The 57,671-nt window shown below is 69.0% G+C and carries 43 protein-coding genes; 30 read left to right on the plus strand and 13 right to left on the minus strand.

Going from position 1 to position 57,671, the window contains the following annotated elements; genetic code table 11:
- Positions 1 to 940: 940 nt before the first annotated feature.
- From AC1U89_RS12485 to AC1U89_RS12495, 3 genes are all read left to right on the plus strand, one after another.
- A complete protein-coding gene (locus tag AC1U89_RS12485; RefSeq protein ID WP_479900019.1) occupies positions 941 to 1,738 on the plus strand; it encodes a potassium channel family protein in 798 nt (265 codons plus the stop codon).
- A gap of 102 nt (positions 1,739 to 1,840) precedes the next feature.
- A complete protein-coding gene (locus AC1U89_RS12490) occupies positions 1,841 to 3,982 on the plus strand; it encodes a prolyl oligopeptidase family serine peptidase (RefSeq protein WP_479900020.1) in 2,142 nt (713 codons plus the stop codon).
- A 123-nt stretch (positions 3,983 to 4,105) separates the two neighbouring features.
- Positions 4,106 to 5,188 carry a GNAT family N-acetyltransferase gene (locus tag AC1U89_RS12495; protein WP_479900021.1) on the plus strand — a complete coding sequence of 361 codons (1,083 nt, stop codon included), beginning with the start codon at positions 4,106 to 4,108 and terminating at the stop codon, positions 5,186 to 5,188.
- A gap of 302 nt (positions 5,189 to 5,490) precedes the next feature.
- Here the strand turns inward: AC1U89_RS12495 and AC1U89_RS12500 are convergent, their stop codons facing one another.
- Entirely contained in the window at positions 5,491 to 5,829 is a 339-nt protein-coding gene (locus AC1U89_RS12500; protein WP_479900022.1) for a DUF2218 domain-containing protein, read from the minus strand.
- A 3-nt stretch (positions 5,830 to 5,832) separates the two neighbouring features.
- A complete protein-coding gene (locus AC1U89_RS12505; protein WP_479900023.1) occupies positions 5,833 to 6,408 on the minus strand; it encodes a PadR family transcriptional regulator in 576 nt (191 codons plus the stop codon).
- A 302-nt stretch (positions 6,409 to 6,710) separates the two neighbouring features.
- Between AC1U89_RS12505 and AC1U89_RS12510 the strand changes: the two genes are divergently transcribed.
- From AC1U89_RS12510 to AC1U89_RS12550, 9 genes are all read left to right on the plus strand, one after another.
- Entirely contained in the window at positions 6,711 to 11,207 is a 4,497-nt protein-coding gene (locus AC1U89_RS12510) for an FkbM family methyltransferase (protein ID WP_479900024.1), read from the plus strand.
- 39 nt (positions 11,208 to 11,246) lie between these two features.
- Entirely contained in the window at positions 11,247 to 11,642 is a 396-nt protein-coding gene (locus tag AC1U89_RS12515) for a DUF6165 family protein (protein ID WP_479900025.1), read from the plus strand.
- A gap of 137 nt (positions 11,643 to 11,779) precedes the next feature.
- A complete protein-coding gene (locus AC1U89_RS12520) occupies positions 11,780 to 17,320 on the plus strand; it encodes a glycosyltransferase (RefSeq protein WP_479900026.1) in 5,541 nt (1,846 codons plus the stop codon).
- A 255-nt stretch (positions 17,321 to 17,575) separates the two neighbouring features.
- Positions 17,576 to 18,811 carry a class I SAM-dependent methyltransferase gene (locus AC1U89_RS12525; RefSeq protein WP_479900027.1) on the plus strand — a complete coding sequence of 412 codons (1,236 nt, stop codon included), beginning with the start codon at positions 17,576 to 17,578 and terminating at the stop codon, positions 18,809 to 18,811.
- Between the two features lie 55 nt (positions 18,812 to 18,866).
- A complete protein-coding gene (gene gmd / locus AC1U89_RS12530; protein ID WP_479900028.1) occupies positions 18,867 to 19,844 on the plus strand; it encodes a GDP-mannose 4,6-dehydratase in 978 nt (325 codons plus the stop codon).
- A gap of 2 nt (positions 19,845 to 19,846) precedes the next feature.
- Positions 19,847 to 20,827: a GDP-mannose 4,6-dehydratase gene (locus AC1U89_RS12535; protein ID WP_479900029.1), complete on the plus strand. Its 981-nt coding sequence runs from the start codon at positions 19,847 to 19,849 to the stop codon at positions 20,825 to 20,827.
- 94 nt (positions 20,828 to 20,921) lie between these two features.
- Entirely contained in the window at positions 20,922 to 23,366 is a 2,445-nt protein-coding gene (locus tag AC1U89_RS12540; protein WP_479900030.1) for a glycosyltransferase, read from the plus strand.
- An 8-nt stretch (positions 23,367 to 23,374) separates the two neighbouring features.
- A complete protein-coding gene (locus AC1U89_RS12545; RefSeq protein ID WP_479900031.1) occupies positions 23,375 to 25,117 on the plus strand; it encodes a glycosyltransferase in 1,743 nt (580 codons plus the stop codon).
- Positions 25,118 to 25,227: 110 nt separating this feature from the next.
- Positions 25,228 to 26,463 carry a class I SAM-dependent methyltransferase gene (locus AC1U89_RS12550; protein WP_479900032.1) on the plus strand — a complete coding sequence of 412 codons (1,236 nt, stop codon included), beginning with the start codon at positions 25,228 to 25,230 and terminating at the stop codon, positions 26,461 to 26,463.
- Positions 26,464 to 26,479: 16 nt separating this feature from the next.
- Here the strand turns inward: AC1U89_RS12550 and AC1U89_RS12555 are convergent, their stop codons facing one another.
- On the minus strand, positions 26,480 to 27,295 hold the full coding sequence (locus AC1U89_RS12555; protein ID WP_479900033.1) for an FkbM family methyltransferase: 816 nt from the start codon (positions 27,293 to 27,295) through the stop codon (positions 26,480 to 26,482).
- Between the two features lie 335 nt (positions 27,296 to 27,630).
- Positions 27,631 to 28,533, minus strand: a complete 903-nt coding sequence (locus tag AC1U89_RS12560) for a hydrogen peroxide-inducible genes activator (protein WP_479900034.1) — start codon at positions 28,531 to 28,533, stop codon at positions 27,631 to 27,633.
- A gap of 181 nt (positions 28,534 to 28,714) precedes the next feature.
- Between AC1U89_RS12560 and ahpC the strand changes: the two genes are divergently transcribed.
- From ahpC to AC1U89_RS12575, 3 genes are all read left to right on the plus strand, one after another.
- The gene (ahpC, locus tag AC1U89_RS12565; protein ID WP_029909503.1) at positions 28,715 to 29,278 is read left to right on the plus strand and encodes an alkyl hydroperoxide reductase subunit C; all 564 of its coding nucleotides are present in this window, start codon (positions 28,715 to 28,717) and stop codon (positions 29,276 to 29,278) included.
- Between the two features lie 160 nt (positions 29,279 to 29,438).
- Positions 29,439 to 31,043 carry an alkyl hydroperoxide reductase subunit F gene (gene ahpF, locus AC1U89_RS12570; RefSeq protein WP_479900035.1) on the plus strand — a complete coding sequence of 535 codons (1,605 nt, stop codon included), beginning with the start codon at positions 29,439 to 29,441 and terminating at the stop codon, positions 31,041 to 31,043.
- 249 nt (positions 31,044 to 31,292) lie between these two features.
- Positions 31,293 to 32,675 carry an intermediate filament-like cell shape determinant CreS gene (locus AC1U89_RS12575; RefSeq protein ID WP_479900036.1) on the plus strand — a complete coding sequence of 461 codons (1,383 nt, stop codon included), beginning with the start codon at positions 31,293 to 31,295 and terminating at the stop codon, positions 32,673 to 32,675.
- A gap of 103 nt (positions 32,676 to 32,778) precedes the next feature.
- Here AC1U89_RS12575 and AC1U89_RS12580 read toward each other — a convergent pair whose 3' ends face one another.
- Positions 32,779 to 33,669 (minus strand): bestrophin-like domain, encoded by an 891-nt coding sequence (locus AC1U89_RS12580; protein WP_479900037.1) that lies wholly within the window; start codon positions 33,667 to 33,669, stop codon positions 32,779 to 32,781.
- A 319-nt stretch (positions 33,670 to 33,988) separates the two neighbouring features.
- On the opposite strand from AC1U89_RS12580, the gene AC1U89_RS12585 reads away from it, so the two are divergent.
- A complete protein-coding gene (locus AC1U89_RS12585) occupies positions 33,989 to 35,659 on the plus strand; it encodes a hypothetical protein (protein WP_479900038.1) in 1,671 nt (556 codons plus the stop codon).
- Between the two features lie 48 nt (positions 35,660 to 35,707).
- On the opposite strand, the gene AC1U89_RS12590 is transcribed toward AC1U89_RS12585, so the two are convergent.
- Entirely contained in the window at positions 35,708 to 36,235 is a 528-nt protein-coding gene (locus tag AC1U89_RS12590; protein ID WP_479900039.1) for an SRPBCC family protein, read from the minus strand.
- A 209-nt stretch (positions 36,236 to 36,444) separates the two neighbouring features.
- Positions 36,445 to 37,296, minus strand: a complete 852-nt coding sequence (locus tag AC1U89_RS12595; RefSeq protein ID WP_479900040.1) for a glutamate racemase — start codon at positions 37,294 to 37,296, stop codon at positions 36,445 to 36,447.
- Positions 37,297 to 37,523: 227 nt separating this feature from the next.
- Here AC1U89_RS12595 and AC1U89_RS12600 point away from each other — a divergent pair, with 227 nt between their 5' ends.
- From AC1U89_RS12600 to AC1U89_RS12640, 9 genes are all read left to right on the plus strand, one after another.
- On the plus strand, positions 37,524 to 39,686 hold the full coding sequence (locus tag AC1U89_RS12600) for a M3 family metallopeptidase (protein WP_479900041.1): 2,163 nt from the start codon (positions 37,524 to 37,526) through the stop codon (positions 39,684 to 39,686).
- 77 nt (positions 39,687 to 39,763) lie between these two features.
- Positions 39,764 to 40,726 carry a TraB/GumN family protein gene (locus AC1U89_RS12605; protein ID WP_479900156.1) on the plus strand — a complete coding sequence of 321 codons (963 nt, stop codon included), beginning with the start codon at positions 39,764 to 39,766 and terminating at the stop codon, positions 40,724 to 40,726.
- Positions 40,727 to 40,736: 10 nt separating this feature from the next.
- Entirely contained in the window at positions 40,737 to 41,129 is a 393-nt protein-coding gene (locus AC1U89_RS12610; protein WP_479900042.1) for a VOC family protein, read from the plus strand.
- 49 nt (positions 41,130 to 41,178) lie between these two features.
- Positions 41,179 to 42,564, plus strand: coding sequence for a hypothetical protein (locus tag AC1U89_RS12615; protein ID WP_479900043.1), 1,386 nt, complete (start codon positions 41,179 to 41,181; stop codon positions 42,562 to 42,564).
- A gap of 198 nt (positions 42,565 to 42,762) precedes the next feature.
- Positions 42,763 to 44,289, plus strand: coding sequence for a signal recognition particle protein (gene ffh / locus AC1U89_RS12620; RefSeq protein WP_479900044.1), 1,527 nt, complete (start codon positions 42,763 to 42,765; stop codon positions 44,287 to 44,289).
- Positions 44,290 to 44,313: 24 nt separating this feature from the next.
- Positions 44,314 to 44,850, plus strand: a complete 537-nt coding sequence (rpsP, locus tag AC1U89_RS12625; protein ID WP_479900045.1) for a 30S ribosomal protein S16 — start codon at positions 44,314 to 44,316, stop codon at positions 44,848 to 44,850.
- A gap of 66 nt (positions 44,851 to 44,916) precedes the next feature.
- Positions 44,917 to 45,474 (plus strand): ribosome maturation factor RimM, encoded by a 558-nt coding sequence (gene rimM, locus AC1U89_RS12630; protein WP_479900046.1) that lies wholly within the window; start codon positions 44,917 to 44,919, stop codon positions 45,472 to 45,474.
- Between the two features lie 8 nt (positions 45,475 to 45,482).
- Positions 45,483 to 46,055 carry an NUDIX hydrolase gene (locus AC1U89_RS12635; RefSeq protein ID WP_479900047.1) on the plus strand — a complete coding sequence of 191 codons (573 nt, stop codon included), beginning with the start codon at positions 45,483 to 45,485 and terminating at the stop codon, positions 46,053 to 46,055.
- Between the two features lie 77 nt (positions 46,056 to 46,132).
- Entirely contained in the window at positions 46,133 to 47,185 is a 1,053-nt protein-coding gene (locus AC1U89_RS12640) for a S41 family peptidase (RefSeq protein WP_479900048.1), read from the plus strand.
- Between the two features lie 4 nt (positions 47,186 to 47,189).
- Here the strand turns inward: AC1U89_RS12640 and tesB are convergent, their stop codons facing one another.
- Entirely contained in the window at positions 47,190 to 48,044 is an 855-nt protein-coding gene (gene tesB / locus AC1U89_RS12645) for an acyl-CoA thioesterase II (RefSeq protein WP_479900049.1), read from the minus strand.
- Between the two features lie 79 nt (positions 48,045 to 48,123).
- Between tesB and AC1U89_RS12650 the strand changes: the two genes are divergently transcribed.
- Positions 48,124 to 49,041: a histone deacetylase family protein gene (locus AC1U89_RS12650; protein ID WP_479900050.1), complete on the plus strand. Its 918-nt coding sequence runs from the start codon at positions 48,124 to 48,126 to the stop codon at positions 49,039 to 49,041.
- A gap of 346 nt (positions 49,042 to 49,387) precedes the next feature.
- On the opposite strand, the gene AC1U89_RS12655 is transcribed toward AC1U89_RS12650, so the two are convergent.
- Positions 49,388 to 49,807, minus strand: a complete 420-nt coding sequence (locus AC1U89_RS12655) for a PaaI family thioesterase (protein ID WP_029909533.1) — start codon at positions 49,805 to 49,807, stop codon at positions 49,388 to 49,390.
- On the minus strand, positions 49,804 to 50,304 hold the full coding sequence (locus AC1U89_RS12660; protein WP_479900051.1) for a PaaI family thioesterase: 501 nt from the start codon (positions 50,302 to 50,304) through the stop codon (positions 49,804 to 49,806). The genes AC1U89_RS12655 and AC1U89_RS12660 overlap by 4 nt, the downstream gene beginning before the upstream one ends.
- A gap of 41 nt (positions 50,305 to 50,345) precedes the next feature.
- Here AC1U89_RS12660 and AC1U89_RS12665 point away from each other — a divergent pair, with 41 nt between their 5' ends.
- A complete protein-coding gene (locus AC1U89_RS12665) occupies positions 50,346 to 51,353 on the plus strand; it encodes a ligase-associated DNA damage response exonuclease (protein ID WP_479900052.1) in 1,008 nt (335 codons plus the stop codon).
- Between the two features lie 2 nt (positions 51,354 to 51,355).
- On the opposite strand, the gene AC1U89_RS12670 is transcribed toward AC1U89_RS12665, so the two are convergent.
- Positions 51,356 to 52,318, minus strand: coding sequence for a DUF2167 domain-containing protein (locus AC1U89_RS12670; RefSeq protein ID WP_479900053.1), 963 nt, complete (start codon positions 52,316 to 52,318; stop codon positions 51,356 to 51,358).
- Between the two features lie 82 nt (positions 52,319 to 52,400).
- Positions 52,401 to 52,811, minus strand: a complete 411-nt coding sequence (locus AC1U89_RS12675) for a PaaI family thioesterase (RefSeq protein WP_479900054.1) — start codon at positions 52,809 to 52,811, stop codon at positions 52,401 to 52,403.
- A gap of 117 nt (positions 52,812 to 52,928) precedes the next feature.
- On the opposite strand from AC1U89_RS12675, the gene AC1U89_RS12680 reads away from it, so the two are divergent.
- The 3 genes from AC1U89_RS12680 to AC1U89_RS12690 all read left to right on the plus strand — a co-directional run bounded on the left by AC1U89_RS12680 (position 52,929) and on the right by AC1U89_RS12690 (position 56,306).
- Positions 52,929 to 53,654, plus strand: a complete 726-nt coding sequence (locus AC1U89_RS12680; protein ID WP_479900055.1) for a hypothetical protein — start codon at positions 52,929 to 52,931, stop codon at positions 53,652 to 53,654.
- Positions 53,655 to 53,748: 94 nt separating this feature from the next.
- Positions 53,749 to 54,669: a DUF4349 domain-containing protein gene (locus AC1U89_RS12685; RefSeq protein WP_479900056.1), complete on the plus strand. Its 921-nt coding sequence runs from the start codon at positions 53,749 to 53,751 to the stop codon at positions 54,667 to 54,669.
- A 32-nt stretch (positions 54,670 to 54,701) separates the two neighbouring features.
- A complete protein-coding gene (locus AC1U89_RS12690) occupies positions 54,702 to 56,306 on the plus strand; it encodes a cisplatin damage response ATP-dependent DNA ligase (RefSeq protein ID WP_479900057.1) in 1,605 nt (534 codons plus the stop codon).
- 58 nt (positions 56,307 to 56,364) lie between these two features.
- On the opposite strand, the gene AC1U89_RS12695 is transcribed toward AC1U89_RS12690, so the two are convergent.
- Positions 56,365 to 57,591 carry a multidrug effflux MFS transporter gene (locus AC1U89_RS12695; protein ID WP_479900157.1) on the minus strand — a complete coding sequence of 409 codons (1,227 nt, stop codon included), beginning with the start codon at positions 57,589 to 57,591 and terminating at the stop codon, positions 56,365 to 56,367.
- Positions 57,592 to 57,671 lie beyond the last annotated feature (80 nt).

Consider the following 57,671-nt stretch of genomic DNA (forward strand, 5'->3'; position numbering starts at 1 on the left):
CCGTCACCATCACGGGGAGGGCTCTTGGTACCGGCCCAAGCAGGCGATGGGGATGGAACCGAGCGGGGCCGCTTGCCTTGGCTGGGGGGAGGTCTTGGGCGGCGGGGCTCAGAAGGTCCCAAGGCGCAAGACGAACCTCGGCGAAGACCGGCGGGTCGACGGGGCCGGRARGTTCAAACCGGCCTGTTCCAGGATCAGTCGGAGTCGCCGACGGCCCCTTCCGGGCGACCTGATCCTGCCCGCCCGAGGGGGAACGTCGAYCGGGATGAAACAGGCCCTCAATCGCCGTCCCTTGAGAAGAACGGTTCCGCGGAGCGGTCGAGCCAAGCCGAAACGCAAACACAACACCCACGGTCTCCGGGCGAAGCCCGGTCCGCTCCGCGCCTCCCCACAAGCTCACGCCATTCGGTGTGAGATCACACCCACTTGCCCCCACCTGACCGCTTCGCGGTCTGTCCGCCCCCATAGGGGGCGGAGGACGCCGAGCCGCACCGCACCCCGCGCCTCTTCCCCTTGTGGGGGAAGACGACCGCGAAGCGGTCCGTAGGGGGCAAGTGATCACCGCGCCAACCTAGGAAGGAAACTCCTCCCATGCCCAAGTCCAAACCGCCCCGTCGCCGCAAGATCCGTCGGGGCAACGAACTCCGCGTGCTGATGCTCGAAGGCGTTCGCGCCGCCCTCGCGCTGAACGACGCCACCGTGGCCAAGATCGACGAGGTTCTCAGCCGGACGCCGTCAGGACCCCCAGAGGACCAGCCTGCTGGCGCTGCGGGCGGAGATGAAGTCGCATCGGCCCGGCCTGCTGGAAAGCCGGGCCGAGGCCATGACGCCGTGGTTCTTCGAGTCCTAGGTCGGAGCCGCCGGCGACAAAGATCAGCCCGCATGGGTCTCGACCCGGTCTGTTGTCGTTCTATGGTCGAACCCGATGCGTCGCCGTGGGATGGTCCGTTTGACAGCCGATAACACCGACGGCCTGCGTTTGAGAGCCCGCCTTCGCGCCCTCTATCACGGCGCCTCGCGCGCCTCGGTGCGGTTCCGGTACGGGATCATCGTCATCGACCTGGCGATCATCGCCTTCTTCGTCGCCGCGCCGCTGATGCGCCGGCACGGCTGGACGTTCTATGCGATCGACTACGGGGTGGCGGTGTTCCTGGGCCTGGACCTCCTGGCCCGGGCCGTCGCCCACGGCGACGTCAAGAGCTGGCTCAAGAAGCCGATCACCTGGATCGACCTGTTCGTGCTGGCCACCCTGCTGTTCCCGGCCTGGCTGTTCAACTTCGGCTTCCTGCGGGTGCTGCGACTGTGGACCCTGATCCACAGCGAGTTCTTCTGGCGCACGGTCGGCCGGCGCTACGACGACACCCGGGTGGAGCAGATCACCCGCGCGGCCTCCACCCTGGTGACCTTCATCTTCGTGGTCACCGGCTTCGTCTATTCCAGTTTCGCCGGCCGTCACGCGGGCATCGCCGGCTATGTGGACGCCCTCTATTTCACCGTCACCAGCCTGACGACCACCGGCTATGGCGACGTCACCCTGCCGGGGGTCTGGGGCAAGCTGTTGTCGATGGCGGTGATGCTGGGCGGGGTGTCGCTGTTCATCGGCCTGATCCAGTCGATCCTGCGGCCGCACAAGGTGACCTTCCCCTGCCCGTGCTGCGGCCTGCGCAAGCACGATCCCGACGCCGTGCACTGCAAGGCCTGCGGCCAGGTGCTGAACATCCCCAATGACGGCGACTAGCCCGCGAGGTCTGGCGCGGGACGGCTTTTGCGATACCGTCACGGATCAAAGGCGCCGCTTGATGCGAGCGGGCGCCTGTCACAACAGCCGCCGGATCCCCAGATGCGTAGTCTGCTTCTCGCCCTCCTCGCCTCCACGAGCCTGATGACCTTCTCCGACGCCCAAGCCGCCGACCCCGCCCCGAACACTGAAGCCCGCACGCCGCTGGCCGAGCTGGGCAAGGACGATCCCTACAAGTGGATGGAGGAGATCGAGGGCGAAAAGCCGCTGGCCTGGGCCAAGGCCGAGAACACCCGCAGCCTGGCCGTCCTGCAGGGCGACAGCCGCTATGCCGGCCTGGAGGGCCAGGCCCTGGCCATCCTCAACGCCAAGGACCGGGTGCCCGGCGTGTCGTTCGCCGGCGACGGGACGCTGCGCAACTTCTGGCAGGACGCCGACCACGTGCGCGGGATCTGGCGCGCGACCACCCTGGACAGCTACCGCACCGCCACGCCCGCCTGGGAGACKATCCTCGACATCGACGCCCTGGCCAAGGCCGAGAACGCCAACTGGGTGTTCAAGGGCGCCGGCTGCCTGCCGCCCGACGAGACCCGCTGCCTGGTCACCCTGTCGAACGGCGGCAAGGACGCGGTGACGATCCGCGAGTTCGACACCAAGACCCGCGCCTTCGTGCCCGGCGGCTTCGTCCTGCCCGAGGGCAAGCAGAACGTCGGCTGGCTGGACCGGGACACCCTGTTGGTGGCCCGCGAATGGGAGCCGGGCCAGGTGACCCAGTCGGGCTATCCCTATGTGGTCAAGACCCTGAAGCGCGGCCAGGCCCTGGCCGACGCCAAGGAAGTGTTCCGGGGCACGCCGGAGGACGTCTCGGCCTCGGCCTACACCCTGACCGACGCCGACGGGAAGGTGGTGGCCGTGCTGGCCAATCGCGGGGTCAGCTTCTTCGAGGCCGAGACCCATCTCCAGATCGACAAGGGCTTCGTGAAGCTGCCCTTCCCGCTGAAGCACTCGATCCAGGGCTATGTCGCCGGCCAGCTGGTGATGTCGCTGGAGCAGGACTGGCCCGAGAAGGGCTTCAAGACCGGCGACCTGATCAGCCTGGACCTGGCGGCCCTGAAGGCCGATCCGGCCAAGCCCGCGCCGGTCCTGGTGCTGCGCCCCACCCCCAAGCAGTCGGTCGAGAGCGTCACCACCACCCGCGACAAGCTGGTGGTCGGCCTGCTGGACAACGTCACCGGCGCCGCCCTGACCTACAGCCACGGCCCCAAGGGCTGGACGTCGCAGAAGCTGGCCCTGCCGGCCAATTCGACGATCGGCCTGGGCTCGGCCTCGCAGAAGGACGACCGCCTGTTCGTCAGCGTCACCGGCTACCTGACGCCCTCGACCTACTGGCTGGCCGACGCCGCCTCGCTGAAGCTGGAGCAGGTCAAGGCCTCGCCGGCCCGCTTCGACGCCTCGACCCACGTGGTCGAGCAGTTCGAGGCGACCAGCAAGGACGGGACCCGGATCCCCTACTTCGTGGTCCGGCCCAAGGGCGTGAAGTACGACGGCACGAACCCGACCCTGCTCTACGCCTACGGCGGCTTCCAGGCCTCGATGACCCCGGCCTATTCGGGGGTGATGGGCAAGCTGTGGCTGGAGCGCGGCGGCACCTATGTGGTGGCCAACATCCGCGGCGGCGGCGAGTTCGGTCCGGCCTGGCACAACGCCGGCCTCAAGGAGAACCGCCAGAAGGTCTATGACGACTTCTTCGCCGTCTCCCAGGACCTGATCGACCGCAAGATCACCTCGCCGCGCCGGCTGGGGATCATGGGCGGCAGCAACGGCGGCCTCCTGATGGGCGTGGCCCTGACCCAGCGGCCCGAGCTCTACAACGCCATCGTCGTGCAGGTGCCGCTGTTCGACATGATCCGCTACACCCAGATCGGGGCCGGGGCCTCGTGGGTGGGCGAATACGGCGACCCGACCATCCCGTCCGAGCGGGCGGTGATCGCCAAGTACGACCCCTATTCCAACCTCAAGGCCGGCCAGAAATATCCCGAGGTGTTCATCGAGACCTCGACCAAGGACGACCGCGTCCACCCGGCCCACGCCCGCAAGGCGGCGGCCCGGCTGGAGGAACTGGGCTATCCGGTGCTCTATTACGAGAACATCGACGGCGGCCATGCGGCCAGCGCCAACCTGGCCGAGACGGCCCGTCGCCAGGCGCTGGAATATGTCTACCTGTCGAAGAAGCTGATGGACTGATGGGCGGCGGCCCGGACAACCCTGTTTTCCGGGCCGTAAACCCTAGTTCAATCTATCGCGGCCACTATCCGTCCTCGAATTTCCGGCTGTCATTTTCGGACTTGGGCCGGATCGAGGTTTGCCTTGAAGATCGACGTCTTCCCCGCCCTGGAACTGCCCGCGGAGGTCGCCGCGGCCTGGTCGGCCGTCCAGGCGGGGCAGGCGCGCCTCGACAGCCCGTTCCTGTCGCCCCAGTGGGCCCAGGCCGTGGCCCGGGCGCGGGGGCCGTCCAACGGCCCCAGGATCGCCGCCCAGTACGACGACGCCGGGCGGCCCTCGGCCTTCCTGGCCGTACGCAAGCGTGGCGCCACCGCCATGCCGGTCGGCGCGCCGATGAGCGACTACCAGGCCCTGGTGGCCCGCGAAGGCTTCCGCGCCGATCCACGCGCCATGCTCCGGGCCCTGGGCGTCTCGCGCTACGATTTCTGCCACATGCTGGCCGACGACCCGGCCTTCCAGGGCCATGCCCGGGGGCGGGACGTCTCGTGGGTCATCGAGGTCGCCGACGGCTACGCCGCCTACGAGGCCGAGCGCAAGGCGGCTGGGATCGGGGCGCTGAAGGACATCGACAAGAAGCGCCGCAAGGTCGAACGCGAGGTCGGCCCCACCCGCTTCACCGCCCTGTCGGACTCGCGCGCCGACTACGACCGGCTGATCGCCTGGAAGCGCGCCCAGCTGGCGGCCACCGGCCAGACCGACCTGTTCAAGGCCGACTGGGTCATGCGGCTGATGGACGAGTTGCTGGAGACCCGCGATCCGGCGTTCGGCGGCGGGCTCTACACCCTGCACCTGGGCGACGATCTGGCCGCGGTGCATTTCCACCTGCGCGGCGGCGCCACGATCCACGGCTGGCTGATCGCCCACGACCCGAAGTTCGAACGCTATTCGCCCGGCCTGCTGCTGTTCCAGGACATCCTGAAGAGCCTGGATACGGGTCCTTACCGGCGCCTGGACCTGGGGGCCGGCGACTACCGCTTCAAGCGCGAGCTGTCGAACCGCCAGCAGGGCGTGATGTTCGGCTTMCTGGGCGCGCCGTCGGTCTCGACCCTGGCCCGCACGGCCGTGTACGGCCTGCGCGAAGTCGCCGAGGCCCTGCCGCTGGGCCCGGTCTCGGCCCTGCCGGGCAAGGCGATGCGACGGCTCGACGTCCTGCGCGGACTGAGCTGAAGTCTTAGGTCGCCTCGGAAGCGTTGATCAGGACGCGCGTGCGATCAGGGCGATCACGCCGCTCCAGAGCATGAGATTGACCGCAGAAATAAGCAGAAGCCAGCCAAGGCGACCCTGACGGCCGTCCTGCCGCGCGCGGTAAACGACGCCGCGAACCCCATGACCCATGGTTTCCTCCAAAGCTCTCTACTGGAGCTTGAATCGGATGAAACTCCCGTTCCCGGGCACGCGCAAGCAAGTTTGATCGACTGTCCCAGGACAATCTCGAAAATGTGACGCCGACCGGTCCGCGGGGGGCCGCGCTAGGGCGCGACCCCGTTGATCCGGATGGCCGGCGGATCGATGCGGCCCGCCTCCCAGGCCCGGGTCCAGCCCAGGCGCTTGACGGGCTCGCGGAAGGCGAAGCGCAGCAGGTGCTCGGCGACCACGTCCTCCAGCCGGGCCAGGCCCTCCAGGTCGGCCGCCTCGATCGTGACGTCCAGACCCTCGGGGTCGGCCAGCATGCTGCAGGTCCCCAGCGGCAGCGGGATCAGGGCCGAGACGTCGTCGTACGTCACCTCGAACCTGTGGCCCCAGTGCTTGGCCAGCTGGATCATGTAGCGCGTGGCCTTGTCGGTGTTCAGGCGCGCATGGCTCTGCATGGATCAGACCCCTTCGATGGCGGCGGCCGCGTCGTCCATGACCTTGGCGATCGCGGCGACCTGTTCGGGGGTCAGCGAGCCGGAGGTCAGCTTCAGGCGCAGGGCGGTCTTGAGGTTCTCGCGGGCCCGCATGATCTGCGGCGAGAAGGCCGCGCTCTGGGCGGCGGCCTCGGCCATCCGCGTGAACAGGCCGTGGACCGGCTGGCTGTTGCTTTCCAGGAAGGCCTGGCCCTCGTCGGTGATCGTGTAGAGCTTCTTGCCGCCGCCGGCGTCGGCCGCGGTGACGTAGCCCAGCTCTTCCAGCAGGGTCAGGGTCGGATAGATCACGCCCGGGCTGGGGGTGTAGGCGCCGCCGGCGGCGGTCTCGACGGCCTTGATCAGCTCGTAGCCGTGGCTGGGCTTGTCGGCGATCAGCTTCAGAACGACCAGGCGCAGGTCGCCGTGATCGAAGAACCGGCCCATGCGGCCGCCCCGACGATGATGGCCTTCGTGACCGTGGAAGCCAAACGGATGGCGGCCGAAATGCGCGCCGTGATGACCGCCGTGGCGGCCGTGGTGGGGATGGTGACGTCCAAACATGTGTGTTTCAGATCCTGTTTCGTTATATCGGAATTATAGATATATCGAAATCGACCCCCGTCAAGAGCTATTCCGATATATCTAAAAACGATCTTGCGAAAGCCGCCCGAGGCCTGCCGCCACCGGTCCGGCGGGCGCAACGACGGGTTGACGAGCTAGCCATGCAGAAAATACCCTCGGCATCTCCGCGGGTCGTCCAAATCAGGTCTCGATTGAGCGCCGGCACCGTTCATGGACGTCAAGTCCGGGAAGGGTGTTCGCCACCCCTTCTGCGCCCGCAGCAATAAATTGGACTAGGATTCGTGCCACTCTTTTCATACGCGCAAAACTTCGAAGACGTTCTGCTCTGGCGCGCATTGAAGGGTGTCGAAAACGGCTTCTATATTGATATTGGCGCGCAGGATCCCGTCGTGGATTCTGTCAGCCTGATGTTTTATGAACAAGGTTGGCGCGGCATCCATGTCGAGCCAAGTCTTCAATACTACGACATGCTGCGAGCGGCCCGGCCGGACGAAACTGTCCTGAACGTCGCCTGTTCGGACAAGCCGGGCATGATCGACTTCTACGCATTCCGGGACACCGGCATGTCGACCGCTTCGAAAGACGCGGCCGATGTGGTCGAGAACCATGGCTGGACACCGATCAAGACCTCGACGGCGGCGGTGACGTTGGACGAGATCCTCGACCGGGTCGACCAGCCCGAAATCCATTGGATGAAGATCGACGTCGAGGGGTTCGAGGAACAGGTCCTTCGCGGCTGGCGCAAGTCGAAGCGCCGGCCCTGGATCATCGTCGTCGAAGCCATCGCCCCCCTGACGCACGAGCCGACCCACGACAGCTGGGACGCGCTCCTGGTCGATAAGGGCTACGTCTTCACCTATTTCGACAAGCTCAACCGGTACTACGTCTCCAAGGCGCATCTCGAGCTTCAGGGCCCGCTGTCCCACGGCCCCTGGGTGTGGGACGAGTTCGAGGTCCCGGAGGGGCGCCGATCGCAGACGATCGTCGGACACTACAAGGCCGAACTCTCCTCCGCGCGCCAGGCCCAGGCCGACGCGACGGCCGTGGCCGCGACGCATGCGGCMGAGGCGGCGACGCACGCCGCGCGCGCCGACGAACTGACGACAGCCCTGTCCCAGGCGAACGGGGAACTGGCGGAGACCCGCGAGCAGCTGAACGCCTGGCGGGGCGAACTCGACCGCGCCTGGAGCGCGCTGGGCCAGACCCAGAGCGCCACGGCCCAGATGCGCAACGACCTCGACCGCATGGCGGGGGACCTGACCGAGGCGCGCGGCGCCTTGACCGGCGCGCACGACGAGCGCGACGAGGCGCTGCGCCGCCTGGTCGAGGCGCGACACGCCGGCGACCTGCTGCAGGTCGAGCTGGACCAGGCGCAGATCGCCCTGACCGAGGCCCAAGGCCGGATCGACGAGGCCCGCGAGATGGCGCGGCTGGCCGTCGACGAGCGCGACCGGACGTCGAGACGGCTGGTCGAAACCGAGCGCGACCTGGCGGCCACCGCGGCGCAACTGGCCGAAACGCGCCGCCAGCTCGACCGGGCCGGCAAGGACCTGCGGGACATGGCCGTGGACATGGCCCAGGCGCGCGCGTCAGCCCGTCAGCTGACGATCGAGTTCCAGGACCAGCGCGACCTGCTCGCCGCGCGGCAGGAACGCGCGCTCGCCGCCCAGGCCGAGGCGATCGAGACCTTGAGCGGCCTCAACAACGCCAACGCCGAGATCGCCCGCCTGCGCGCCCTGGTCGACGAGTCGATCCGCGAGCAGGAAAGGCTGTCGACCACGCTCCGCAAGGTGCTGGGCAGCCGCTGGTGGCGCGCGACCGCGCCGTTCCGCGGCGCGTCCGACGTCACCCTCTCGACCGTGCCGCTGCCTCCCGCGCGGGCCGCGGGGAGCATCGACGAGCTTCTCGCCTATGACGGCGAGGCCCTGCTGCGCCGCGCCTACCTGACCTTCCTGGGTCGCGAGCCCGAACCTGAAGGCCTCGCCGCCCACCTGACCCAGCTGCGCAAGGCCGGTCGCGAGAGGATGCTGTACGCGATCGCCACCTCGGAGGAAGGCCGCCGCTTCGGCGCGTCCGTGCCGGGGCTGGACACCTTGGTCGCGCGCTTCGCCGCGTCGTCTCCCCAGACGACGACCTCGCTGTCCGCCATGCTTTCGCTGCATGACGAGGCTTTCGTGCGCAACGCCTACGCGGTGCTGCTGGGCCGCGCGCCCGAGCCGGCCGGGCTGCACGGCCATGTCGCGCATCTGCGCGCCGGCACCAGCCGGTTCGCGATCCTCGCCCACATGCGGCTCTCGCCCGAGGGCCGCAGCCGCCCGGCCAGCGTGTCCGGCCTGGACACCGCCCTGCGCAGCTACCGTCGCCGGCAGAAGCCCGGCATCGGCCATGCCCTGCGTTGGGCGGGCAAAGGCCTCGAACGCGCGCGCCTTCGCCGCAAGCTGTCGATGATCGAGACCCGCCTCGACCTGCTGGAACGCGAGGAGCTGACCGCCGCCCTCTTCCCGCGCAGCGCGCCGGCGGCCGCCAACGACGTGGCTCCGGCCCCCTTGGCGGACCAGACGGCGGCGGCTCCGGTCGCGCCGTCGGGCCCGCCGGTGCGTCCCTTCGAACCGGGCCGGATCGCGGCCTTCAGCCTGCCGCCCTCGTCGACCGCGCCGCTCGACTGGCGCATCGAGGACGATCCCACGATGACGCCGGAACCCCTGGTTCCGGCCCAGGCCCTGGGCCAGGCGCTGACCCGGATCGGCCACCGGCTGGCGCCGGCGGCGGCGAACGCCACGGTCGCGCGCCGGATCTCCGGCCGCCCGCCCAAGGCCCTCCGGGTCGCCGGCGGCGGCCTGCTGACCGGCTTCGACTGGGGCGAGACCGGCCTGCCGTCCGGCTGGGCCGAGCAGCTGAACACCCAGTTCGGCGGGGTCGCCTGCGCGTCCCTGCACGCCCGCAAGATCCTGATCGACAATGGCGTGACCACGCCGATCGTCGCCACCGGCCTGGGCGTCGACCACTGGGACGAACAGGCCGCCGCGCCGGATTACCGCGCGCCCGGAAAGGCCTTCAAGTTCCTGCACGTCTCCGATTGCGGTCCCGAAGACGGCGTGGACCTGCTGCTCGAGTCCTTCGGACGCCTGTTCGACCACGAGGACGACGTGTCGCTGATCATCGTCCCGACCCGTCCCGAGGACGAGGAACTGGGCCGGCGGCTGGAGCAGCTGCGCAAGATCAACCCGCGCTTCCCCGACGTGGCGGTCGAATACGCCCTGGACGACGCCCGGCTGAAGGCGCTGTACCAACAGTCGGACGCGTTCCTGGCGCCCAGCCGGGCGGCCGGCTTCAACCTGCCGCTGGCCCTGGCCCTGGTCTCGGGAAAGCCGGTGGTCACGACGGCCTGGGGCGGGCATCTGGACTATTGCAGCGACGCCAACGCCTGGCTGGTGGACTTCACCTTCCAGCGCGCCAGGACGGATMACGGCCTGGCGGCCTCGGTCTGGGCCGAGCCGGTCGCAGGCCTGTTCGACGAACAGATCATGGCCGTCTATCGCGCGAGTTCGGCCGAGCTCGCCGCCCGAACCGGCAGGGGACGCCGCGATCTGCTGACGCATTTCACCTGGGCCAAGGTCGCCGCGCGGCTGGCCGRCCTCGCCCACGAGGTCGAGGCCGCCGGCGCCGCCAAGCCCGTCCGACGCCGGGTCGGCTGGATCACGACCTGGAAGGTCCGCTGCGGCATCGCCGGCCATATCGCCAACATGCTGGGCGCGATCTCGCCGGACGACGTCGTGATCTTCGCGAGCGACGACGCCGACGTCCTGGGGCCGGACGAGCCGAACTGCCTGCGGCTGTGGTCGCAAGGCAAGGGCGAGAACGACCTGCACCGGATCCTTCCGGAGCTGAAGGCGCGGTCGATCGACAGCGTGGTGATCCAGTTCAACTACGGCTTCTTCAACCACGCCGAGCTCGACCGCTTCATCGACGCCGCCGTCAAGCAGGGCGTTCGCGTGCTGATCGACTTCCACTCGACGATCGATCCGAAGGACGTCGACAACTATCGGCTCACGGATTTCATCGGCGGCCTGCGCCGGTGCCATCGGATCCTCGCCCACGGCCCCAACGACATGAACCGCCTGAAGGCGGCGGGCCTGGTCGACAATGTCATGCTGTTCCCGCTGGGGGTGGTGCGGCAGCCCGCCCAGCCGCGCGAGCGCGCGGCGGACTCCACGCCCCTGATCTCGTCCTTCGGCTTCGCCTTCCCCAACAAGGGCATGGTCGAACTGGTCGAGGCCGTCGGCCTGCTCAAGCGGCGGGGCCTGCGCCTGYGCGTGCGGATGCTGAACTCGGAGCACTTCAATGCGACGTCCGGCGAGACCATCCGGGCGACGCGGGCGGCGATCCAGAGACTGGGGCTGCAGGACGATATCGAGCTGCGGACCGAGTATCTCGACGAAGACGTCTGCCTGACCCTGCTGGGAGAGGCCGACCTGGTGGTCAATCCGTACCAGGTGACCGGGGAATCGGCGAGCGCGGCCGTCCGCTACGGCATCACCAGCGGCGCGCCGGTGACGGTGACCCCGCTGGCGATCTTCGACGATCTGGGCGACGCGGTCTTCCGGATGCCAGGATTGACGCCGGAAGACATCGCCCAGGGCATCGCGGACGCTTTGAGGGATATCCAGGAAGGCTCGCCAACGGCTAGAAGCGTTCGCGAAGCGGCCCGTCGATGGATCGACGCCCACGATGTCGCCCAACAAGGCGTCCGCCTGATGCGGATGGCCAGGGCCGCGTGAGCCGGTCGCTCGACGGGAACAGGATTAGAGAGACGACTTATGGATAGCGAAACGTTCGTGCCGGTTTCGATCGGCGAGTTGTTCGACAAGATCAGCATTCTGGAGATCAAGTCCGAACGGCTGACCGACCCGGCCAAGCTCGCGAACGTGAACACCGAGATGCGCCTGCTGAGCGACATCGCCGCCAAGCTCGATCTCGGCGACCGCGTCGCGCTGAACGAGATCCTGCCCCGACTCAAGGCGGTGAACGAGGAGATCTGGGAGGCCGAGGACGAGATCCGCGATTGCGAGCGCCACGAAGTCTTCGGCGACCGCTTCCTGAAGGTCGCGCGCTCGATCTATCGCCTGAACGACCGACGCGCCGCCGCCAAGCGGGAGATCAACGTCCTGACGTCTTCGACGGTGGTCGAAGAAAAGAGCTACGCCGCTTACTGAATACGGCCCGAAATCTTACGAATAGGAAGAGCACATTGCAAAGCGGCCCCGAAACGCCTGGCCAGAACGGCCGTCGCGCAAGAGGCGCATTCATAAATACTGCCGAGGCGCTCTGCAGTATCTATGAAAGCGGACGTATGGTTCATAGTTGCATCAAGGACTCCGAGGCCTACAGCCTGGATTACTTCTCGCTGGACCAGATCGACGTCCCGCTGTTCGCGTCCAAGGGCAAGATCAAGCCGCTGGCGGGGAACGGACCCGTCAAGTCGGCCGAGGACTACGATTTCTGGGTCTTCAACTGGCACTTCATCACGATGGCCTCGCTGCTGGACCCCGCCAGCATCGCGCGGCTGCCCGGCCACAAGTACACCGTGGTGCTGGAACTGGCGCCGGACGACCCGCTGAAGCTGGTGCCCGACGGCGTCTTCGACGGCTTCATCGCCCTCGATCCGGCCGCCCCCCAGGCGGACGGCATCTTCCCCTTCCCGCGCCCCCTGCAGGGCGACCCGCGGACCTCCACGGCGGCGCCGCGCAAGGTCCCCGTCATCGCCTCGTTCGGCTTCGGCACGCCGGGCAAGGGGTTCGAGCTGCTGGTCGAGGCGGTGAACCGCGAGTTCGACGCGGCCGTGGTCCGCATCAACATCCCCACCGGGTCCTACGTCGCCACGGACAGCATCCACGGTCAGAACTACGCGAAATATATCGAGGCGATCTGCAAGCGGATCGCCAAGCCCGGGATCGAGGTCCGGCTCACCCAGGACTTCATGTCGCCCGAGGAACTGGTCGACTGGTGCGCCGACAACGACCTCAACTGCTTCATGTACACACGGTGCCAGCCCGGCCTGTCGGCGACCACCGACCAGGCCATCATTTCGGGCCGGCCGCTGCTGACGCTGTCGAACGACACGTTCAGGCACATCCAGGCCTATATCCCGCCCTACCCGTCCACCACGCTGCGCAAGGCGATCGAGACCACCGTCCCGGCGGTGAAGCGCCTGCAGCGCGACTGGTCGCGCGAAGCGTTCAACCGCACCTTCCATCGCATGCTCGTCGCCTTCGGCGACCTTGCGCCCGACGCGCGCTACGGCCAGCCGGTCGGCCAGCCCGGACCGCTGCCGATCGTGATGGTCGCGTCCGGCCCTAGTGGACGGGCCGGCGACCTCCTCGACTATCCGACCCGCCTGGCCGACAGCATCGCGCGCTCGGCCAAGTTCGAGATCGTCCGCGCCGAGTGCATCTCGACCGCCGACCTGGCGCACCGCATCGCCGAGGTCCAGCCGTCCGCGGTGATCGTCGCCGATCTGCCCGGCGTCGATCCCGCCGCCCTGGCCCGGACGCTGCGCGCGGTCGACGGCCCGGCGATCGTCGTCGCGGCCAAGGACGCCCCGGCGCCCCAGGCCACGGACTCGCTCCACGTCATCGAGCGCGCGCCGATCATCCCCTTCCTCACGGTCTACACCGCGCTGAGCCAGGCCGCGATCCACCTGATCGGCTTCGCGCCGGAGGGTTCGAACCTCGAGGCGATCGTCGAGAAGATCGCGCGGGAACGCCCCGAGTCCGTCGTCCTGATCGAGACGGCCGCCACCGGGAATCCCGCCCTGGACGCCCGCATCGGGCGGCTGAAGTCGCAATTCCCGGGGCTCGACATCCAGCCCTACGCCACGCCCGGCGCCGGCGCCGGCTTCGTCGCCAAACTGGCCGAGGACAGCCTGGCGATCTTCTACGCCGATCCGGACCGCCTTTCCGATCTGGAGAGCCTGAGCGCCCTGGCCATGACCACCGAGCGGGCCGTGGCCTACACTCGCGCGGCCCCGTTCCCCGCCTATGGCGACCGCGGGACCTATGTCGAGGACACCACGATCCCCGAGCTGATCGCCTCGGGCATGGCCGCGCAGATCAAGCTGGTCAACGATTTCGGCGAATGGCGGATCGCCTCTGAGATCAACGGCCTGCTGGGCGCCGATGTCCAGGTCGGCGAGGCGGATGTCCCCCTGGCCGCTCCCGACGTCGTCGCGCAGGCGGCCGCCCCGGTGATCGCGCCTGCGATCGCCCCCGTCGCCGCGTCGGTCGCCGAACCCGTGGCCCCGACCTCGGTCGGGCAGATCCTCGCGATCCAGAGCGACGAGGACTTCCTGTACGCCGCGTACAAGGCCCTGCTGAAACGGGCGCCGGACCCCGAGGGCCTGCGCGCCCACCTGGCGGAGATGCGCAAGGGCGCGCCCCGCGCCCGCGTGCTCGCCTCGCTGCGCGACTCCGCCGAAGGCCGCATGCGCAACGTCAGCCTGGAGGGGCTGGAGGCGGTCCTGCGCCAGGATCAACGGTCCCGCCGCGGCGCCCTCGCCCGGCTTCGGGGCCTGAAGGCCCGGCTGTCGGGATCGAGCGGCGCCCTGCGGGAGGAACGCGTCCGGCGCGCCAACGGCGCGATCTCGGTCGAGGACATCCTGGCCCATCGCGGCGTCGGCTTCGTCGAGACCGTCTACCAGGCGGTGTTCGGGCGCGAGCCCGATCCCGACGGCCTGCGCCATCACCTGGGCCTGCTGCTACAGGGCGAAAGCCGCGCGCGCATCCTGATCAATCTGCGACGCTCGCCCGAAGGCGTGGCGTACGGCGCGAGCATTCCCGGCTTCACCATGCTGGCGCGCCGCCAGCGGCTGCTGGACATGCGCCTGGTCGGCCCGGTCCTGCGACGGACCGGCTGGGGCGCCGAGAAGGTCGACGTGGCCCGCACCGTGCGGGCGCTCGAAAACCAGGTCCAACGGTTGTGGGAAGCCCGAAGCGCGCCCGCCGCCGTCGCGGCGGCCGCAACGCCGGCTCCGGCCCAGGCGGCCCCGGCCCAACCCCTCCCGGCCGAAAGGCTCGAGGGCGCAAGCGCCTTCCTGCTGGCCGGCTCGGCCGAGACGCGGATTTCGCCCCTGGCGGCCCGTCTCCGGGCGTCGTGGACCGCCCTGGGCCATGCGGCGCGCATCGTGATCTGGGACGCCGAGGCCCGCCACTTCCGCCTGGCCAACCGCGAGGAACTTGGCGAGCTGGGCGTCAGCGACGCGCGCGACGGCTATCCCGAGGCGGGCGAACCGCCCGTCGTGATCGCGCCGGTCTCCTGCCGCGCCGGCGACTGGCTTCTGGTTCCCGAGCCCCCGGCCGTCAAGCCGGGCGAGTCCGAGCTGGTCGATCTTAACCTGATCATGGAAGCCCGACGGCTGAGCCTGAAGTCGGCCTATGTGTTCCACGGCGCCGAGCCCCTGCGCGAGGAACGCCATGCCGGACCGGCGGCGGAAGCCCACGAGCGCCACATGCAGGCGCTTTTGCTGGCCGACCTGATCCTGCCGGTGTCGACGCCGGCGGCGAGCGACCTCAACGACTTCTTCGTCCAGCACCAGCGCGCCAGCTTCGTGCCGCCGATCCGCAAGGCGCCTCCGCCGGCCCGGATCGCCGGCGCCGACCGCGACTGGATCGACTATGCGCGCCTGCTGTGGGGCGCGATGACCGAGGCCGGCGACGTCTCCAGCCACCTGAAGTCGCTGTACTATTGGGTCTCGCCCGACACCGCCGAGGCCCCGGCGGCCGCGTTCGCACTGGACCTGGCCCGCGCCCTCCAGGCCCGCGGCGTCGCCGTGATCCCGGCGACCTGGGACAAGAAGGCCAAACGCCTGGTCTCCGCCAAGCCCGCCACGGACGGCGCAGCCTCGCCGTGGGCCGCCTGGACGGCGCCCGGCGACGAGGGCGCGCCGCGCTGGCTGCTGGTTCCCGACACCGTCCCGACGGACCTGGTGGACGATACGGCGGCGTTCGCGACCGGCGCCGGACTCCGCCTGGCCGCGATCCTCCACGAAGCCACGCCCGGCGACGCGGCGCGGGATCGGGCGACGCTGGGCGCCCTGGCGAAGTTCGACAAGGTCCTGGCCGTGTCGGAGTCGCGGTTCGACGCCTTCTACGGCTTCCTGCTGTCATGGCGCGGCAAGCTGCACAGCGCCGAGCATCGCTTCCGGACCCTGGCGGCGCCCGACGAGGCTCCGGGCCGCGCCCACCGCCTGTCGCCCAAGCCGGCCGACGCCGGCGTCACGCGTATCGCCGTCTGGACCCCCGCCGAAGACCAGGCCGAGCAGGCCGCTCTGTTCGACGCCGCGGCGCGCGCCGCCGCTAAGTCGACCGAGCGGCTGCAGTTCACCTTCATCGGTGAAACGCCGCGCCCCGCGGCCAAGGCCAAGCGCCTGAGGGAGCGGGTCGCCGCGGTCGCGGGCGCCGTCTGGCAGGACGCCGCCGACGCCTCGGCGGTGAGCCGCGTGCTGGACACCGCCGACTTCACCGTCGCGCCGACGCGGGACGGCGCCTGGGCGGCGCAGGTGCGCGAAAGCCTCTGGCGCGTCCTGCCCTGCCTGGCGGGCGGCGACCTCGACACGGCCCCCGCGCCGGGGCTGACGACGGTGGACATGACCGACGTCGACGGCGTCGCCAAGGCCATGCTCCGCCTGGCGAAGCCCGATTGGCGCCGCGTCCTGGCCAACGAGATCCTCGCCAAGCCGGTCCGGACCTGGAACGACTACGCCAAGGCGCTGGCCGTCGAGCTGGCCTCCGATCGGGCGACCGACAACCTGGCGACCCCGGACGCGCCGCGCGGCGGCGACTTCTACGCCAGCTTCGTCAACCTCCGCCGCCGGCCCAAGCTGTCGATCTGCATCAGCACCTACCGCCGGGCGGGCTGGCTGGGCGTGAACCTGCGCAACATCTTCCGCCAGATTCCCGCGCCGCATCCCGACCTGGAAGTGCTGGTGGTCGACAACGCCTCGCCGGACAACACGCCGGAGGTGGTCAAACCCTATCTGGGTCGCGCCGACTTCCGTTACCTCCGCAACCCCAAGAACGTCGGCATGCTGGGCAACCTGGCGGTCACGGCCCAGCGGGCGCGCGGCGAGTATGTCTGGATCCTCGGCGACGACGACCTGACCCGCGCCGGGGCCATCGAGAAGGTCCTGAAGATCCTGGACGAGCGTCCGCGGACCGAGCTGATCTATCTCAACTACGGCTACACATCCGAGGCCGACCCCTCCACGGTCACCGACTTGGATCACTTCCTCGACCACTTCAACATCCTGGAGCCGGACGGTGCCGACGTGGACGGCGCCGTCAGCCTGATCGCGGCCAAGAACGAGAACTTCTACACCGCGATCTATTCGCACGTTTACCGGCGCGACCACGCGATGCGGTCCTATTGCCAGGACACCAGCGGCCGGATCTTCTCGACCATGGTGTCGTGCATCCCGACCGCCTACTACGTGCTCAATTACATGCCCGACGCCCCGGCCTACTGGATCGGCGAGCCGTCGATGGTGGTCAATTCCAACGTCTCGTGGGCCGATTACGGCGCCATGCTGGACCTGGAACACCTGCCGGGCGCCTGGGACGCGGCCGAGCGGGCCGGCACGCCGCCGGTCGAGGTGGACCAGCGCCGGGCCAACCGCCTGTGGCTGGTCGAGATGATGTGGCGCGACATCTTCGAGAACGACAAGGTCGGCAACAGCGCCTACGTCTCGCCGTCGCGCGTCCTGATGCGCCTCAAGCACCTGGAGCAGATCGACAAGCACATCCCGGAATTCCGGGCGATCTACGAGCGGGCCCACGCCTCGGGACACCCGGCCGCCGCCATGGCGCCGGAGAGGTTGTTCGGCGCCTTCCAAGCCTGATCGGCGAACCTCGGAACGGCGGGCGGACGAAACGTCCGTTCGTCATTCCGAGGTTGAGCGATTCGTCAATTTCGCGCGACGACCCGCGCGTTGAATCTTGTCAAACGAATGACAGGCGCGACGACTAAAAAAGTGCCTGAAATCCAATAAAATTAGAGGCTTGGTGCTTTGGGCGCTTAGTGCGTTGACGCACCGCCGAGAGTTGCTAATACGAAAGGGTCGCGGCCGCCATTGGTCGCTAGAAGAGAGGCAGTCGTGCAGGGCCGTTATAAACGTTTGGAACGTTGTCGGGTTAGCGGCAGCGAAAACCTCATTCCGGTCTTGCACTTGGGACAGCAGGAATTGACTGGGGTCTTCCCCAAGCCCGGCGAAGAAGTGACCAAGGGTCCTTTGGAACTGGTCTGGTGCCCCGACAGCGGATTGCTTCAACTGGGGCACAGCTTCGATCCGGGCGAGATGTACGGTGAGAACTACGGCTACCGGTCGGGGCTCAACGCCTCGATGGTCCGTCACCTCACCCAGAAGATCGGCTATCTGGAACGCTTGGCCGACCTGAAGCCCGGCGACACGGTCCTGGATATCGGCTCCAACGACTGCACCTCGTTGAAGGCCTACAGCACGCCCGGCCTGCACCGCATGGGCATCGATCCGACCGGGGCGAAGTTCCGCGAATTCTATCCCGACGACGTCAAGCTGGTGCCGGACTTCTTCTCGGCCGCCAACTTCCGCAAGCTGACCGACAAGCAGGCGGCCATCGTCACCTCGATCGCCATGTTCTACGACCTGGACGATCCGATCGCCTTCGCGCGCGACGTCGCGTCGGTCCTGGCGCCGGACGGCCTGTGGCACTTCGAGCAGAGCTACATGCCCGCCATGCTGCGGACGGTCTCGTACGACACGATCTGCCACGAGCACCTGGAATACTATTCGCTGGACGTGGTCCGGAAGATCCTCGACGCCGCTGACCTGAAGGTCATCGACGTCCAGATGAACGCCATCAACGGCGGCAGCTTCGCCGTCACGGCGGCGCGCAAGACCTCCAAGCGTCCGGCCAACGACACCGTGATCGAGTGGCTGCTCGGTCAGGAAGAGCGCATGGGCATGGGCACCGTCCGCCCGTTCCGTGAGTTCGAGGACCGCGTGTTCCGCCACCGCGCCGACCTGATGCGCCTGCTGAAGGGCCTGGCCGCCGACGGCAAGACCGTCCTGGGCTACGGCGCGTCGACCAAGGGCAACGTGACCCTGCAGTTCTGCGGCATCACCGCCGCCGAAGTGCCCGCGATCGCCGAGGTCAACCCCGAGAAATACGGCCGCGTCACCCCCGGCACCCGCATTCCGATCATCTCGGAAGCCGAGGCCCGCGCGATGAAGCCCGATTACTTCCTGGTCCTGCCCTGGCACTTCAAGGAAGGCATCCTGCAGCGCGAACAAGAGTACATCGCGAACGGAGGCAAGTTCATCTTCCCGTTCCCCGAGATCGAAATCATCTAAGTTCGATTAAACTAGAAGATCTTGATCAACTATCGACTCTCCGAAAGGGTCTAAATTGCCTCGCGCACTTATCACCGGCATCACGGGCCAAGACGGGGCCTATCTCGCGCAATTCCTGCTCGAGAAGGGCTACGAGGTATTCGGCATGGCCCGCCGCACGAGCACCGGCGGTTTCCAGGACGGCCGCCTTCGCTGGCTCGGCGTCGTCGACCAGGTCAAGATCGTCGACGGCGACCTGACCGACCTGTCCAGCATGCTGCGGCTGGTCAAGGACATCCAGCCTGACGAGGTCTACAATCTCGGCGCCCAGTCCTACGTCGGCACCTCGTGGCACCAGCCCCTGGTGACCGCCCAGGTCACCGGCGTGGGCGTGACCAACATCCTCGAGGCCGTCCGGGTGGTGAAGCCCGACGCGCGCTTCTACCAGGCGTCGTCCTCTGAGATGTACGGCCTGATCCAGGAAACGCACCAGAAAGAGACCACCCCTTTCTATCCGCGTTCGCCCTATGCGGTGGCCAAGCTCTACGGCCACTGGATCACGGTGAACTATCGCGAGAGCTTCGGCCTGCACGCCAGCTCGGGCATCCTGTTCAACCACGAAAGCCCCCTGCGCGGCATCGAGTTCGTGACCCGCAAGGTCACCGACGCCGTCGCCCGCATCAAGCTGGGCCTGCAGGACAAGCTGGCCCTGGGCAACATCGACGCCAAGCGCGACTGGGGCCACGCCAAGGACTATGTCCGCGCCATGTGGATGATGCTGCAGCAGGACAAGGCCGACGACTACGTCGTGGCCACCGGCCGCACGACCACCGTGCGCGACATGTGCGAGATCGCCTTCGCGCACGTCGGCCTGAAGCTGGAAGACCATCTGTTCATCGATCCCGAGCTGTTCCGCCCGGCCGAAGTCGATGTCCTTCTGGGCGATCCGGCCAAGGCCGAAAAGGTGCTCGGCTGGACGCCCCAGATCACGCTCGAAGCCATGATCACCGAGATGGTCGACGCCGACCTAGCGCGGTTGCAACCGAAGCACTGATGATGTCCCCGCTATCCTCCAGTCCGGATGCTCGCGTACTTTTGACCGGTGGCCGGGGGTTCGTGGGCTCGCGCCTGAAGGCGCTCCTGGCCGACCGGCATCCGTCCTGGACTTTGCTGGCCCCCCCGAGCGCCACGGAGACGGTTGACGAGCCGATCCTGGATGTCACGGATCCGGAGTGCGTCAACGCGCTGATCGCGGACTTCCGTCCGGACATCGTGGTGCATCTGGCGGCGGTGACCACGGTCAACGCCGCCACGCGGGCCCCGCGCGACGCCTGGCGCGTCAATCTGGACGGCACGCTGAACGTGGTCCTGGCCCTGCAGCAGCATGTGCCGCAAGCGCACCTGCTGTTCATCAGCAGCGCCGAGGTCTACGGCGCCAGCCTGCACCGCGACGGCCTGACGGGCGAGGACGCGCTGCTCCAGCCACTGAACCCCTACGCCGCGAGCAAGGCCTCGGCCGACATCCTCGTGCGCCAGTCCACGGCGATGGGCCTGTCGGCCACCGTCATGCGGCCGTTCAACCATACCGGCCCCGGCCAGGCCGAGGCCTTCGTCGCGCCCAGCTTCGCCGGCCAGATCGCCCGGATCGAGGCGGGCCTGCAGGAGCCCGTCCTGTCGGTGGGCAGCCTGGACGACGAACGCGACTTCCTCGACGTCCAGGACGTGGTGCGCGCCTATGCTGACGCCCTGGACATGCGCGCGGACCTCGAGCCGGGCGAAGTCTTCAACGTCGCTTCCGGCAAGGCCGTCCGCATCCGCGACGTGCTCGACATCCTGCTCTCGCAGGCCAGCGTGCCCATCGAGGTGCGGGTCGACGCCTCGCGCCTGAGGAAGGCGGCGACGCCCCGCGTCGTCGGCGACGCCAGCCACCTGCGCGAAAAACTGAACTGGCGGCCCGAAATCCCGCTGGAGAACACGCTGCAGCGGATCCTGCAGGAGCGGCGCGCGGCCACCGCGGCCCAGCTCCAGTCACGCTGAGCCCGAGCGTCGCGGACACGCGCGGCGCCGCTCCGGGCTCCTCCAGACTCGCCCCGGCGCTCCATCTAGGCGAGACTATCAGGCGGAGCGCAGGATGAAGATCGACACCGCCGCCTCGCAGACCCCAGGCGCCCGGCCCAGACTCCTGCTGAGGGTCGACGAGGCGCTGCGCTCGCGCGTGCGGTCCGGCATCCACCGGGTCATCGTCGAGATCGCCCGGGCCCTGCCCGCCCACGCGGAAACCCATCTGGTGCGCTGGGATCGCCAGGCCGGCCACCTGCGGCCCATCGACCGCCAGGAGTTCGACGCCCTGTTCGGCCCCGCGAACTGGCCCGAGGGCCTGACGCCCAATCCGGCGGCGCGGCGGGTCGGCTATCGCTTCGACGACCTCGTGCCCTGCGACGCCGACACCTGGCTGCTGAACCCGGACGTGCCCATCCACGAGCCGGACGGCGTCGAGATCCTGGCGCGCGCCGTCACCCAGTGCCGGGAGTACGGCGCGAACGTCGCCTCGATCTTCTACGACCTGATCCCGGCGACCAATCCGGCCTACGCCGGCGATCGCGCGGCCTATCTGTCCTATCTGTGCGAGATCGCCCGGTCCGACCTGGTCCTGCCGATCTCGCGGTACAGCGCCGGCGCCCTTCGCGACTTCTGGGGCAAGGTCGATCCCGGCCTGGGCGACATCCCGATCGTCGCCACGCCCCTCGCCGAGGCCAGCCCCCATCCCGACCGGTCGACCGGCGAGGCCGGCCGCGACAAGATCGTGCTGATTGGCGCGATCGAGCCGCGCAAGCGCCAGGTCGAGTTCCTCAAGGCCTATGCGGCGGCCCGCAAGGCTAGCCCCGCCGTCGCCGCGCTGGAGGTCTGCGTCGTGGGCTCCCTCCACCCCGCCGTGGCGCGCGACTTCAACCAGCTGGTCCGGCAGACCCCGAACGTCCGCTATCTCGACCACGCCCCCGACGCTGAGATCGCCGAACTGATGCGCCGCGCGGCGTTCACCGCCTTCGTGTCGGACGACGAGGGCTTCGGCCTGCCCATCACCGAGAGCCTGGCCGCCGGCGTCCCCTGCCTCTGCGCCGACTTCGGGGCGATGGCCGAGGTCGCCGAGCGCGGCGGCTGCCTGACCGTCGACGTGCGTGACCCGGCCGCCCTGGAAGCCGGCCTGCGCCGACTCGCCGAGGACGAGACCCTGCGGACCCGGCTGCGGGGCGAGATCGACCGCCGGCCAGTCCGGACCTGGTCAGATTACGCCCACGCCCTGGTCGTCGCCCTGGTCGAGGCCCGCCCCGTCGCGCCCGCCGACCCGGCGGCCGTCATCGACCTGGTCGGACTGGACCCCGCCCGGACGGCCGACCTGCTGGCGGTCGCCCGGGCGGACGTGGTGTCGGCGCCCGACCAGGCCTTGGCCGACCGGTTCATCCAGGCCGCGACGGAGGCCAAGGTCGACGATCTGCTGCCCAGCCGCTGGATCGTCGGCGACGCGGCCCAGGCCCAGGACGCCGGACTCCGGCTGGCGGCGCATCGCGGTCGTCTGGACCGGATCGGCCGCATCGAGCGCCGCTACGCGGCGGCGCGGCAGGCCCTGGCGGGCCAGACCGCGCCGCGGCCGGTCTTCCTGCGCATCGTCGTGTCCACCTACAATCGCCGCGCCTTCGTGGTCGAGAACGTCGGCTGGCTGCTGCGGGCGCTCAAGGACCAGCGGGACGTCGAGCTGGTCGTCGTCGACAACGCCTCGACCGACGGCACGGCCGAAGCCCTGCAACGCGCCTACGGCGCGCGGCTGAGGCTGATCGTCAACACCGCCAATCTGGGCATGCTGGGCAATATCCGCGCCTGCTCCCAGCTGGCGGGCGCCGACTATGTCTGGGTCGTCGGTGACGATGACTTCATCGTTCCCGACCAGGTCGCGGTCGTGGTGGCGGGGCTGAAGGCCGGCCTGGGCGTCCCGCTGGCCGCCGTGAACTTCGCCGTCTACCACCGCGAGACCCTGGGTCCGGCCGACCATGGCGGCGCGCTGATCGCCGGCCGCGCGCCGCTGGCGCCGCACGCCGCAGCCAGCGGCGTCTATCCCGTGCGGACCCTGGCCGAGCAACACGACAACCTCTTCACCGCCATCTACGGCGTGATCTGGCGCCACGACGTGCTGGCGGCGGCCTACGACCACACCTTCTCCGGCAAGCCCTTCGACAGCCTCGTCGAGTCCATCCCCTGCACCGAGACGATCCTGGAGAGCTTCGCCGCCGCCCCCGGCTATTGGCACAAGCCCGTCGCGATCGTCGGCAACGCCCATAACAGCTGGACCCGGCACCGGCCGCGCTGGCACGGCCGGCTGATGGCCGAGGCACTGGCCCTGGCCCGCGATGGCGGGGTCGATCCCAACGTCCTCTGGCCCTGGGCCCGCCTGCAAGCCGACCTCTACGAAGACGCCGTCGCCATCGCGCGTCGCGACGGCTTCACGCCCGAGATGCGGCCGGGCGACGACGACCTGGCCTGGCCGCTGTTCCGGCGTCGCCTGAGCGGAGCGGAATCCTCTTGAGCACGCCCGTGACCAAAGCCCTCAAGCTGCCCGGCGCCCTGGTCGGCGCCATCCGCCGCAACGGCGTGCGCAACATCGCCGTCTTCACGGGCGGCATGCTACGCAAACGCGGCCTCCTGGGCACGGCGCGGTACGCCCTGCTGGTCGCGGCCGGACGCGGCGCCCTCATCGACGCGCCGCCGCCGGGCGATCCCGGCCCTCAGCCGTTCGGCGGCGACCTGGACGCGCGCTACGCCCTGCCGGCGGCCAAATGGCGCGAACACCTGCGGCGGATGCGGGAGGCGCGCGGGTCAGACCCGGTCCCGACCGGCCGGCGACCGCTGGACCTGGGCGTCGTCCTGCTGGCCAACCCCGACGCGGGGCCCTCGGACCTGGCGCGGACGCTGGACGCCCTGGCCGCGCTGGACCCCGTCGGCCTGGCAGGCCCGCCCAGCGTCTTCGTCGCGGACCCTGGCCAATCCACGACGAGCCATCCGGGCCTGCGGATCGTCGGGTCCGCCGACCATCTGCCTGGCTCCGCCGACGCCTGGATCCTCTATCTGGCGATCGGGGATGTCGTGGCGGCCCATTTCCTTCACGCCGCGGCGACCGCCATGACGGCGAAGGCGCCCCAGGTGATCACCTTCGATCTCTTCCGCGAGGCGGACGGCCTGGCCTTCCCGCTGCTGCTGCCCGGGGCCAATCCGTTCCTGGCCCGCCATCTCGACTACGGCTTCTCGCGACTGATGCTGCGCGCGCCCCTGGCGAAGGGCGGCGACGTCGAGCGGCCCCGCGCTTCGTTGGACGCCTGGCTGCGGGACCGGCCGTCGCCCGAGGCGCGCTCGCGTTGGCGCCACCTGTTCGAACCGCTGGTCGAGGCGCGGCTGAGCGGCGAAGCGATCGCCGAAGCGATCGTCCCGTCCGCCCTGGACCGCCCGCCCGCTGAGCCGCGCGTCTCGATCGTCATCTGCACCAAGGACAAGGGCCACCTGCTGCGCCAGCTGTCCCGCGCCCTGCTGGCGGACGACGCGCGGATCGCCGAGGTGGTGATCGTCTCGAACAACACCGTCAGCCCGCACGCGGTCGAGACCCTGCGCGACCTGGCGGACCACCCCAAGGTCAAGGTCCTGACGCACGACGCGCCGTTCAACTTCTCGCGGCTCTCGAACCTGGGCGCGGCGGCGGCCAGCGGCGACTTCCTGCTGTTCTTGAACGACGACATCGTGCCCGTCAGCGACGACTGGCTGGGCGCGCTGCTGACGCCGTTCCAGGAGGATGCCGCCGTCGGCGTGACGGGGCCCMTGCTGGTCTATCCGGACGAAAGCATCCAGCACGCGGGGATGTACCTGGGCTATCGCGGCATCGCCGGCCACATCCTGCGCCACGGCCAGTCGCCGCGGGACGACTACCTGTTCTACACCACCGCCCCGCGCGAGGTGAGCGCCCTGACCGGCGCGGCCATGCTGGTGTCGCGCGCCTGTTTCGAGGCCCTGAACGGCTTCGACGAACTGCTGGCGACCCATCTGCAGGACGTCGATTTCAGCCTGCGGGCCAAGCACTCGGGGTTCGCCAACGTCTTCGAGCCCCGGGCGGTGCTGATCCACATGGAAAGCGTCTCGGTCAAGCCGATCGTCGCCGCCGAGGGTCGGTCGCTCCAGCGCCATCGCGAGCTGGAATATTTCCTGGCCCGCTGGGGCGACGTCGTCACGCGGGACGACCTGCACAATCCAGCGTTCGATCCGAACGACGAAAGCCTGCACGACCTGGCCTGAGGCCACCCCGCATTACCGCTTGCCGCACTCGGGCTTATCCTTAAGGTTGCCCCGTTGGGCATCAGCAGGCGCGCGCCGTGACCTGTCTCGACAAGGACTGGAGACGCAGCGTGAACGTGGTCCCCTTTTCCGAGCTCGACGAGCTTCTGAAGTCGTTCGACGAAGGCTACAAGGTCTCGCACGACGAGGCCTACAAGCGCTTCTCCCAGTCGCAGCTGGCGCCGCCGGACGACCTGCCCGCCGATCCGTTCTCGCCCGAATACCGCGAACGCTATCTGCAGCTCTACAAGCGCATCGCCAGCCGCGACGACTATGACGTCCAGAACGAACGCAGCCAGTTCGACGTCGATTCCCTGACCTATCGGCCGTTCCCCTACTTCACCAAGAGCCTGAAACTGGCTTCGGTGCACTACGGCCTGATGAGCAAGCTGTTCGAGGTCCTGGACGTGAAGCCCAGCGCCAAGATCCTCGAATGCGGCTTCGGCTGGGGCAACACCACCCTGGCCCTGGCCATGCTGGGCCACGACGTCACCGCCCTCGACATCGAGGAGCGCTATTGCGAGGTGGTCCGGCGTCGCGCCGACATGCTGCACGTCGACAACATCGAGCTGGTCAATTCCGACTTCCTGTGGGTCGAGACGACCGAAAAGAAGTTCGACGCCGTGATCTTCTTCGAATCCTTCCACCACTGCTGGGAGTTCGAGCGCCTGCTGAAGGCGCTGCACCGGGTGCTGCTGCCGGGCGGCAAGATCTATTTCGCCGCCGAGCCCATCAACACCGACTTCAAGACGCCGTGGGGCGTGCGGCTGGACGGGGAATCGCTCTGGGTCGCGCGCAACGCCGGCTGGATGGAGCTGGGCTTCCACAACGATTTCTTCGACGAACTGCTGCGCCGCACGGGCTGGCTGGGCGTCTGCATGCATCCGCACTTCTGGGTCGCGGCCTCGGCGAGCGAACCGATCGTGATCCCCGCCGACGACCCCCGCCTCCGCTCCCAGATCGGCGCGGTGAACGGCTCGGCCCTGGACGTCGAGGCCCCGGCCGGCTCGGCCGACTATTTCGCGGTCTTCGGCCCCTATATCGACATGCCCCGGGGCAAGTTCAGGGCCCAGCTGTCGGTCGACACCCGGTCTCGTCCGAAGAAGGGCGGCGTGGTGTTCGACATCTGCCGCAGCTCCGGAACCGACGTGCTCGGCTCGAAGGTCTGCGACGATCGGGAAATCGCGTCCGGAACCCTGACGCTCGACTTCAACCTGCCGGAGCGCGTCGAGGGCCTGGAGGCGCGGCTGCGGGTGCCGGCCGGCTACGCGGGCTCGATCTCCCAGCTTTCCTTCACCCTGCTGTAGGCTTCCGGGTCCGCGATCAAGCCCGGAGCGCGCCCTCCCGGGCCGGCGAGCCCAGACGCGGCGGTCGGCTGTGCGGCGAGCAGATCATCTCGTCCAGGCCCGGCAGGATCGACCGCGGCTTGAGCAGGAGGTCGGCCACGCCGCCATATCGGCGGATGTTGTGCTGGATGATGTCGGCGGCGCTTTCGGGCGCCGGGTGGAACTCTTCCTGGAAATAGGCGCCCAGGACGTCGCAGGAGGCCCACACCGCCGCCGCGAACGACATCGGGTCCACCTGGTGCACCACCATCTGGCAGGTGTTGAACTTCATCTGGACCAGAGGGCGCGATGTCTCAAGCAGCCTGCGCGCGCCGGACAGCACGTAGGGCTCGTAGCCCTCGGCGTCGATCTTCACGAAGGCGATGTCCCGGTCCGCGAAGTCGTCCAGCGTGATCGCCCGCGCACGGACCCCGCCCGTGGCGGCGATGACCGATGACCAGGGCCCGTTGTTCGTCAGGGTCAGCGCGCCGTGCGCGTCGCCCAGCGCCGCGTTGACGATCTCGACATTGGTGATCCCGTTGGCGTGGACGTTGCGCTGCAGGGACTCGAAGTTCGCGGGGACCGGCTCGATCGCGATGACGTGGCAATCGGGCCGCTGCACGGCCAGGGACAGGGCCGAGATCCCGATGCAGGCCCCCACGTCGATGCAGGTCGAGCCCGGCGGAAGACGCCGGGCGATCTTGTGCACCGAGCCGGCGTCAGCGTCCCAGCCGTCGCGGCCGGCCAGGTGGTGGTCGATCGAGTCGACGAAGGACAGCGCTCGGCCGCCGGCGCGGATGGAGATTTCCCTCAACTTTGACCCCCGTCCCTTCTCGCTGTTCCGCAAGCGCCGATCCGGGGCGCCCCCTCCGGACGAAACGCGCCGTCAGGCCGTCAGTTCACGTTTCCGCACCGACGACGAACTCGAACACGGGAACAACTTCGCCAAATCCGCCAAGTCCTTGGACTCGGCCTCGGGGAGCAACCTTTTTCAGGCCGTAACCTCCGCACGAGCAGGGTCGCATGGGCCGGTGTTTCCCAGCCCCCAGGACTTCCTATTCAGGATTGTTTATTGGCGAACTCATGACACCCGATATCCATAACGGCGTTCGCTAACCGGATAGACTGGAAAAATCAGCCGCGCAAGCGTCAGGCGGGCAGGTCGCGCAAGGTCTGGGCCAGCAGGCGGCCCTCGGCGCCCCGGCTGGAGCCCGCCCGCCAGGCCACGACGATCTCGCGGCTGGAGTGGTCGGAATTCAGGGGGCGGATGGTGACCGGCGCGTTCTGGGCCAGGCCCGCCGCCACCGCCATCGACGGCAGGAACGACACGCCCAGCCCCGAGCCGATCATCTGCACCAGGGTGGGCAGTGAGGTGGCCGCGAAGCTCTCCTCCTCGCCGACGCCCTTGGGCGGCTCCAGCCCGCAGGCGGCCAAGGCGTGGTCGCGCAGGCAGTGGCCGTCCTCCAGCAGGATCATGTCGTCGCCGCGCAGGCTGTCGGGATCGACGCGGTCGAAGGCCGCCATGCGGTGATTGGCCGGGGCGGCGGCCAGCAGTTCGTCGTCCTCGACATGGGCCCATTCCAGGCCTGTCATGTCATAGGGCAGGGCGATCAGGGCGGCGTCCAGCGATCCGGACTTCAGGGCGGCGATCAGCCGATGGGTCAGGTCCTCTCGCAGATAGAGCTTCAGCTTGGGGAACTGGTCGCGCAGGGCGGGCAGGGCGCGAGGCAGGAGATAGGGGGCGACGGTCGGGATGACGCCCAGGCGGAACCGCCCCGCCAGCGGCTGGCCCGCGCCGCGCGCCGCCTGCACCAGGTCTTCCGCCTGGGCCAGGATCGCCTCGGCCCGGCGCACGGCTTCCTGGCCGGCGGCGGTCAGGATCACGCCCGAGCGGGCCCGGTCGACCACCGGGGCGCCCAGGATTTTCTCCAGCTCCTGGATGCCGGCCGACAGGGTCGGCTGGGTGACGTGGCAGGCCTCGGCCGCGCGGCTGAACGAGCCGTGTTCGGACAGGAGCTTCAGATACTGCAGCTGGCGGAGGGTCGGGAGCATGGTTCTTAGATAGGGTCGATCTATCGGATTTCACAAGACAATCGACCATGCCTTTGCTGCGACCGCGAAGACTGGCGGCTGGCCACATAGAGCGACCCTATCGGCGAACATGAAACAATCGATTGGCCCTATCGATTTCCCTTCCGTACAAGGCTCCTCGCAATTCCTGCAGGAGAACTTCATGTCCTTGATCAACACCCAGATCAAACCCTTCACCGCCCAGGCCTACAAGGGCGGCAAGTTCGTCGAGGTCAGCGACGCCGACCTGAAGGGCAAGTGGTCCGTCGTGTTCTTCTACCCGGCCGACTTCACCTTCGTCTGCCCGACGGAACTGGAAGACCTGGCCGACAACTACGCCACGTTCCAGCGTCTGGGCGTCGAGATCTACGCGGTGTCGACCGACACCCACTTCTCGCACAAGGCCTGGCACGACAGCTCGCCGGCGATCGGCAAGATCCAGTACGTCATGGTCGGCGACCCCTCGGGCGTCATCACCAACAACTTCGAAGTCATGCGCCCGGGCGTCGGCCTGGCCGACCGCGGCACCTTCCTGATTGATCCGGAAGGCGTGATCCAGTTCACCGAAACGACCGCCGAAGGCATCGGCCGCAACGCCATCGAACTGCTGCGCAAGATCAAGGCCGCCCAGTACGTCGCGTCGCACCCGGGCGAAGTCTGCCCGGCCAAGTGGGAAGAGGGTGAGAAGACCCTGGCCCCGTCGCTCGACCTGGTCGGCAAGATCTAAGCCTTCCACGGCTTGTCGCGGCCCTCGGGTCGCGGCACGGCGCGCCGCCGGTTCCGTCAGCCCACGGAACCGGCGGCGACGCCCACACTTCCCAGACATTCCCGCGTCGCGTCCTTCCTCCCCCCTGAGGCCGCGCCGCCCCCGCAGTCGGAGCCCCGCCATGTTGGACGATGGTCTGAAGACCCAGCTGAAAGCCTATCTGCAGAACCTGCGCCAGCCGATCGAACTGGTCGCCTCGCTGGGCGAGGGCCAGGGTTCCAAGGACATGCTGGCGCTGCTCGAGGACGTCGCCGGGACCTCCGACAAGGTCAGCCTGAACCTGGCCGGCGACGACGCCCGCAAGCCGTCCTTCGCCATCGCCCGCGCGGATGGAAGCGCCCCTAAAGACAAGGTTGGGGTGCGCTTCGCCGGCCTGCCGCTGGGCCACGAGTTCACCTCGCTGGTGCTGGCCCTGCTGCACGTGGGCGGCCACCCGCCCAAGTTCGACGCCGAGGTGCTGGACCAGGTCCGCGCCCTGGAGGGCGCGTTCCGCTTCGAGACCTATTTCTCGCAGAGCTGCCAGAACTGCCCGGACGTGGTCCAGGCGCTGAACACCATAGCCGCCCTGAACCCCAACATCACCCACGTCGCCATCGACGGCGCGCTGTTCCAGGCCGAGGTCGAGGAACGCCAGGTCATGGCCGTGCCGACCATCCTGCTGAACGGCCAGCCGTTCGGCCAGGGCCGCATGAGCCTGGAACAGATCCTKGCCAAGCTGGACACCGGCGCCGCCGATCGCGCCGCCGAGAAGATCAAGACCAAGGATGCCTTCGACGTTCTGGTCGTCGGCGGCGGTCCCGCCGGAGCCGCGGCGGCGATCTACGCCGCCCGCAAGGGCATCCGCACCGGCGTGGCGGCCGAGCGCTTCGGCGGCCAGGTGCTGGACACCATGGCCATCGAGAACTTCATCTCGGTGTCCCACACCGAAGGCCCCAAACTGGCCTCGGCGCTGGAGCAGCACGTCAAGGACTACGACGTCGACATCATGAACCTACAGAAGGCCGTGGGCCTGGTCCCGGCCAAGACCTCCGGCGGCCTGATCGAGGTCAAGCTCGAGAACGGAGCCAGCCTGACCTCGCGCAGCGTGATCCTGGCCACCGGCGCCCGCTGGCGGAACATCAACGTGCCCGGCGAGGCCGAATACAAGAACAAGGGCGTGGCCTACTGCCCGCACTGCGACGGCCCGCTGTTCAAAGGCAAGCGCGTGGCGGTGATCGGCGGCGGCAACAGCGGCGTCGAGGCGGCCATCGACCTGGCCGGTCTGGTCGCCCACGTGACCCTGATCGAATTCGACAGCCAGCTGCGGGCCGACGCCGTCCTGCAGCGCAAGCTGGCCAGCCTGCCCAACGTGCGCATCGTCACCTCGGCCCTGACCACCCAGGTGTTGGGCGACGGGAACAAGGTCACCGGCCTGACCTACAAGGACCGCAACCACGACCAGGTCCACACGGTCGACCTGGAAGGCGTGTTCGTGCAGATCGGCCTGGTGCCCAACACCGAGTGGCTGAAGGACACGGGCGTGGCCCTGACCCCGCGCGGCGAGATCGAGGTCGACCATCGCGGCGAGACCTCGCTGCCCGGCGTGTTCGCGGCCGGCGACGCCACGACCACCCCCTACAAGCAGATCATCATCGCCATGGGCGAGGGCTCGAAGGCGGCCCTGTCGGCCTTCGACTACATGATCCGCCTGGACCCGGATGTCCCGGCCGAACAGGAAGCCGCCTGACCCGCGAGGCGAAAGCCTCTCGAACAGCGCCAAAAGCCGTCGCGATCGCCCTTTCCGGGCCGTCGCGGCGGCTTTCTTGCGTCCGGTGATGCGGCAATGCGCCTCTCGCCGAACGCGCGATCTTGACCTCGACAGCAATCTTGACCGCGGGCTATCCTGTTAACGAATGGGCAAATGATTCTGCGCGGCCAGGGGTCGAATCAACGCGACGGGCGTTGTTTCCGCAGATCGTTAGAAGGTGGGCACGACATGAGGCTGCTGTCTAAGGGCGATCGCAACACCAAGGGCGGCGTCAAGCCGGTCATGCTGGCCGCCGAGAACGATCGTCCCGAGGGCGACGGCGCCGGCCTGATCGAGGCCACCCAGGCGATCGGCGTCCGCTACGAGACCATCCACGGCGGGCTGGACAGCATCAGCCGCGTGGTCGAGCACCTGCGCGCCATCGAGCCGCTGCTCTCCGAGATCCGCACCCCCGTCGCCGAGGAGTTCGAGGCCCGCCGCGCCGAGCACGCCGAACTGATCGCCCTGCGCGCCGCCCACGAACAGGCCGCCCGCCTGCTGGCCGCCGCCCAGGCCGAGGAACGCGAGCTGTCCGCCAAGCTGGCGACCTCCGAGGCCGCCCTGACCGAATCCGACGCGCGTCGCCAGCAACTGGACGTCGCCCTCGAGGACGGCGCCCTGGAGATCGACCGCCTGCGCAACGGCCTGCAGCAGTCCGAGCTGAAGGTCGGCGGCCTGGAGGCCTCCCTGCGCGACGCCACGGCCCGCGCCGAGCACCTGACCCAGGACGTCGAGACCCTGCGCGTCCAGACCCAGGACATCGACGCCCGTCGCGGCGAATCCGAAGCCTTCCTGGCCGCCGCCAAGCAGCAGATGGCCCTGCAGGTCGAAGAGCTGGGCACCCTGAAGAAGCGCCTGGAACAGGCCGGCGCCGACGTGGCCCGCCTGTCGCGCATCGAGACCGAGCTGGAAGCCCAGGTCGCCGCCGAGCGCGCCCGCGTGCTGGCCGCCGACAACGCCCTGACCACCGTCCAGGCCGACAGCGCCCGCACGATCCGCGGCCTTGAAGCCCAGGTCGAGTCCGGCCGCGCCGAGGTGCTGGCCCTGCAGACCCGCCTGGAGACCGCCACCGGCCGCGCCGACAAGCTGGAAGAGATGAACGGCCAGATCTCGGCCCGCCTCAACGACTCCAGCGCCCAGCAGCAGGCCGTCGAGCGTCGGGCCGGCGWCCTGAACGTCGCCCTGGAGCGCGCCCTGGAGCGGGTCCGCAATCTGGAGGACGAGGTCGAGGACCTGCGCGGCCGTCACGCCGGCGTCGACACCGCCCGCGCCGCCGCCATCGAGCGCGCCGACCAGCTGGCCAAGACCGTCGGGGCCCACGAGAAGGCGCTCAAGCGCGCCGAGGAACGCGCCGCCCAGCTGCGCACCCGCTTCGAGGCCCTGCAGGCCTCGGAAGACGAGACCCGCCGCGCCCACGACGAGAAGATCGCCGAGATGCAGGCCGAGATCGAACGGATCCGCTCGGAGGCCGCTCTGGCCGAAGGCGCCCTGGAATCGGCCCGCCGCGACCGCTCGCGTCTGCAGATGGCCCTGCTGGGCGCCACCGGCGACGACGTCCAGGCCGCCGGCTGAGGCGCTTTCGAGCGAAGTCGGAGTCGGTTCGCGTCACAAATGCGCGCCAGGCAAGGAAATCTGGAATGGGCCTGGTCCGATCGCGATMAGGCCCATTTTGGTTTTACCGGCTTGGCGTCGCCGTTTCCAGTTTCGGGACGGCGGCGGGCGGCGGGGTCTTCCCCGTCGACAGCCGATCGAACACCTCCGGCGGCTGGCTGGCCAGCGTGGCCTTCAGCCGCTCCATCGGCGCCTGGCTTTCGGTGATCCGGCCGCTGCGGGGCCGGTCGATGTCGAGCGTCAGCAGCAGCGAGATCGTCAGGAGGATGAACAGGAAGGCGGTCGCCCCGCGCCCTTCCTTGTTCGCGCCCGCATAGCCCAGCACGCCGGCCGAGGTGATCACGTAGATGAACAGCACGAAGAAGACCGCGCTGGGCACGCGGGCCAGCCGGGCGGCCTTCCGCGCGGCGTCCAGGTCGATCATGTTGTTCATGCTGTCGAGATACGCGCTGGAGAAGTCCAGGCCCTTGATCGACGGCCAGGCGGCCAGGGTCGCGGTCCACAGGTCGGTCAGCATCTGGTCGTTCTTGGCCAGCAGGGTCGGGACCTGGTCGACCGGGGCCTTGGCCAGGGCGAGCCGGTTGTCGGTGTAGTCCACCAGCATCTTGCTGATCCGGACGCGATCGACGGGCTCCAGCATCTGGGTGCGCAGATAGGTGGTGCCGATGGCGTTGGACTCCTCGAGCACCAGCAGGCGCCGGGCCTCGAAGCGGTCCACGGCCAGCGAGAAGGTGAAGCCCATCAGCAGGGCCAGCAGGCCCAGGGTGGCCGAGACGATGTAGCCCTCCTTGCCGTCTTCGTCCTTGCCGTCGTCGTCCTTCCCCGCCCTGGCCTTGCCCATGCGCCGCTTCACGAATTCACCCACCAGCGAGGCGACGAACATGGCGACGAGCAGGGCCAGGCCGATCTGCCAGGTCGACGTGGTTTCCAGCCAGTTGGCGAAAGCGCCGGTCATCGGGCGGCGGCCTTGCAGCCGATCGGGCGGACGGGGAGGCCGCTGGCCATCTTCCGGACCTTTCCGTGGAGCGAAATTCCGCGCCGATCTTTCGGCGCGAAGCTTGGCTCCGCCATGGGGCGAAACCCTGGAGAGGGTGGTTCTTCCCCCGGACTTTGACCGTCCGTGAAAGGTGAGAAGAATCTACTATAGCGTTTATATGTTGACGACTCTCCGTTTGGATGATCAGCCTGTGGCGAAGCTCGGGCCCATGACGCATGGCGCGGCCTTGCGCGGACCCGGCCGACAACGGGCGGAGCGACAACGGGCGGAGGGCGTGATGAAAATCTCGGGAACGGAACGGAAGATCGGCTGGCGGGCGCTGGCCGCGACCCTGGTGTGCCTGGCGGGCGGGGGCGCCTTGTTCGCCGCCAAGGCGATCGACGCGGCGCCGCCGGCCAAGCCGGCCTATCTGGCGGCCTTCCCCAATTTCGCGCCGAAACTGACGCCGCAGATGCCGGGCGACGTCGATATCGCCCTGAAAAAGCAGCTGGAGAAGGTCCAGAAGTTCTCCGAGGTGCAGCGCGAGTTCGACCTCTATTCCTGGCAGATGTTCCTGGCGCTGAACTGGCCCACCAACAACCAGGGCGTGGCGGCGCCGAAGCTGACCGACACCAAGTTCGGCCAGCCGCACTGGACGCTGTGGCACAATTCCAGTTCGATCTTCCAGACCGACGGCGCGCGGCCGTCCGCCTGCGGCCTGGCGCCCAAGGCCAGGACCCTGATGCTGGTGCGCAGCGACCTGGCCAAGCCGGTCAGCAAGGGCCTGGCCCCGTTCTCGGTCCAGGCCGCCAAGGCCGATCCGCGGGCGACGCGGTTCCTGGGCGTGCTGTCGGCGGTGGGCGAGTTGAACGCGTCCAACCTGGGCAGCCTCAGCGACATCAACCAGGCCTTCTCGGGCCCGATGATCGATCAGAACGGCGAGTTCGTTTATTACGAGATCATGATCGACCCCAACGAGGTCGGCTATCTCTGCGACAACAGCCTCTACAACATCAACGGCCAGGTCGCCTTCTCCAAGGCCGGCAAGAAGGTGGCCATGCCGCTGGGCACGCCGGGCCAGGACTGGAGCGGCTCGTTCGAGCTGAAGTTCGCCTGGCGGATCCTGAAGTCGGGCAAGGACGACTTCAGCCGCTTCCACACCAGCCCCGCCGTGGTCATCGACCAGGGGCCGGACGGCAAGCAGCTGGAGCGCAAGGTGACGGTCGGCCTGGTCGGCATGCACATCGGCCACAAGTCCACCACCTCGCCGCAATGGATCTGGTCCACCTTCGAGCAGGTCGACAACCTGGACGTCGACACCGTGGCCCACCCCAAGCTGAACCCCTCGTTCGTCGACCCCAACTGCCCGATCTGCGCGGTCGACCAGCTGCCGCAGGCCGACAAGTCCGGCGTCTATCCGCGTATCCCGACCCAGGCCTGGCGCGGCATCCCGATCCCGGGCGACAAGGTGGCGCTGAACCGCCAGGCCCAGGCGGCGCTCAAGGCCCAGGGCTCGGTCTGGCAGTACTACCAGCTGATCGACACCCAGTGGCCCACCGACCCGACGGCGGCGCCCTCGCCGTGGAACGGCGGCCTGCCCAATGCGGTGACCAACAAGCCGGGCGGCAATCCGACGCCGGTCTTCCTGACCAACGTCACGATGGAGACCTACTTCCAGAAGGGCAACGAGCAGGCCTGCCACGGCGAGGAGCTGCCCAACGGCCAGTCCTGCCCGGCCTCCGGCGCGGCCCAGCCGCCGGTCTGGAATTCGGTGCTGAACAACCAGGGCAAGCCGATCACCCCCGGGGTCAACACCCTGATCTACCAGACCGAAAGCTGCATGGGCTGCCACTCGTCGGCCGGGGTCTGGACCTCGTACGATCCCAAGTCCGGCCAGGGCAACCAGTCGGGCCAGCTGACCGCCGACTTCTCCTGGCTGATGAGCCAGAAGGCCAGCTGGCAGAAGTAGGCGAAACCGTCGTCATCCCGGGCCTCACGCCCGGGGTGACGACCGGTGCTACGGCGCCTTGCCCGTCTCGACATAGGCCTTGAACCGGTCGAACTGCTCGCCCAGCACCGCGTCGACGCTCGGCGCGATCTTGTCGAGCCCGCCCTTCATGTAGCCGCCGGCGTCGAAGGTCTGGGTCAGGGTGGTCTTGCCGTCCTTTTCGACCAGGGTCCAACCCAGGTGGCCGGCGGCGCCGGACATCTGCAGCGGCCCCAGGGCGCCGTACAGACGCAGGGCCTGGCCGGGCTGGGCGTAGACCACGGTCATGTGCATGACCGACCCGCCGTTCGGCAGTTTCTCGCAGAAGCAGCCGCCGGCCATCGGGGCCAGCGACAGGTTGACCGCCGAGCCCGACCAGGTGTGGTCCTTGCTCCACCACTGCGACGGCTGGGCCAGGGCCGCATAGACCTTGTCGGCCGGGGCGTTCAGCACGGCGACGCGCTTGACCTCGAAGCCGTTGGGCTGGGCGTCGACGACCTCGGCGTGGGCGGCGGTCGCGGTCAGGGCGAGCGTGGCGGCGATCAGCAGGTGTTTCATGGGGTGGCCCCTCCCGTTTGGAGGAAGGGTGCCGCCTGCGACCATCGCGTCAAGTCGCCACTTGCCCCCACCTGGCGGCTTCGCCGCCTGTCCGCCCCCATAGGGGGCGGAGGACGCCGCGCTGAGCCCTCTTCCCCCTGTGGGGGAAGACGACCGCGAAGCGGTCCGTAGGGGGCAAGTGTTAACCGCCTGGACGTCTCAAATAAGCTTCAGGCCGCCTCGAACCGCAGCGGTCCGCCCCAGAAGCTTTCCACCAGGGCGTTCTGCGGGCCGGGCGCGCCGGTGGTCAGGAACCTGCGGGCGCCGCCGGTCCCCGGATCGAACTCCGGGTGGCGCTGCAGGTAGAGCTCCAGGGCGTCGGCCGTCGAGGCCGGCTGGTGGATCACCGGCGTCCCGGCCGGCAGGGCGGCGCGGAAGATGTCGGCGATGATCTCGTAGTGGGTGCAGCCCAGCACCGCGCGGTCGGGATAGCGGCCGATGCGGGTCTTCAGCGCCTGGACATAGCCGTCGACCGCCTTGGCCAGGTCCACGACGCCGGCGTCGGCCTCGATCATCGGCACCAGGTCCGGGCAGGGCTGGGAGAACACCGCGATGTCCTGCTTGCGCTTGTCGATCTCGATCTCGTAGACGCGCGAATTGGTCGTGCCCTGCGTCGAGAACACGCCCAGCACGTCCAGCTGCTCGACCTTGTCGCCGCGCCGCTCGGCCTCGTGCTCCCACGGCAGGCCGGTGGCGGCCTCGATGGTCGGCACAATGATGCCCAGCACGTTAATCGGCCGTCCCAGCGACTTGCGATAGCCCGGCAGCCAGGTCTGCTGCAGACGGCGCAGGGCGATGGCCGAGGCGGTGTTGCAGGCCAGGACCACCAGGCTGGCGCCGGTGTCGAACAGGCGCTCGCAGCCGGCCTTGGTCAGGGCGACGACCTCCTCGCCGGGCCTGYCGCCATAGGGGGCGTTGGCCTGGTCGGCCAGATAGGTGAAGTCCGCCTGGGGCAGACGGTTCACGAGGGCGCGGTGKACCGTGAGGCCGCCCACGCCGGAGTCGAAGACGCCGATGGACATGATCCTGGCTTACCCCGCCCTCGCCCGGCCGTCCACGCGGCGCCTTTGAGATTCTGGCGCCGATCCCATGCAGTCCCGATCGCGCACGAACCGGCCCCGAGGGAACAGGCGTGCGCGAGTTCCTGTCGTCGAATTCATCTCCCGTGGGACGATTTCCGCGCGAAAGCGCTTACCTAGCGACCACGCGACGCTCTAGGGTTCCGCTTCCCATTCGCCGGAGACCCGCCGTGAAGCGTCGTTCCTTCCTCGCCGCCGCCAGCGCGACCGCCCTGACGCCCATGATCGCCCCAATGTCCGCTAGAGCCGCCACCCCCGCCGCCGCTTCCGGCAACCCCCTGCTGGCCCAATGGACAGGTCCGCATGGCGGCCTGCCGCCGCTGGACAAGGTCAAGCCCGAGCTGTTCGCCTCGGCCTTCGAGGCGGCCATGGCCGAGCAGCGCCAGGAGCTGTTCGCCCTGACCGCCAAGCGCTCGGCCCCGACCTTCGAGACCATCCTGGCGGCCTATCAGGACTCCGGCCGGACCCTGAACCGGGTCGGCGCGCTGTTCGGGGTGTTCACCTCGACCATGAACGACGCGGCCATGCAGAAGGTCGAGGCCGAGAGCACGCCCAAGCTGGCGGCCTTCAGCGACGAGATCATCCAGAACGAGCAGCTGTTCGCCCGCATCAAGGCCGTCTACGACGCCCGCGAGACCGCGAACCTGACGCCCGAGCAGAAGCGCCTGACCTGGGTGGTCTACAACAGCTTCGCCCGCCAGGGCGCGGCGCTGGACGCCGCCAAGAAGGCGCGCCTGGGCCAGATCAACCAGGCCCTGGCCAGCCTCTACACCAAGTTCAGCCAGAACGAGCTGGCCGACGAGGAGGGCTACACCCTGGAGCTAGCCGAGGGCGACCTGGCCGGCCTGCCGGACTCGGTGAAGGCCGGGGCGGCGGCGGCGGCCGAGGAGAAGGGCCTGAAGGGCAAGTGGCTGATCACCAACACCCGCTCGTCCATGGAGCCCTTCCTGGTCTATTCCGACCGTCGCGACCTGCGCGAGAAGGGCTGGAAGATGTGGGTGTCGCGCGGCGACAACAACGACGCCCATGACAACAAGGCGGTGATCACCGACATCCTCAAGCTGCGCGCCGAGAAGGCCCAGCTGCTGGGCTTCCCGACCTACGCCCACTGGATCACCGACGACCAGATGGCCAAGACCCCGGACGCGGCCATGGACCTGATGATGCAGGTCTGGAAGCCGGCCGTGGCCCGCGTCCACGAGGAAGTGGCCGACATGCAGAAGGTGGCCGACGCGGAAGGCGCGACCTTCAAGATCGCCCCCTGGGACTACCGCCACTACGCCGAGAAGGTGCGCAAGGCGCGCTACGACCTCGACCAGAACGTCGTGAAGCCCTACCTGCAGCTGGAGAAGCTGCGCGAGGCCATCCACTGGGCGGCGGGCCAGCTCTACGGTTTCACCTTCACCCAGATCAAGGACGTGCCGGTCTGCCATCCCGACGTGCGCGTCTGGGAGGTGACCAAGGGCGGTCAGCGCGTGGGCCTGTGGTACTTCGACCCCTACGCCCGGGCCGGCAAGCAGTCGGGCGCCTGGATGAGCGAGTATCGCACCCAGGAGAAGTTCCGCGGCGTGGTCACCCCGATCGTCTCCAACAACTGCAACTTCGTGAAGGGCAAGCCCGGCGAGCCGGTGCTGATCTCGTGGGACGACGCCTCGACGATGTTCCACGAGTTCGGCCACGCCCTGCACGGCCTGAACTCGGACGTGAACTATCCCGGCCTGGCCGGCACCAACGTGGCCCGTGACTTCGTCGAGTTCCCCAGCCAGCTGAACGAGCACTGGCTGCCGACCAAGCCGGTGCTGACCCAGTTCGCCGTCCACTACCAGACCGGCAAGCCGATCCCCGACGAACTGGTGGCCAAGATCGAGAAGGCCAAGACCTTCAACCAGGGCTTCTCGACCGTCGAGTACCTGGCCTCGGCGATCTACGACATGAAGATCCACCTGGCCGCCCAATGGCGTCCAGGTGGGGGCCAGGCGATCGACCCGGCGGCGTTCGAAAAGTCGGCCATGGCCGAGATCGGCCTGCCGTCCGAGATCGTCATGCGCCACCGGCCCACCCAGTTCGGCCACATCTTCTCGGGCGACGGCTATTCGGCCGGCTACTACGACTACATCTGGGCCGACACCCTGACCGCCGACGCGGCCGAGGCGTTCGAGGAGGCGCCCGGCGGCTTCTACGACAAGGCCGTGGCCAAGCGCCTGCACGACGACATCATGAGCGTGGGCAACACCATCGACGCGGGCGAGGCCTTCCGTCGCTTCCGCGGCCGCGACGTGAAGATCGGCGCCCTGATGCGCAACCGGGGCTTCCCGGTTCCGCCGGGGGCTTGAGGATCCGCCCTGCTTTCGCCCAAGGTCGCTCGCCTCTATCTAGGGCGAAGGCAGTTCAAGAGGCGAGCATGGTCACGATGAAGGCGCTGTCGGCGGCGGGTCTGGCTCTGGCCCTGACGGCGACGGCGGTCCACGCCCAGACCGTCGCGCTGCCCCCGCCCGACCCCGGCAGCGCCGTGGTCGAGGAGCTGTGGGTGGTGGCCCGGCCGCCTGGGCCGGCCCTGTGGCTGGTCGAGAAGGGCGGGGCCAAACTCTATGTGGTCGGGTCGGCCCCCCCGCTGCCGCACCAGCTGAAATGGGACAGCCCGCGCCTGGACCGGGCGTTGGGCGAGGCCAGCCTGGTGCTCGTCCCGCCCGAGGCCTCGGTCGGCCCGCTGCAGGTGACCAAGTTCTTCCTGACGGGCGGGGGCGGCGTGCGCCAGCCGTTCGGCAAGAAGCTGGAGAACCGCCTGCCGCCCGACCTGCTGGCCCGGTTCGTCAACGCCCGCGAGCAGGCCCAGCGCACGGCCGTGCCCTACAAGGACTGGAAGCCGGCGGTGGCGGGCTTCATCCTGCTGTCGGACTTCCGCCAGGCGGCCGGCCTGTCCGAGGCCAAGCCGGTCAGCACCATCGAGCGCATGGCCAAGGCCAAGGGCGTCAAGGTCAAGGCGATGAGCCAGTACCGCCTAGGTCCCATCCTCGCCAGCGCCGGCAAGCTGTCGGACGAAGCCAACCTGGCCTGCCTGAACGACGCCCTGACCGAGCTGGAATACGACGCCCAGCACGCCACCACGATCGGGACCGACTGGGCCAACGGCGACCTGGCCAGCGTGCGGGCCCGTTATTCGACCTCGGCGGCCCAGCGCTGCGTGATGCGCGCGCCCGGCGGCCCCGGCCTGCTGGCCCAGCAGATCGGCCAGTCGGCCGACGCCCTGACCGAGGCCCTGAACCGCCCCGGCGTGACCATCGCCGTCGTCGACCTGGCCTTCCTGCTGCCGGCCAATGGCGTGCTCGACCGCCTGAAGGCCTCGGGCGCCACCATCACCTCCCCGGCCGGGTAAGGAGACCGCCATGCGCCTGCTCGGCATCGACCACGTGGTGATCCGCGCCCGCGATCCCGTCGCCATGGAGCGGTTCTACACCCAGGTGCTGGGCTGCGCCGTCGAGCGCCGCCAGGACGCCATCGGCCTGGTCCAGCTGCGGGCCGGCGCCCAGCTGATCGACCTGGTCGATGTCGCCGGCCGCCTGGGCCAGATGGGCGGCGCCGCACCGGGCGCCGACGGCCACAACATGGACCACCTGTGCCTGCGGGTGATCGACTTCGACGTCGAGACCGTCCGCGCCCATCTCGAGGCCCACGGCGTGGCGATCGGCGATGTGGGCGAACGCTACGGCTCGACCGGCGAGGCGACTTCGCTCTATCTGTCGGACCCCGAGGGCAACGGGCTGGAGCTGCGCGGCTGAACCTTGGCCGTTGCTTCCGGCTAGGATATCCCAGTCCTTGGGGGAGCTGATGCGCGCATTCATTCCGTCTCTTGTCGCCGGCCTGATCGCCGGCTGTCTTGTCGCGCCGGCAATGGCCCAGGCGACCGACGATGGGCGGCTTGAGGCCTTCATCAAGGCTGCGGCGAGCGGGGATTGCACGGGCTATCCGGCCATGGTCGATCTTGCCCTGTCCGGCCGTCTGGACAGATTTCTCAGCGCGCGCCTTTCGGCGGAGGTGGCGATATGCGCCGCTCAGGACGGGCGCTTCGATCGAACCGATCAGCTCATCGCCCGGGCCGCCCTGCCTCCTGAGGTCGGGACTGAAATGCAGATGCGCTTCGTGTTCCATCGGCTGATCCGGCGACTGACTGACATCCCGGGCGCGGGAGCGTCCGCTCAGCGCGCCGCCGACGCCATGATCGGCCTTGGTCACTTTCCAGATCGATCCATCCAATCCGCCGAACTGGGCGTCATGGCGGATTTCGCGGCAGGCCAGAACGACACGGGCCTAGACCGCCTGAAACAGATCGACCGGCGAGCGGCGCTCTCCATCCAGATTGACCGCCGTTTTGCACCAGCCTGGCTTCCGACGGAGCAGTTGATCGCCACGCTCGACCACATCTCTATTCAACCGACTTCGTCGCTTGACGATAACTGGACCAGCGAACTGGCGGCCTTGGATCGCCAAAGGGAGGGCGAGGCGAGCATCCTGGCTACCGCCCGACGCAACATGGCCGCCGACATCGCCAACACCTGCCAGCCGGGAGCGTTCGCCTGCCTGGCCGCCGGGAAGGACGGTTCGAACGGTGACGCACAGCGGGCCTGGCTGGTCCAGCGCCTGCTGGATGACGGCCAAGTCGATGAGGCGCTCGCGACTCTGGATCTGCCCGCGGTTCGCGCCGCGGACAGGTCCTCCGACGTCCTGTTCGTTCCCGGCTTCGTCGGCGTGCTCGAGGGTCTGATCCGGGCCGATCAGGCCGAAGAGGCCAAGCGCCTGGTTGGCTGGTGGAGCGCCGTGCAGTCCGCCAGCAAGGTCGAATATGTTGGGATGTCGCGAGACGAGAACGCCAATCTCTGGCCAATCATGGCCATCGGATCGTGCCTGGAGGGTGATCACACCGCACGGCTGGGGCCGAGCGAGTGGCGTCTCTCCCTGGCGTGTGCCGATCCGCAGGACCGCACGGCGCAACTCCTGCTCAGGGCGCTCGACTCGCCCAACTCGCGCAGCGAGGCCCTGCAAGCCCTGAACCTGCCTCCGCGCCATCCGTCGTTGGGTAAGGCCGACGATGACTATCGCCGCCGCTGGGACGCCCTGTTGGCGCGATCCGATGTCGCCGCCGCGATCGAGTATCGAGGCCGCCGGCTCCCGGCCGAGCTCGCCTGGCGTCTTGCGCGAGTTTATCCGGCGTTCTGAACACCCGCCGCTTTTGACTCCCCGCCCCCTTTCGTGCATAAGCGCGCGCTTCCGGCGCTTTATCAGCAGCGCCTCCACCGTCACGACCCCGGCCTGTTAGCGCAGGATCCATCCGGACGAGGACGGCGAGGACCCCCATCGACGTGATCGTCCATGGGGGCTGATCGCGTTTGGTCACTAGTCTAACCAGGGTTCCGCATGTTCGACGGCCTTACAGAGCGACTTTCAGGGGTCTTCGACCGCCTCGGCGGTCGCGGCGTGCTGTCCGAGAAGGACATCGACGAGGCGCTGCGCGAAGTCCGCGTCGCCCTGCTGGAAGCCGACGTCGCCCTGCCGGTGGTCAAGGACTTCATCAGCAAGGCCAAGGAAAGCGCCTCGGGTGAGGCTGTCATCCGCTCGGTCAAGCCGGCCGACCAGGTGGTCAAGATCGTCTATGACGGCCTGGTCGACATGCTGGGCGGCGAGGTCCCCACCGGCCTGAACCTGGCCCTGAACCCGCCGTCGGTGATCCTGATGGCCGGCCTGCAAGGCTCGGGCAAGACCACCACCACCGGCAAGCTGGCCCTGCGGCTGAACAAGATCGAGCGCAAGAAGGTGCTGGTCGCCTCGCTCGACACCCGCCGTCCGGCCGCCATGGAACAGCTGGCCATGCTGGCCAAGCAGGTCGAGGTCGAGAGCCTGCCGATCGTCGCCGGCCAGAGCGCCGCCGACATCGCCAAGCGCGCCCTGACCGCCGCCAAGCTGGGCGGCTACGACGTCCTGATCCTCGACACCGCCGGCCGCACCACCCTGGACGAGGCGATGATGAGCGAGGCGGCGGAAATCGCCCGCATCGCCACGCCGTCCGAGACCATCCTGGTCGCCGACAGCCTGACCGGCCAGGACGCCGTCCGCACGGCCAAGGCCTTCCACGAACGCCTGCCGCTGACCGGCCTGATCCTGACGCGCGCCGACGGCGACGGCCGCGGCGGCGCGGCCCTGTCGATGCGCCACGTCACCGGCCTGCCGATCAAGTTCCTCGGCGCCGGCGAGAAGATCGACGCGCTCGACGTGTTCGACGCCCGCCGCGTGGCCGGTCGGATCCTGGGCCAGGGCGACGTGGTCGCGCTGGTCGAGAAGGCGGCGCAAGACCTCGACGTGGCCGAAGCCGAGCGCATGGCCAAGAAGCTGGCCAAGGGCCAGTTCGACCTGAACGATCTGTCGGCCCAGCTGAACCAGATGCAGAAGATGGGCGGCATGCAGGGCATCATGGGCCTGCTGCCGGGCGTCCAGAAGGTCAAGAAGCAGATCGCCGAGAGCGGCATCGACGACAGCATCTTCCGCCGCCAGCAGGCGATCATCGGCTCGATGACCAAGCTGGAGCGCAAGAAGCCCGACATCCTGGCCGCCTCGCGCAAGCGCCGCATCGCGGCCGGCGCCGGCGTCGACGTCGCCGAGGTCAACCGCCTGCTCAAGCAGCACCGCCAGATGGCCGACATGTTCAAGGCCATGTCCAAGGACGGCGGCAAGGGCATGGCCCGCATGGCCCAGATGATGGGCGGCGGCGACATGGCCCGTCTGAAATCCATGGGCGGGGGCAAGCTTGCCCAGCCCGACCCCAATGCAGCGGGGGGCCAAGGCCTCTCGGGGCTGCCCGGTCTGCCGGGTCTCGGGACTGGCGGCGACGCCAAGCCCAATCCTCTCTCCGGCCTGGGCCTGCCCGGCTTCAACCCGTTCAAGAAATAGAACTTTAGACCAAGGACTACTGAAATGCTGAAGATCCGTCTCGCCCGTGGCGGCGCCAAGAAGCGCCCCTACTACTCGATCGTCGTCGCCGACAGCCACTCGCCCCGCGACGGCCGCTTCATCGAGAAGGTCGGCACCTACAACCCGCTGCTCAAGAAGGACGACGCCGCGCGCGTGACCCTGAAGGTCGAGTCCATCCAGGAGTGGCTCAAGAAGGGCGCCCAGCCGACCGACCGCGTCGCCCGCTTCCTGGCCGCCCAGGGCCTGACCACCTGGACCCACGGCAACAACCCGCAGAAGGGCGCCCCGGGCAAGAAGGCCCAGGAGCGTCTGGCCGAACGCGCCCAGCGCGACGAAGAGCGCGCCGCCGCCGAAGCCCAGGCCAAGGAAGACGCCAAGGCCGCCGCTGAAGCCGCTGCTGCTGCCGCCGCCGAAGCCGCCGCTGCTCCGGCTCCCGAGCCGGAAGTCGTCGCCGAGGAGGCCCCGGCCGCCGAAGAGGCTCCGGCCGCTGAAGCCGCCGCTGAAGAAGCCCCGGCTTCGGAAGAAACCACCGAAGGCTAAGGCCTTCGGAAACGCCGCCGCCGGGACTCCCTGGCGGCGGCGTTTTCTTTTGCGCGCTTCCGCACCATGACCGCATCGTCCCCGCAGACCCTGATCCTGGTCGGCCGCGTCGCCGGCGGCTTCGGCGTGCGCGGCGAGGTGCGGATCACGACCTATACCGAAGACCCGCTGACCCTGACCCGGTTCAAGGTGCTGTCGCGCCAGGACGGCTCGCCCGCCCTGACCCTGACCACCGCCCGCGTGGCCAAGGACGGCGTCGTCGCCCGCTGCGTCGGGATCGACACCAAGGAGGCCGCCGACGCCCTGCGCGGCCTGCGCCTCTACGTTCCCCGCTCCGCCCTGCCGGAGCCCGAGGAAGACGAATTCTACCTGGCCGACCTGATCGGTCTGACCGTGCGCCACGCGGCCACCAACGACCTGCTGGGCAAGATCAAGAGCGTCCAGAACTTCGGCGCCKACGACTTGCTGGAAATCACCCCCGCCCTGGGCGGCCAGACCTGGTACCTGCCCTTCACCCGCGCGGCCGTGCCCGAGGTGAAGATCGCCGAAGGCTTGGTCCTGGCCGATCCTCCCGCCATGGTGGGCGAACCCGAAGGTCCCGCCGAGGGCGACGACCAAGCCTAGGAGCCGGCATGGCGCTCGATGGAAAGTGGCGTGTCACCGCCTCGCGCCATGTCCACAAGGATCGCTGGATCAGCCTGCGCGCGGACGATTGCGTCACCGAGGACGGCGTCGAGATCGCGCCGTTCTACGTCCTGGAATATCCCGACTGGGTGCACATCGTGGCGCTCGATCCGGACGACAACGTGCTGCTGGTGCGCCAGTACCGGCACGGCCTGGGCGACCTGTCGCTGGAGATCCCGGCGGGCGGGGTGAACCCTCGTGAGACCGATCCGCTGGCGGCCGCCGCCCGCGAACTGCTGGAAGAAACGGGGTGCGCCGGAACCCTCAGCCTGGTCGGCGTGACCACGCCCAACCCCGCGACCCACACCAACCGCATCCATACCGTCCTGGCCCGCGATGTCGTCCAGGTGGCGGCGCCGTCCAACGATCCCACCGAACGGATCGAGCCGCTCTGGACCCCCGCGGCCGAAGCCCTGCGCCTGGCGCTGTCCGGCCAGATGGTGGCGTCGATCCAGGTGGCGTCCTTGCTGACCGCCCTGGCCCAGGCCGGGGTGGCGACGATCGAGGTTCGTGAAAAATAGGTCATGACGAAGGCTTAACTGGCTTCGCGCCGGGCCGTGGGCCACCTGGGTCTCCTCGATATCCCCGGGGGGACCCCATGCACCGTCACATCGCGGCCGCCCTGGCCGCCTCGCTCCTGATCGCCGCCGGGCCGGCCCTGGCCGCCGAGGAGCTGACCTCGAAACAGGCCGGCCAGGTGGTCGACACCCTGGTGGCCGAGCTGAACGGCTATTTCGATCCCGCCAAGGCCCACGACGTCCAGGCGGCCCTGAAGGCCCAGCGCGGCCGGTTCGTCCGCATCCACGACCGCGCCGCCCTGGCCGAAGCGCTGAGCGCGGTGACCCTGACGGTCTCGGGCGACCAGCACATGAAGGTGACGGTGACCACCGCCAACGCCCAGGCCGTCCGGCTCAGCGACGCCGACGAGGCTTTGGTCGACAAGCGCCTAGCCTACGGTCTGATGGCCGCGCGCCGGCTGCCAGCCAATATCGGCTATCTGAAGCTGCGCTATTTCGAGCAGGGCGAGGAGGGCGCGGCGATGATCGACGCGGCCCTGGGCCTGCTGAAGGATACCGACGCCCTGATCATCGACCTGCGCGAGAACACCGGCGGCGGCGGGGCGACGGACGAGCGGCTGCTGGGCCAGCTGTCGCGCGCGCCGCTGGTCATGGAGGAGATTCGCTGGCGCGATCCCGACGGCAAGACCACGACCATGTCCCGCCACGTCCGCCAGGGCCCCGGCGACCCGCTCTACGCCGACAAGCCGGTCTATCTGCTGGTGGGCGGCCAGACCTTCTCGGCGGCCGAGGCCTTCGCCTACACGATGCAGGCCAACAAGCGGGCCGTGCTGGTCGGGACCCGCACGCGCGGCGGCGGCAACCCGGCCAACCGCCCCAAGCCCAGCCTGGGCTTCGGCCTGGTCGCCTTCATCCCCAACGGCCAGGTGATCCATCCCCTGACCGGCGGCGGCTGGGAGGGCGTGGGCGTCAAGCCGGACGTCGAGACGCCGCTGGACGGCGCCCTGACCGAGGCCTACCGCCGCGCCCTGGCGGCGGCCAAGCCACTGGTCTCGACCCCGAAGTCCGAAAAGGAACGCGCCGACGCTATCACCGACCCGGCCAAGGCCCTGGTCGCCGACCAGGCGCTCTAGGCGGCTACTTGCGCACCCGCATCAGGCATTCCTGGGCCACCGAGGCCACCAGCTTGCCGTCGCGGGTGAACATCTGGCCGCGCACCAGGCCCCGGCCCTGCGAGGCCGAGGGGCTGTCCTGCGAGAACAGGGTCCAGTCGTTGAAGTCGAACGGGTGGTGGAACCACATGGCGTGGTCCAGGCTGGCGGCCTGCAGGCCGGGCGTGGTCCAGATCAGGCCGTGCGGGCGCAGGGCGCTTTCCATGAAGGCCATGTCCGAGGCGTAGGCCAGGGCGCACTGCTGGGCCCGGACGTCGTCGCCGATCGGCGCCTTGGCCCGCATCCAGACCTGCTTGGTCGACGGCTTGGGCACGGGCTTGGTCGGGTGCTGGGGATCGACCCAGCGCAGGTCCACCGGCCGGGGGAACTCGGCCAGCTTGACGAAGCGCGGGTGCAGTTCGTCGCCCAGCGAGCGCAGATATTCCGCCTCGGTCGGCAGGCTCTCGGGATCGGGCGCGTCGGGCATGTCGGCCTGGTGCTCCAGCCCCTCCTCGGGGGTCTGGAACGAGGCGGCCAGGTTGAAGATCTGCTCGCCATGCTGGATCGCCGCCACCCGGCGGGTGGTGAAGGTGCCGCCGTCGCGGGCCCGCTCGACCTCGTAGAGGACCGGGGCGTTCACGTCGCCGGGGCGGATGAAATAGGCGTGCAGCGAATGGCAGATGCGGTCGGGCACCGTGCGATAGGCCGCCATCAGGGCCTGGGCGATCACCAGCCCGCCGAAGATGCGGGGAAAGCCGTCATTGGGGCTGACGCCCCGGAACAGGTTCACCTCGATCGGTTCGAGGGTCAGGATTTCGGCGAGGTTCTCGGGCGTGCGCATGGGGGTTGGTTAGGCGCGCCGGCGGGACAGGGCAAGTCGTGAGCTTGCGCTAGGGCGATGCGCTCACCATCGTTGCGGGATGGCCACGCCTTTTCCGCCCATCGTCCACCACCCCGCCTTCCGCGCCGAGATGCCGGCCGGCCATCGCTTCCCCATGGACAAGTTCTCGCGGCTGGCGGCGGTGCTGGAGGCCGAGGGTGTGGCGGGTCCCGCCGGCTTCGTGCGCCCCGAGCCGATCGACCTGGAGAGCCTGCTGCTGGTCCATGACGAGGCCTATGTGCGCGGGGTGATCGACCTGACCCTGCCGGCCGAGGTGGCGCGGCGGGTGGGCCTGCCCAACACCGAGTCGGTGGCCAAGCGCGCCCAGGCGGCCGTCGGCGGCACCCTGGCCGCGGCGCGCCTGGCCCTGGAGCACGGGATCGCCTGCAACACCGCCGGCGGCAGCCATCACGCCCAGGCCGACACGGGGGCGGGCTTCTGCGTGTTCAACGACGTGGCGGTGGCGGCGCGGCGGCTGCTGGTCGAGGGCGCGGTCGATCGGGTGCTGGTCGTCGACCTCGACGTCCACCAGGGCGACGGCACGGCGCGGATCTTCGAGGGCGATCCCAGCGTCTTCACCTTCTCGATGCACGCCGAGAAGAACTTCCCGGCCCGCAAGGCGGTCAGCGACCTGGACGTCGACCTGCCCGACGGCACGGGCGACGAAGCTTATTTGGAAACGCTGTCCGGCATCCTGCCGGGCCTGCTGGCCCGGACGGCGCCGGACCTGGTGTTCTTCAACGCCGGGGTCGATCCGCACGCGGACGACAAGCTGGGGCGTCTCAGCCTGAGCGACGAGGGCCTGGCGCGGCGCGAGGCGTTCGTCCTGGGCTCATGTCTGGAAAGGGGAGTCCCCGTGGCGGGGGTGATCGGCGGCGGATACGACGCCGACATCGATCGATTGGCGCATCGTCACGCCCTTCTCCACCGGGCGGCCCGAAAGGCTCTCGAAGCCTGAAGGGTCGCGCTCCGGTGGAGGCTACGCGGCGATCACTTAGAAGCTCGAGACGAGCGAACCGGCGATCACGACGAGGGGCAGCATGGCCAGAACGATGCTGGCGAAACCCGAGAAGGCGTTGTTCGAGAAGGTCATTGTCTTGTTTCCCTGAAAGTCCGGCGCGACGACCGCGTCCGGTGATCAGGGGTATAGGCCCGCGGGATGGTGAATACCCGTTACCTTTGCTTCATGAAGCGTTTTTAAGAAACGTTGATGCGAGAAACCTGCATTACAGAGGTGTAATGTGATTGTTTTCGATCGTTGCAGTGGAAACTTTTGCCGTTGATACCATTGTTCGGCGGTCCGATCACTCGTCCGCCGAGGTCAACAGGAAATGACCGCGCAGGGCGGCGATCGGCGCGGCGCGCTGCTCCTGCCAGGCCTCGACGTGGACATTGGCGATCCGCCGGCCGACCTTCTTGATCTGGGCGCGGGCGAAGGTGGTCAGCGGACGGCCGGATCGCAGGTACTCGATCGAGACGTCGATGGTCCGCGGCTGGCGCTTGAGCGGCTCGGCCACCGACAGTTGGGCCAGGGCGGTCATCTCCATGAAGGCCCCCAGCACCCCGCCGTGGATGGCGGGCAGCAGCGGATTGCCGACGATGTGGTCCGAGAACGGCAGGATGGCGGTCATCTCGTCCCCGGCCAGCTCGGCGTGCATGCCGATGAACCGGGCGTAGGGGATCGAGCCGAGCACGGCGCTGAGGCGGGTGGCGGCGTCGGTCATGCGGCGTTTCCTTCGCTGCTCGACGACTTGGCGCGGGGCGGCTTGAGGTTGGCGCCCGGCTTCTTGCCGGCGCTGGAGTCCAGCATGAAGGCGGCCTGGGCGGCGGCGATCGGGTCGTCGGGGTCGTCCTCGTAGGCCACGGCGCGCACGAAGGCGACCGAGCGGGTGACCTTGTAGCAGTGGGCCCGGGCCAGCACATCGCGCCCCGGCTGGGCCGGCCGCATGTAGTCGATGCGCAGATCCAGGGTGGCGATCGAGGTCCATTCGGCGAGGGCGGCGTGCACCGCCTGGCCGCTGGCGTGGTCGAGCAGGGTGGTGACCACCCCGCCGGCGATCACCCCGGTCTCGGGATCGCCGACGATCTCCGGCTTGTAGGGCGCCTTGAGGATGGCGACCGCGTCGCCGATCTCCAGGGTCACCAGGCCCAGGGCGCGCGCCTGGGGACTGCCTTCGTTCATCGCGTTGGCGATGAACCGATGCTGTTCGTCACTGCTCATGAGGATAGGTTTATAGCCAGGCGCGTTCCCATATCCAGCCGATGAAACCCCAGGACCTGATCTGTCCGAAGCCCGACGGGCTCTATTGCCCGCCCGGGGACTTCTACATCGACCCCGTCCGCCCCGTGGACCGGGCGGTGATCACCCATGGCCACGCCGACCACGCCCGGGCCGGGCACGGCGTGGTGGCGGCCACGCCCGAGACCCTGGCGATCATGGCCGAACGCTACGGCGAGGACTTCGCCGGCCAGCGTCACCCGATCGCCTATGGCGAGACCTTCACCCACAACGGCGTCGAGGTGGGCCTGGTCCCGGCCGGCCACGTGCTGGGCTCGGCCCAGGCCGTGGTGCGCTGGAAGGGCATGACCATCGTCGTCTCCGGCGACTACAAGCGCCGCCGCGACCCCACGTGCCCCGCCTTCGAACCCGTGCCCTGCGACGTGTTCGTGACCGAGGCGACCTTCGGCCTGCCGGTGTTCCGCCATCCGGACGACAAGGGCGAGATCGCCGCCCTGCTGAAGTCGGTCKAGCAGTTCCCCGAGCGCAGCCACATCGTCGGGGCCTACGCCCTGGGCAAGGCCCAGCGGGTGATCAAGCTGCTGCGCGAGGCGGGCTGGGACCGGACGATCCACGTCCACGGCGCCATGGATCGCCTGAACCGCCTCTACGGCCGCCACGGCGTGGACCTGGGCCTTCTGGCCCCGGCCACGACCGGAACCAAGAAGGACTTCGAAGGCGCGATCATCGTCGCCCCGCCCTCGGCCCTGGCCGACCGCTGGAGCCGGCGCTTCCCCGATCCGGTCGATTGCTTCGCCAGCGGCTGGATGCGCGTGCGGGCGCGGGCCCGCCAGCGCGGCGTCGAACTGCCGCTGATCATCTCCGACCACGCCGACTGGGACGAGCTGACCGCCACCCTCGACGAACTGCGCCCCGGCGAGGTCTGGATCACCCATGGCCGGGAAGAGGCCCTGGAGCGCTGGTGCGAACTCCAGGGCATCCCCGCCCGGGCGCTGAGGCTGGTCGGCTATGACGAGGAAGAKGGCGAGTAGGCTCAGCTGATCAGGTCGGGACCGCCGGGCGGCGGCGTGGACCCGGCCGAGACGGTCTTCTTCTTGCCGCCCATCACCTTGCGCACCCACGCCGTGGCGCTGGCGAAGGCCGCCGCGATGATCACGAAGCCCTTCTTCAGCACGATCAGCAGGACCGCCAGCAGGCCGAACTTCTTGGCCACGGCCAGGCCCAGGCCCGCCGCCACCAGCCCGGCGACGCCGAACTCCGCGGCCTTGTCGCCCTTGGCGTGGTCGGCATAGGTCGAGCCGGGGTCGAAGACCGCCGCCTGGGCGATGCTGCCGGCCGCCGCACGGACGTCCTGCAGGTCGCCCATCGACGAGATGACGTTCAGGCTCAGCACGCCCTGCCGGTTCAGCAGGCGGATGTCGTAGTTGAGCGAATGGGCCTCGCCGCCGCCGATCGCCAGGTCCTGGGCCCAGATCGCCAGGTGACGCGTCGGGTCGTAGGAGGGCTGTTCGGCCCAGCCGGCCAGGTGGATCGTCGGATAGCCCGCGTCCTTGCGCCGGGCGTTGGAGTCGTCCTCGGACTCGCGCAGCTGGTCCAGCAGCTTCTGCGGGTCGATCTTGCGGGCGTCCTTGTCGGAGACGTAGCCGACGTCCTGGTAGGTGACCACCGCGCCCCACGAGGCCGCTTCCAGCGGCTTKAACCGGGTCGGGATGATCATGCCCAGTACGCCTTCGCCCGTCTCGGGCGGGTTGCCCCATCCCTCGGTCAGCACGCGTTTGGCCGCGGCGGCGTCCAGGAAGTAGTAGTCCGGACCCAGGTTCAGCTTGGCGTGGGCGGCCGGCAGGGCGATCTGCCCCGTGTGATGCTGCAGCCGGTCCTGCCAGGAGAGGTCCGGCTGGGACGCCGCGATCGGCGCCGGCGGTTGATCGGAAGCAAAGGCCGGCGCGGCGGCGCCCACGAAGACGGCCGCCACGACGGGCGCGAGAAACTGACGCAAAACAAACCCCCAAAGATTCCCCACAGCGAAGCTAGCGGAGGTTGTATCGCTTGGCCAGAGAGGGGCGCCTACACCACTTTGCCTAGACCACCTTGAAGGTCGCCCGGGCCCGCGCCACCGGCTTGTCGTCGGCCCGCACCGTGGCCTCGGCGTAGCAGAGGCTCTTGCCCGGCTTGATGAAGTCGGTGTCGAAGACCAGCCACTGGCCCAGCTGGGCGGCGGCGATGTAGTCCAGTCCCAGCGAGACGGTGATCAGGCCCTGGCTGGGGATCTTCAGCCGAGTCAGCACCACGCCGCACGACAGACCCATGGCGTTGTCGGCGAGCGCCGCCAGCAGGCCGCCGTGCGGATTGCCGCGCGAATTGGTGTGCGGCTCGCGGACCTCCAGCGCCAGCACCCAGCGATCGTCGCGGATGTCGGCGAAGATCGGCTCCCACGGCGTGGTCAGCGGGCTCTTGCGGGGATGGGGGACGAAGGGTTCGGGCGGGGTCATGGTCGCCTCCTGTCCGGCGTTCGGACCCCATCACTCAAACAGATGTTTGAATTGACTTCAAGCTTCGCGGCCGTGCTAGCGTCCGCCTGTCCCGAACGGGACGGATCGGGGGATCGCATGGCCAATGGAAACGGCGCCGGCGCGCTGAGGCTCGACGCCGACAAGGTGGTGGGGACGCTGGACCACTTGCGGGCGCGGGTGACCGAGCGGTTCCCGGCGTCCGGCCTGGCGGAGGTGTGCGGCCAGCTGACCGCCGTGGCCCGGGTCACCGCCAAGCGGGCCCGGCGGCTGTCGCGGCCCTATCTGGGCCTGCGGACCCTGGTGGCCGCCATCGCCGTCCTGGCGATCGGGGCCGAGGCGGCGCTGATCGTGCGGCTGGACTGGCTGGCCGGCCTGCGCAACGCCGGCGCCCTGAGCCTGGCCACCAGCCTGGAGCCGGCCGTCAACCTGCTGCTGTCCGGCGCGGCGATCTGGTTCCTGGTGTCGCTGGAGTCGCGCTGGAAGCGCTCGCGGGTCCAGAAGTCCCTGCATGAACTGCGGTCGTTCGCCCACGTCATCGACATGCACCAGCTGACCAAGGACCCGACCCTGGTGCTGGGCCCGCGCACGGCCTCCTCGCCCGCCCGAGAGATGAACCGCTTCCAGCTGGCCCGCTACCTGGACTACTGCGCCGAGATGCTGGCCCTGACCGCCAAGCTGGCGGCGCTCTACGCCGGCGAGACCAACGACCCGGTGATCGTCGCCGCCGTCAACGACATCGAGACCCTGACCTCCGACCTCGGCCGCAAGATCTGGCAGAAGATCATGATCCTGGGCCAGCTGGACGAAAGCCGGGCGGGCTGAGGTTGGGCTCATAAATTACGTCTGTCATTTTTAAGATGGCGCACGGCGCGCGACCTGCTAGCGTGGCCGCAACGACCTTGAGGGTGGAATCGTCATGCGTGCTGTCGTCCTGGTGATCGCGGGTGTCGTGCTGGCCGGTTGCGGACGTGCGAACGCGCCGATCGCCAAATTCTCCGACTCGGCCGTGATGCTCGACTCCCCGTCGGCCTCCGCCGGCCCGGCCCAGCGCAAGGCCGAGGCGGCCGAGGAACCGGCGGCTCCGACGACGACCCCGACGGTCGCCGCGCCGATGATCGCCTACGACTATTTCGATACGATCTGGGCTCCGGCCGGACACATCAGGGCGCTGATGGACGCGCACCAAAAGGCCTGCGTCGCGGCCGGGACCACCGCCTGCCAGGTGGTCAGCTCCAGCCGCAGCGGCGCGGAAGGCGGCGTGACCAAGGGGGTGCTGGAACTACGCGCCTCGCCCGCCTGGATCGCCAAGCTACGCGGCGGCCTGGACGCCGACGCCAAGGCGGCGGGCGGCCGGGTCACCGACTCCCAGGTCACCAGCGAGGACCTGACCCGCTCCATCGTCGACGGCGAAGCCTGGCTGCGCGCCCAGACCACCCTGCGCGACCGCCTGCAGACGCTGCTGGCCGAGCGGCCCGGCAAGCTTTCGGAACTGCTGGAGGTCGAGCGCGAGCTGGCCCGGGTGCAGGGCGAGATCGACGCCGCCCAGTCGACCCTGGCGGTGATGAAGGCCCGGGTGGCCACCTCGGCCCTGACCCTGCGCTACGAGTCCGGCGCGGTGACCCGTCCGACCGGGGCCTGGGCGCCGCTGGCCCAGGCCTTCGCCAATGTCGCGACGATCCTGGCCAGGTCCCTGGCGGGGCTGGTGGTGTTCGTCGCCTGGGCCGCGCCCTGGGCGCTGGTGCTGGGCCTGGCGATCTGGGCGCTGCGCAAGCGCCTGCCCCGCCTGCCCCGCCTGCGTCGTAAGCCCCCGACCGACGAGGCGCCGCCGAGCGCGTAGCGCGGAAGCCGTTTCGCGCGTTGAATGGGACCATGCGCGCCTTCGCCCATCTTCTGGACCGGCTGTCCCTGACCAGCTCACGCAACGCCAAGCTGACCCTGATCAAGGACTTCCTGCGCGAGACGCCCGATCCCGAGCGCGGCTGGGTGCTGGCGGCCCTGACCGGGGCGCTGTCGTTCAACGCCGCCAAGCCGGCCTTCATCCGCAAGGCGGTGGAGAGCCGGATGGACGCCCAGCTGTTCGCCTGGTCCTACGACTATGTCGGCGACCTGGCCGAGACCGTCGCCCTGGTCTGGCCGGAAAAGCCCGGCGCCAACCGCGAGCCCGACCTGTCCGAGGTGGTCGAGAGCCTGCGCACCGCCTCGCGCACCGAGGTCCAGCGGCTGATCGAGGGCTGGCTGGACGCCCTGGACGCCGACGGGCGCTGGGCCCTGCTGAAGCTGATGACGGGCGGCCTGCGTGTGGGGGTTTCGGCGCGGCTGGCCAAGCAGGCCTGCGCCGACTTCGGCCAGGTGGAGATCGGCCAGGTCGAGGAGGTCTGGCACGCCATGACCCCGCCCTATGGCGACCTGTTCGCCTGGCTGGAGGGGCGGTCCGAGCAGCCCTCGCCCGACGCGCCCGGGCGCTTCCGGCCGGTGATGCTGGCCCAGGCGATCGACGAGGCCGTCGACTTCGCCAAGCTGGACCCCGCCGACTACGCCGCCGAATGGAAGTGGGACGGCATCCGCGTCCAGGCGGTCAGCGAGCGCGGGGAGCGGCGGCTATACACCCGCACCGGCGACGACATCTCGGCCACCTTCCCCGACGTGCTGGAGGCCCTGACCTTCGAGGGGGCGATCGACGGCGAGCTTTTGGTGATGCGCGACGGCGTCGTGGCCAGCTTCGGCGATCTGCAGCAGCGGCTGAACCGCAAGGCGGTCGACGCCAAGCAACTGCAGACCTTCCCGGCCGGCATCCGCGCCTACGACCTGCTGCTGGACGGCGAGACCGACCTGCGCGGCCTGCCGTTCGGCGAGCGGCGCAAGCGGCTGGAGGCCTTCGTGGCGAAAGCCGCCAGTCCGCGCATCGACCTGTCGCCGATCCAGCCGTTCGACACCTGGGACGAACTGGCCGCCCTGCGCGCCGATCCGCCGGCTGGCGATCCCGCCATCGCCGAGGGCCTGATGCTCAAGCGCTGGGACAGCGTCTACGAACCGGGCCGCCCCAAGGGGCCGTGGTTCAAGTGGAAGCGCGACCCCCGCCTGATCGACGCGGTGCTGATGTACGCCCAGCGCGGCCACGGCAAGCGATCCAGCTTCTATTCCGACTACACCTTCGGGGTCTGGCGCGAGGACGAGACAGGGACGCGTCACCTGACCCCGGTGGGCAAGGCCTATTTCGGCTTCACCGACGAGGAGCTGAAGCAGATCGACAAGTTCGTGCGCGACCACACGATCGAGCGCTTCGGTCCCGTGCGTTCGGTGCGGGCCGACCTGGAGTTCGGCCTGGTGTTCGAGGTGGCCTTCGAGGGCCTGCAGCGCTCGACCCGCCACAAGTCCGGCGTGGCCATGCGCTTCCCCCGCATCAACCGCATCCGCTGGGACAAGCCGTCGCGCGAGGCCGACGAACTGACGACCCTGGAGCGGATGCTGGACTGATCTTCAAATTTGGCTCAACTCGAAACGGTCAAGCTTGAGCCAAACTTGACAATAGGCCCTAGTGGCCGCCCCCGATGCCTTCCAGGGCCGGCGCGCCGGAGCCCGCGTGGAACATCCGGCCCTTCTCGGTGATCAGCACGGCGACCAGGCCGGCGAGACCGAAACCGGCGAAACCCAGGGTCAGGGGCACGGTGGTGCCGTCGAACAGCTGGCCGATCCAGAAGCCGAACAGCGCCCCGCCGATGGTGGTGATGAAGCCCTGCACCGAGGCCGCCGTGCCGGCCAGGTGGCCCAGCGGCTCCATGGCGATCGCGCCGAAGTTCGACATCACCATGCCGAAGCAGAACATCATGCCCGCCTGCAGCAGGGAGAAGGTCCAGAGGGTCTCGTGGCCGCTCACGGCGACCAGGGCGTGGACCACCGCGAAGCCGAGATAGCCCATCAGCGAGACGTGCGAGACCAGGCGCATGCCCAGGCGCTCGACGATGTGCGAGTTGAGCAGGGACGAGACCGCGATGCCGCCGGCGATGGCCGCGAAGATCAGGGTGAACAGCTTGCCCGCCCCCAACACGTCGACGAACACCTGCTGGGCCGAGTTGAGGAAGCCGAACAGCCCGCCCAGCACCAGGGTGGCGGCCAGGGTGTAGCCGACCGCGATCCGGTTGGTCAGGCACACCTTGAAGGCCGCCAGCACGGGACCGACCTCCAGGGGCGTGCGGTCCTCCGGATGCAGGGTCTCGGGCAGCTTGACCCACGACCAGGCGATCACGGCCAGGCCGAAGATGGCCAGCACGCCGAACACCCAAGGCCACGGCGCGACCAGCAGGATGGCCTGGCCCACCGAGGGGGCGATGATCGGCACGCCCAGGAAGACGATGAACGACAACGACATCACCCGCGCCATCTGCCGGCCGCTATAGCAGTCGCGGACGATCGACACCGACAGCACGCGCGTGGCGGCCGCCCCGACGCCGCACAGGGCGCGGGCGATCAGCAGCATCGGAAACGAGGTAGCGAAGGCGCACAGGGCGGCGAAGACGACATACAGCGACAGGCCGACCAGCAGCACCGGCTTGCGGCCGTAGCGGTCGGCCAGCGGGCCGTAGACGATCTGGGCCGCGCCGAAGCCCAGCAGGTAGGCGGTCAGGATCCACTGGCGCTCGTTGTCGGTCGCCACGCCCAGGGCGTGGCCGATCTGCGGCATGGCCGGCAGCATCGAGTCGATGGCCAGGGCGTTGGTGGCCATCATCGCCGCGATCAGGGCGACGAACTGGCCGAAACCCATGCCKGGGTGTGGGCCGGGGTGCGGGCCGGGKCGGACTGCGGCGGAACTGGACGACATGACGCTCTTCTTCACGGGCCGGA

This window comes from Caulobacter sp. 05T431 (assembly GCF_056665975.1).

Bases quoted from the DNA above. Each gene is read 5' to 3' on its own strand.
- AC1U89_RS12485 (WP_479900019.1), top strand. From the start codon at position 941: ATGGTCCGTTTGACAGCCGATAACACCGACGGCCTGCGTTTGAGAGCC.
- AC1U89_RS12500 (WP_479900022.1), bottom strand. From the start codon at position 5,829: ATGCAGAGCCATGCGCGCCTGAACACCGACAAGGCCACGCGCTACATG.
- AC1U89_RS12505 (WP_479900023.1), bottom strand. From the start codon at position 6,408: ATGTTTGGACGTCACCATCCCCACCACGGCCGCCACGGCGGTCATCAC.
- AC1U89_RS12515 (WP_479900025.1), top strand. From the start codon at position 11,247: ATGGATAGCGAAACGTTCGTGCCGGTTTCGATCGGCGAGTTGTTCGAC.
- AC1U89_RS12520 (WP_479900026.1), top strand. From the start codon at position 11,780: ATGGTTCATAGTTGCATCAAGGACTCCGAGGCCTACAGCCTGGATTAC.
- AC1U89_RS12535 (WP_479900029.1), top strand. From the start codon at position 19,847: ATGTCCCCGCTATCCTCCAGTCCGGATGCTCGCGTACTTTTGACCGGT.
- AC1U89_RS12540 (WP_479900030.1), top strand. From the start codon at position 20,922: ATGAAGATCGACACCGCCGCCTCGCAGACCCCAGGCGCCCGGCCCAGA.
- AC1U89_RS12560 (WP_479900034.1), bottom strand. From the start codon at position 28,533: ATGCTCCCGACCCTCCGCCAGCTGCAGTATCTGAAGCTCCTGTCCGAA.
- ahpC (WP_029909503.1), top strand. From the start codon at position 28,715: ATGTCCTTGATCAACACCCAGATCAAACCCTTCACCGCCCAGGCCTAC.
- AC1U89_RS12580 (WP_479900037.1), bottom strand. From the start codon at position 33,669: ATGACCGGCGCTTTCGCCAACTGGCTGGAAACCACGTCGACCTGGCAG.
- AC1U89_RS12585 (WP_479900038.1), top strand. From the start codon at position 33,989: ATGAAAATCTCGGGAACGGAACGGAAGATCGGCTGGCGGGCGCTGGCC.
- AC1U89_RS12590 (WP_479900039.1), bottom strand. From the start codon at position 36,235: ATGAAACACCTGCTGATCGCCGCCACGCTCGCCCTGACCGCGACCGCC.
- AC1U89_RS12605 (WP_479900156.1), top strand. From the start codon at position 39,764: ATGAAGGCGCTGTCGGCGGCGGGTCTGGCTCTGGCCCTGACGGCGACG.
- AC1U89_RS12610 (WP_479900042.1), top strand. From the start codon at position 40,737: ATGCGCCTGCTCGGCATCGACCACGTGGTGATCCGCGCCCGCGATCCC.
- AC1U89_RS12615 (WP_479900043.1), top strand. From the start codon at position 41,179: ATGCGCGCATTCATTCCGTCTCTTGTCGCCGGCCTGATCGCCGGCTGT.
- ffh (WP_479900044.1), top strand. From the start codon at position 42,763: ATGTTCGACGGCCTTACAGAGCGACTTTCAGGGGTCTTCGACCGCCTC.
- rpsP (WP_479900045.1), top strand. From the start codon at position 44,314: ATGCTGAAGATCCGTCTCGCCCGTGGCGGCGCCAAGAAGCGCCCCTAC.
- AC1U89_RS12635 (WP_479900047.1), top strand. From the start codon at position 45,483: ATGGCGCTCGATGGAAAGTGGCGTGTCACCGCCTCGCGCCATGTCCAC.
- AC1U89_RS12640 (WP_479900048.1), top strand. From the start codon at position 46,133: ATGCACCGTCACATCGCGGCCGCCCTGGCCGCCTCGCTCCTGATCGCC.
- tesB (WP_479900049.1), bottom strand. From the start codon at position 48,044: ATGCGCACGCCCGAGAACCTCGCCGAAATCCTGACCCTCGAACCGATC.
- AC1U89_RS12650 (WP_479900050.1), top strand. From the start codon at position 48,124: ATGGCCACGCCTTTTCCGCCCATCGTCCACCACCCCGCCTTCCGCGCC.
- AC1U89_RS12655 (WP_029909533.1), bottom strand. From the start codon at position 49,807: ATGACCGACGCCGCCACCCGCCTCAGCGCCGTGCTCGGCTCGATCCCC.
- AC1U89_RS12660 (WP_479900051.1), bottom strand. From the start codon at position 50,304: ATGAGCAGTGACGAACAGCATCGGTTCATCGCCAACGCGATGAACGAA.
- AC1U89_RS12675 (WP_479900054.1), bottom strand. From the start codon at position 52,811: ATGACCCCGCCCGAACCCTTCGTCCCCCATCCCCGCAAGAGCCCGCTG.
- AC1U89_RS12680 (WP_479900055.1), top strand. From the start codon at position 52,929: ATGGCCAATGGAAACGGCGCCGGCGCGCTGAGGCTCGACGCCGACAAG.
- AC1U89_RS12685 (WP_479900056.1), top strand. From the start codon at position 53,749: ATGCGTGCTGTCGTCCTGGTGATCGCGGGTGTCGTGCTGGCCGGTTGC.
- AC1U89_RS12690 (WP_479900057.1), top strand. From the start codon at position 54,702: ATGCGCGCCTTCGCCCATCTTCTGGACCGGCTGTCCCTGACCAGCTCA.
- AC1U89_RS12695 (WP_479900157.1), bottom strand. From the start codon at position 57,591: ATGGGTTTCGGCCAGTTCGTCGCCCTGATCGCGGCGATGATGGCCACC.